Source organism: Rathayibacter sp. AY1E2, assembly GCF_002932325.1.
In the GTDB taxonomy this organism is placed as follows: Bacteria; Actinomycetota; Actinomycetes; order Actinomycetales; family Microbacteriaceae; genus Rathayibacter.
The window spans coordinates 342,727-397,969 of sequence record NZ_PSVO01000001.1 but is presented as its reverse complement, the minus strand read 5'-3'; the positions used below and the strand labels follow the sequence as shown (position 1 = coordinate 397,969).

The window sequence follows — 55,243 nt, the reverse complement described above, 5'->3', positions numbered from 1 at the left end:
TGCTCCTCCTCCCAGGAGACGTCGGCGGCGATGCCGAGCGGGACGCCGGTGGAGGCGAGCCGCTCCGTGGTGCCGTCGGCGCGCAGCAGGAGGGTGAGGCCGTGGCCGCTGTCCACGAACGCGACGGCGCCGCTCGCGAGGTCGACCCGGGCGATCAGCGCGGTCGCGAACATGCCGGTCGCGGTCAGGTCGGGCAGGAGCTGGCGGTTGACGGCCTCGACGGCTGCCGCGGGAGGGAGCTCCGGCCGCGCCTGGAACGCGGAGCGGATCGCGGAGGCGACGATCGCCGCCGACACGCCCTTGCCCATCACGTCGACCAGCTCGAGGGAGAGGTCGTCCCCGCTGCGGCGCCACGCCGTGTAGTCGCCGGCGACGTCGTGCAACGGCGTGGTCAGCGAGTCGAGGCTCCACTCGCCGAGGTCGAGGCGCTGGGGCCAGAGCCGCTCCTGCGTCTCGCTCGCGCGTCCGGAGAAGGCGATCTCGCGCAGCTCCCGCTCGGCCCACCGGCCGAGGTCCTCGAGGATCTCGCGCTCCTCCTCCGAGAAGCCGCGCACCTCGCTGTCGATGATGCAGATCGTGCCGACGCGGAGGCCGTCCCCCACGACGAGCGGGCGGCCCGCGTAGAAGCGCACGTGAGGGGATCCGGTGACGACTCCGCGGTCGGCGAACCGCGGATCGGCGGTGGCGTCCTCGACGACGAGGATGTCGCCCTGCTGGACCGTGACGTCGCACATCGAGTCGGCGCGCAGCATCCTGCTCGCCCGCGCCGAGCGCTGGGGCGACTTCGTGAACTGCGTCGACTCCTCGAGGATGTTGATCTCGGCGAGGGGGACGCGCAGGAGCCGGCGGGCGATGCGGGTGATCCTGTCGAAGCGCTCCTGGGGGGTGCTCAGGCCGATCCCGAGCTCGGCGATCGCGGCGAGGCGGGCGCGCTCGGTCGGCTCGCTCACGTGCGGGTCCGGGCGAGTGCCCAGAGGTTCTGCCCGTCGACACGGCGGTAGGAGAACTCGGTGACGAGGGCGTGGATGAACGGGATCCCGCGGCCTGCCTCGTCCCACTCGTCCGGCATGTCGCGGGGGTCGGCGACCTCGGCGGGCGCCTCCTCGGCGGAGTCGTTGAGCGAGGCGCGCAGCTCGGTCGCGTCGACGCGGATCTCGACCAGGCAGATGATGTGCCGGTACGACCGGGCGTGCTGGACGATGTTCGAGGTCAGCTCGACCAGCGCGGTCTCGAACGACATCCGGTCGACCGGCGCGACGCCCGGCTCCTCGAGCCACAGCTCCTCGAGCGCCTCGTGGACGGCGGTGACGCCGTCCTCGGGCGGCGTGCGCACGACGAAGGAGCGCTCAGGCACGGTAGGCCTCCTCGACGGTCTCGGCGCTCCCGAGCAGGCGGTCGAGGTTGGACAGGCCGAGCACCATGGCGGGCTGCTCGCCGGCGGCGGCCACGCGCAGCTCGCCGCCCGCCTTCCGCGCCTCCTTGAGTCCGGCGACGAGGACGCCGAGCCCGGACGAGTCGAGGAACTCGACGGCCGCCAGGTCGACGACCACGCGGACCTCTCCCGCCTCGAGCGCGCGCTGGAGGACCGCTTCGAGCTCCCACGCCGTGGACAGGTCGAGCCGGCCGACGGGGCGGATCACAACGATGTCGGGCTCGATCCGCTCGGTGCTGATCCTCGAGCTGGGCTCCATGGTGTCCTCCTGACGGGACTGCACGCGGTTCCGCAGGGCTCGGAGACGTGGTGAGGACGCGGTCGGGCGCGCGACCGAGGGGCTCCGGATCCGATGCGGGGGTGAATCGGGGAGTTCGTCCGCCTCCGACCGTACAAGGGAACGGGGCGCCCCGTGGGAGGCGTGACCGCATCCGCGCTGCGACACGCGGTGCGCGGCCCCGGGAGGAGGCTCCGCTCAGCCCCTCGCGGCGGCGAGAGCGTCGGCGGCGAGCCGCACGGAGGCGTCCCGGCCGGTCAGCCAGAGCGGCACGGAGCGGGCGCGGAGCCCCGCCGAATCGAGCGCCGGGACCGCGTCCGCGTCCTCCTCGCCGACGAGCCAGGCGTCGAGGAGGCCGCCCCCGCTCCGGGCTCCGTAGTGCCGGCCGACGGCCTCGGCGGAGGTCTCGACGCCGATCGCTCTGAGGCAGGCGTCGGCCATGCCGCGCACCACCGCGCCTCCGACGACGGGGGAGACGCCCACGACGGGTGCGGAGGTCCGGCGGAGGGCGTCCGCGATCCCGGGCACTCCGAGGATCGTGCCGATCGAGACGACGGGATTGGAGGGGGCGACGAGTACCGCGTCGGTGTCGGCGATCGCCTCCAGCACGCCCGGGGCGGGGCGGGCGCTCTCCACCCCCTGCTGGACGAAGCGGCGCGCGGGCGCTGACGCCCGAAGCCGCACCCACCACTCCTCGAAGTGGAGGAGCCGCACGCCCTCGCCGGGGAGCTCGACCTCGACGTGGGTCTCGACGTCCTGGTCCGACATCGGCAGCAGGCGGACCCCCAGCGGCCAGCGGGCGGTGATCCGGGCGGTCGCCTCCGAGAGGGTGAGGCCGTCGCGCAGCATCGAGCTGCGGGCGATGTGGGTGCCGAGGTCGAGGTCGCCCAGGGTGAACCACGGCCAGCCGACGCCGAAGGCGGTGAGCTCGGCCGAGACCCGCTCGCTCTCGCCGGCCCGCCCCCAGCCGCGCTCCGTGTCGTTCACTCCGCCGAGCGCGTAGGTGATCGAGTCGAGGTCGGGGCAGACCTTGAGGCCGGTGAGCCACATGTCGTCGCCGGTGTTGACGACGACGGTGATCTCGCTCGCCTCGCCGCCGGCGGCCTCGAGATCGCGGAGGTGCTCGCGGACCGCCGAGGTGAAGCGGGCGCCGCCGACGCCTCCGGCCAGGATCGTGATGCGCATCCGCCCACGCTAGCGGCACCGACGGATTCCTCCCCCGGCGAGCCTTAATGCTGCGGATCCGCGCCGGAAACACCGGGGAAACGTCGAACCCCGACGATGAAGCCCTGTCCCCGGAGCCGGACGGTCCGTCATTGCCTTCGGGCCCGGCGGGGACCACAGTGGGTCCACGTCCCCGGCTCCGCACCGCCCGGCGGAGCACACCGGAGCCGGACAGGGACGCCCGAGCATGGAGGTACCGATGACCATCGTCCGCGCAGCGATCACCCAGACGACCTGGACCGGCGACAAGGAGTCGATGCTCGACAAGCACGAGCGGATGGCCCGGGACGCCGCAGCCGACGGCGCGCAGATCGTCTGCTTCCAGGAGCTGTTCTACGGCCCGTACTTCGGCATCACCCAGGACAAGAAGTACTACCGCTACGCCGAGCCCGCCGACGGGCCGATCGTGCAGCGCTTCGCGGCCCTCGCGAAGGAGCTGGGCGTGGTGATGATCCTCCCGATCTACGAGGAGGAGCAGACCGGCGTCTACTACAACACCGCGGTCGTGGTCGACGCCGACGGGACGATCCTCGGCAAGTACCGCAAGCACCACATCCCGCACCTGGACCGCTTCTGGGAGAAGTTCTACTTCCGGCCCGGGAACCTCGGCTTCCCGGTCTTCGACACCGCGGTCGGCAAGGTCGGCGTCCACATCTGCTACGACCGCCACTTCCCGGAGGGCTGGCGGGAGCTGGGCCTGAACGGCGCCCACCTCGTCTTCAACCCCAACGCCACCAAGCCCGGCCTGTCGAACCGCCTCTGGGAGGTCGAGGGCCCGGCGGCCGCGGTGGCGAACGGCTACTTCGTGCTGCAGCCCAACCGCGTCGGCCGGGAGGACAACGAGTACGGCGACCTCGCGGTCGACTTCTACGGCACCAGCCAGATCATCGATCCGCGCGGGGAGTTCGTCGGCGAGCGGGGCTCGGGCGAGGCCGAGGAGATCCTGATCCGCGACCTCGAGATGGACATGGTGCAGGAGATGCGCGACGACTGGCAGTTCTACCGGGACCGCCGGCCGGAGTCGTACACCAGCATCCCGAAGCCGTGACCGCAGACCGAGACGGGGAAGACCGATGAAGACCCTCATCACAGGCGGGACGGTCGTCAACGCGACCGGCACCGGAGCAGCAGACGTCCTGATCGACGGCGAGACCATCGCCGCCGTCCTCGCCCCCGGCTCCACGCTGCTGGGCTTCGACCTGGCGGCCCGCGTCGACCGGGTGATCGACGCGAGCGGCAAGTACGTCGTCCCGGGCGGGATCGACGCGCACACGCACATGGAGATGCCGTTCGGCGGCACCTCCGCCTCGGACACCTTCGAGACCGGCACGCGCGCCGCTGCCTGGGGCGGCACGACGTCGATCGTGGACTTCGTGGTGCAGTACCCGGGCGAGAGCGTCGTCGACCGGTTCCAGGCGTGGCAGGAGAAGGCGGCCGGCAACTGCGCGATCGACTACGGCTTCCACCAGATCCTCTCGGACGTGCAGGACTCCTCGCTCGTCGCGATGGACGAGCTGATGCGCGAGGGGGTGACCAGCTTCAAGCTGTTCATGGCCTACAAGGGCGTGTTCCTCTCGGACGACGGGCAGATCCTCCGGGCGTTCCAGAAGGGCGCGGAGAACGGCGCGATGATGATGATGCACGCCGAGAACGGCGCCCTCATCGACGAACTGGTGAAGCAGACCCTCGCCGCCGGGAACACCGCGCCGTACTTCCACGGCACCTCTCGCCCCTGGCAGGCGGAGGAGGAGGCGACGCACCGGGCGATCATGATCGCCGACCTCACCGGCGCGCCGCTGTACGTGGTGCACGTCTCCGCGAAGCAGGCGGTGGAGCAGATCGCGCAGGCCCGCGACCGCGGCATGAACGTCTTCGGGGAGACCTGCCCGCAGTACCTCTACCTCTCGCTCGAGGAGCAGCTCGGCGCGCCGGGCTTCGAGGGCGCGCAGTGGGTGTGCTCCACGCCGCTGCGCTCGAAGGCGGAGGGGCATCAGCACCACATGTGGCAGTCGCTGCGCACCAACGACATCCAGATGGTCTCGACCGACCACTGCCCCTTCTGCATGAAGGGCCAGAAGGACATGGGGATCGGCGACTTCTCGAAGATCCCCAACGGCATCGGCTCGGTGGAGCACCGGATCGACCTGATGTACCAGGGCGTGGTGTCGGGGCAGATCTCCCTGCCGCGCTGGGTCGAGCTCACCTCGACCACCCCGGCGCGGATGTTCGGGATGTACGGGAGGAAGGGCGTCATCCAGCCCGGCGCCGACGGCGACGTCGTCGTGTACGACCCGAGCGGGCACACCTCGATCGGGATCGGCGAGGGCCGCAGCCACCACATGAACATGGACTACTCGGCCTGGGAGGGCTTCGAGGTCGACGGCCACGTCGACACGGTGATCTCCCGCGGCAGGGTCGTCGTCGACGACGGCTCCTACGTCGGCACGAAGGGCGACGGTGCGTACATCCCGCGCGGTCTGAGCCAGTACCTGATCTGAGCCGGCACCCGATCCGAGCCAGCACCTGATCGAGCAGAAGGAACCCCATGGACTTCGGAGTCGTCCTCCAGACCAACCCGCCCGCCTCGCGCACCGTCGCGCTCGCCGTCCTCGCGGAGACGCACGGCTTCGACTACGCGTGGACCTTCGACTCGCACCTGCTCTGGCAGGAGCCCTACGTGATCTACTCGCAGATCCTCGAGAGGACGCACCGGATCACGGTCGGCCCGATGGTCACCAACCCCGCCACGCGCGACTGGACGGTCATCGCCTCGCTGCACGCGACGCTCAACGAGATGTACGGGAACCGCACGGTGTGCGGGATCGGACGCGGCGACTCGGCGGTGAGGGTGACCGGAGGAGCTCCGACGACGCTCAAGACGCTGCGGGAGTCGATCCACGTCATCCGCGAGCTCGCCAACAGCCGTCCGGTCGAGTACAACGGCCAGACGCTGCAGTTCCCGTGGAGCCGGGGCTCGTCCCTGGAGATGTGGGTGGCCGCCTACGGCCCGCTCGCCCTGAAGCTCGCGGGCGAGGTCGGCGACGGCTTCATCCTGCAGCTGGCCGACGTGGACATCGCGCGCTGGATGATCGGCGCCGTCAAGGAGGCGGCGGCGAACGCCGGCCGGGACCCCGAGTCGCTGCAGTTCTGCGTCGCGGCGCCGATGTACATCGGCACCGACCGGGAGCACATGCGCGACCAGTGCCGCTGGTTCGGCGGGATGGTCGGCAACCACGTGGCCGACATCGTGGGCCGCTACGGCGCCTCCGGAGCGGTGCCGCAGGCGCTGACGGACTACATCGCCGGGCGCGAGGGCTACGACTACAACGAGCACGGCCGCGCAGGCAACAGCCACACCGCCTTCGTGCCGGACGAGATCGTGGAGCGCTTCTGCGTGCTGGGCACGGCGGACGAGCACGTCGAGAAGCTCCGGGCGCTCGCCGACATCGGCGTGACGCAGTTCGCGGGATACCTCCAGCACGACAACAAGGAGGAGACGCTGCGCGTGTACGGCGAGCGGATCATCCCGGAGCTGCGCGAGCACATCGTGGCCCGCGCATGAGACCGGCCCTCGCGCGCGGGCTCGTGCTCGGCGCCGCCGGGCTGCTCCTGCTCGCGCTGGTGTGGGAGGGCTGGAAGGCGCTCGGGCCCGAGGCCGGGGTGGTCGTCGGAGGAGTCACGGTGCTCCCGCGCACGAGCGCCATCGCGATGCCCCACCTCTGGGAGATCGCGGCCCGGCTCGGCGAGCCGGTCACCGGAGCGCGGAACGCCCCGGCGCTGTGGTCGGCCGTCGTGGGGGCGAGCGCCTTCTCGCTCGGGATCGCCGCGGTCGGCTGGGTCGTCGGCACGGTCGTGGGGCTGCTCCTGGCTCTCCTGATGCAGCGGTTCCGCACGGCGGAGTCGGCGGTGCTGCCCTGGATCGTGCTGAGCCAGACGGTGCCCCTGATCGCGATCGCCCCACTGGTGCGGCGCTGGGGGTCGCAGCTCGAGCTCGGACCGGTGACCTGGGAGAACTGGATGTCGGTGGCCCTGATCGCCTCCTACCTCGCGTTCTTCCCCGTCTCGATCGGGGCGCTCCGCGGGCTCGGCTCGCCGACGGCCCACCAGGTCGAGCTGATGCACGTCTACGGCGTCGGCTGGTGGAAGACGCTGGTGCGCCTGAGGCTGCCGGCGAGCGTGCCCTACCTGCTGCCGGCCCTCCGGCTCGGAGCGGTCAGCGCCGTCGTCGGCACGATCGTCGCCGAGGTCTCGATCGGCCTGCGCGGCGGGATCGGCCGCATGATCATCGAGTTCGCCTCCGCTGCCGGAGGCGACCCCGCCAAGCCCTGGGCGCCGATCCTCGGGGCGGTGCTGGTGGGCCTCGCGGCCGCCGGCTCCGTCGCTCTGCTCGGCACCCTCCTCCGTCCGTACCGCCGAGGGGAGCAGCCCGCATGAGTCCTGCAGGATCCGCGGTCGTCGTCGACTCCGTCACGAGGACCTTCACCACCGCCCGCGCCGCGAGCGTCACGGCGCTCCAGGACGTCTCGCTCGAGGTGGCCGCGGGAGAATTCGTCTCGCTGATCGGCCCGTCCGGCTGCGGCAAGTCGACGCTGCTGCGGCTGATCGCCGACCTCGACGAGCCGGACTCCGGCTCGATCGCCGTGTTCGGCAAGACGGCCCGGCAGGCGAGGCTCGACCAGGACTACGGGATCGCGTTCCAGCAGGCGGGCCTCCTGCCGTGGCGCACGATCCGGGCGAACATCGCCCTGCCGCTGGAGCTGCACGGCGTCGCCGCGACCGCCCGGCGCTCGCGCGTCGACGAGCTGCTGGCGCTGGTCGGGCTCGGCGACTTCGCCGACTCCTACCCGGACCAGCTCTCCGGCGGGATGCAGCAGCGCGTCGCCATCGCGCGGGCGCTCGCCGAGAGCCCGCGTCTGCTCCTCATGGACGAGCCGTTCGGGGCGCTCGACGAGATGACCCGCGAGCGGATGCAGACGGAGCTGCTGCGGATCCGGCGCGAGACCGGCGCCGCCGTCGTCTTCGTCACCCATTCGATCCCGGAGGCGGTGTTCCTCTCGGACCGCGTCGTGGTGATGTCGCCGCGGCCGGGCAGGATCCGCGACGTCCTCCCGGTCGGACTCCCCGGAGCATCCGAGCGCGACGCGGCGGTCAGGGAGGACACGGCGTTCTTCCGCGACGTGAGCGCCGTGCGCGAGCTGCTGCACGGGGATCCCGCCGCCGTGCCGCGCGGAGTGGAGAACCGGTGAGCACGACGGCGCTGGCGCGCAGCGTGCTCGCGCCGCTCGTGCTCGGGATCGCCGCGGTCCTGCTCTGGCAGGCCGGGGTCACCGCTCTGGCGATCCAGCCGTTCGTGCTCCCGTCGCCGCTGGCGATCGGACAGGAGTTCGCCGCGAACCTCGGCTCCGTCGCCGAGGGCAGCGCGGTGACCGGCCGCAACGCGCTGGTCGGCCTGCTGGTCGGCGCGGTGCTGGCGGTCGTGGTCGCCGGGCTCTCGGCGCTCGCGCGGGTCTTCGACGGACTGGTCGCGCCGATCGTGGCCGCGGCCGCCGTCGTGCCGATCGTCGCCCTCGCTCCGGTGCTCTACACGATGTTCGGAGCGAACGCCGAGACCGCGAGGCAGCTCGTCGCGGCGCTCGCCGTGTTCGTGCCGGTGTACGTGACGACGCTGCGCGGGCTGCGGCAGGCCGCTCCGGTGCACCGCGACCTGCTGAAGGCCTACGCGGCGACCCCCTGGCAGACCGCCCGCACGATCACGCTGCCGGGAGCGGTGCCCTACGTCTTCACGGGGCTCCGCATCGCCTCCTCGCTCGCGGTGATCTCGGCGCTGGTCGCCGAGTACTTCGGCGGACCCGTGGGCGGGCTCGGCAAGTCGATCACGACGGCGGCCTCGGGCAGCGACTACGCGCTCGCCTACGCCTATGTCCTGGGCGCCGTGCTCGTCGGCCTCGCGTTCTACTGCGTGACGGCCGCGCTCGAGGCGTTCGCGCTGCGCCGCAGCCGGCTGCGCTGAGCGCGGCGCCACGCGTCCCCGCACCCTCCTCGATCCTCCCGATTCCCGACTCCCGATTCCCGACTCCCGACTCCCGACTCCACCCGCACCGCCCGCACCGCCCGCACCGCCCGCACCATCAGCGCCACCTGCACCACAGCACCACCTGCACCGCCGCACCACGGGGCGCGCCGCACCGGCGACCCCGCAGACCGCACCAGGAGGACCCGTGACCAGACGCACCCGCATCACCCTGACGACCGCCGCCTTCGCGGCCGTGGGCCTCGCGCTCACCGGCTGCAGCGCCTCCGGCGGCTCCGACCCGGGGTCGGACTCCGGCTCCGGCGGCCTCACGCCGGTCACCCTGCAGCTGCAGTGGGTGGCCCAGGCGCAGTTCGCCGGGTACTACGCCGCGCTCGACCAGGGCTACTACGAGGACGAGGGCCTCGACGTGACGATCGCCGAGGGAGGCGGCGACATCGTCCCCCAGGACGTGCTCGCCTCGGGCGACGCGGACTACGCCATCTCCTGGGTGCCGAAGGTCCTCGGCTCGATCGAGCAAGGGGCCGGGATCACCGACGTCGCGCAGATCTTCGAGCGCAGCGCCACCACGCAGATCTCCTTCAAGGACAAGGGGATCACCTCGCCCGCCGACCTCGCCGGGAAGAGCGTGGGCAGCTGGGGCTACGGCAACGAGTGGGAGCTGTTCGCCGGCATGCAGAAGGACGGCGTCTCCCTCGACGACATCTCGCTGGTGCAGCAGCAGTTCGACATGAACGGCTTCCTCGCGGGCGACATCGACGCGGCCCAGGCGATGACCTACAACGAGTACGCCCAGGTCCTCGAGACCGTGAACCCCGCCACAGGCGAGCTGTACCAGCCGGACGACCTGAACGTCATCAGCTGGAACGACGTGGGCACCGCGATGCTCCAGGACGCGATCTGGGCGGACGCGGGCAGGCTCGCCGACGACGACGCGTACGCCGAGCAGACGGTCGCCTTCATCAAGGCCTCGATCAGGGGCTGGATCTTCGCGAAGGACGACCCGCAGGCGGCGGCCGACATCGTCACCGCGGCCGGATCCACGCTCGGCACCAGCCACCAGCTCTGGATGACCAACGAGGTCAACAAGCTGATCTGGCCCTCGACGAGCGGCGTCGGGATGATCGACGAGGCCGCGTGGCAGCAGACGGTCGACATCGCGAAGGAGACGGAGAACGAGACGGGCGCGACGATCATCAGCGCGGACCCGCCCGCCACCGCCTACTCGAACGAGTACGTCGAGAAGGCGCTCGCGGAGCTCGCCGACGAGGGAGTGGACACGAGCGGTGCCGACTACGCGCCGATCGACGTGACGCTGGAGGCCGGCGGCGCCTGAGCCCGGACTCCGCCCCTCCCGGCTCCTCCCGGCCCCTCCCGCCCCGGAGGGGCCCGGGAGGGGTAGGCTGGACCCTCGTGACTACTTTCAAGAAGACGCCGTTCACCGTGAACGTGCGCGACCTCGTGAGGCGGCCGGGCGAGATGCGCGAGCACCGCCTCGAGCTCGAGGCGCCGGAGCAGTTCGGCGAGGGGATCGTCGCGGTCCGCAAGGGATCGGCCGTCGATCTCGACGTCCGGCTCGAGTCCGTGCACGAGGGGATCCTGGCCAGTGTCGAGGTGTCGGCGAGGGCCGACGGCGAGTGCAGCCGGTGCCTGACCGACATCTCCCTGCCTGTCGATGTCGAGTTCCAGGAACTTTTCGCGTACTCTTCTGACGAAGCTTTCGACTATGAGGTTCACGACGACCACGTGGATCTTGAACCTCTGGTCAGGGATGCGGTGGTTCTGTCGCTGCCGTTCCAGCCGGTCTGCCGGCCGGACTGTCCGGGCCTCGACCCCGTCACGGGGGAGCGGCTGGCCGATTCCTCCACGCCCGAACCCGAGGCGCCGCGCGACTCCCGGTGGGCCGCGCTCGCAGGGTTGAGCGAGGGGGACGGCGGGGCCGCAGCGCCCGGAGCTTCCACCGACAGAGCTTCCGCAGACAGCGGTGAGGGCGCGACCGCCCGCACCGAATCCGACTAGAGGTAGAGAAGAGAGAATCATGGCTGTTCCCAAGAGGAAGAAGTCCCGCGCGAACACCCACGCCCGTCGTTCGCAGTGGAAGGCCGAGGTCCCCACCCTCGTCAAGACCATCGAGAACGGCAAGGTCGTCTACAGCCTTCCCCACCGCGCCAAGGTCGTCGAGGACTCCGCGGGCACCGCGCTGTTCCTCGAGTACAAGGGCCGCAAGGTCGCCGACGTCTGATCCCGCTCCTGGTCCGCACGGCGCGGGGCGCACCGCCCCTCGACGAACGGACCGCGGTCCATGGTGAACCAGACCTCCGCACGACCCTCCAGCGACGACCGGTCGCGTCTGGAGGCCACGCTCGGCGTGAGCCTCGACGGTGAGCTCTTCGAGCTGGCCCTGACGCACCGGTCGTTCGCTTTCGAGCACGGCGGCATCCCGCACAACGAGCGCCTCGAGTTCCTCGGCGACTCGATCCTCGGGCAGGCCGTGACCGTCATGCTCTACACCGAGTACCCCGCCCTCAGCGAGGGCGACCTGGCCAAGCGCCGGGCGAGCCTCGTCTCGACCGTCGCGCTCGCCGAGATCGCCCGCGGCATCGGCCTGGGCGAGTTCCTCCGCCTCGGACGCGGCGAGGAGCTGACCGGCGGCCGCGACAAGGCGTCGATCCTCGCCGACACCGTCGAGGCCATCATCGGCGCCGTCTACCTGGGCACCGGTCCCGACGCGGCCCGCGACCTGGTGCTGCGCCTGATCGCACCTCTGCGGGCCGATCCGCTCCGCTTCGGCGTCTCGATGGATCCGAAGACGAGCCTCCAGGAGGCGGCCGCCGAGCGCGGTGCGCCGGCCCCGCGCTACGAGATCGCCGCCACCGGCCCCGACCACAACAAGGTGTTCGTCGCCACCGTGATCGTCGGCGGACTCGTCACGGCCCGCGGCGAGGGGACGAGCAAGAAGGCGGCCGAGATGGCCGCCGCGCTCGACGCGTGGACGCGTCTGGCGGCCCCCGGCGCACCCGCCGCTCCCGCGGTCTCGGACTGACCGTGCCCGAGCTGCCCGAGGTCGAGGTGGTGCGGGCGGGTCTCGCTCCCGCGGTCACCGGCTCCCTGGTGACCGGCGTCGAGATCGTCGACGCGCGCTCGCTGAAGCGGCACGTGCATCCGCACGGGACCTTCGAGCGCCTGCTCGTCGGGCGCCGGCTCGAAGCGGCGGTGCGGCGCGGGAAGTTCCTCTGGCTGCCCGCGGGCCGCGGCGAGGCGCTGCTGGTGCACCTCGGCATGAGCGGCCAGGTGCTGCTGCGCACGGCGGATGCGGCGCTGCCGCGGCTGGCGCGCATCCGGATCGGGATCGAGCACCCCGAGCACGGCGAGCTCGCCCTGCACTTCGTCGACCAGCGGATCTTCGGCTCGATGGCGGTCGACGCTCTGGTGCCGACCCCGGACGGAGCGCCGGGCGGCTACGCGGGCGAGGAGGTCCGCGGAGGCGGCTGGCTGCGCGCCGTGCCCTCGCAGGTCGCGCACATCGCCCGCGATCCGCTCGACCCCTCCTTCGACCTGGGCTCGGTCGTCGCGTCGCTGGCGAGGAGGAGCAGCGGGATCAAGCGGGCGCTGCTCGACCAGACGCTCGTGAGCGGCATCGGGAACATCTACGCGGACGAGTCGCTGTGGGCGGCGGAGCTGCACCCGGAGCGGCCGAGCTCGTCGCTCGGCGAGGCGCGCATCCGCCGCCTCTTCGCCGAGGTCCGCTCGGTGCTCGAGCGGGCGCTGGCCGAGGGCGGCACCAGCTTCGATGCGCAGTACGTGAACGTGAACGGCGCCTCCGGCTACTTCTCGCACAGCCTGCACGCCTACGGGCAGACGGGGAAGCCGTGCGCCCGGTGCGGCGAGGCGATCGTGCGGGTGCCGTTCATGAACCGCTCCTCGCACCTCTGCCCGCACTGCCAGCAGCTGCCGCGCTGACGCGCCGGGAGGCGCCGCCTCAGGCGGCGGCGTCGGCGGGTGCCGGAGCGTACCGGGAGTGGACGACGAGCTCGCCCAGCAGCGTCGCGCCGAGCGTGATGACGGCGGCGATCGCCAGGCCGAGCCAGAGTCCGACCAGCAGGGCGAGCGCGCCGACTCCGGCACCCGCGGCGATCAGGACGATCGCGCCCGCGCGGCGGAACCACGGCTGACCGGAGCCACCCGCCAGGCGGGAGTCCGCAGCGAGGCCCGTGATCGTCGAGGTGACGACGACCGTCGTGACGTCCTTGACGGCGAGGTGGCGGGCGGTCGCGGCCTGGAGGCCCATCGCCCCGCCCAGCACGCCGGTGACGGTGAAGGCGAGCGGCTCGGGGTGCTCGGGCACGACCGCGAGCACGATAGCCAGGACGCCGAGCAGGATGCCGACCACCGCGAAGAGCCAGGTCGAGCGCGAGGTCCAGCCCTTCTTCACCGGGCGGAGCACCCGGCCGCCGATCACGGCGCCGATCATGAAGGCGCCCAGCGCGATCAGGGGCCCGACCACGGGCAGGTCGGCCGCGCCGGAGAGGGCCATGCCGAGGATGACGACGTTGCCGGTCATGTTGCCGGCGAAGACGCGGTCGAGCCCGAGGTACCCGACGGCGTCGATGATGCCGGTCGAGAAGGTGAGGGCGAGCATCAGGCCGAGGGTCGCGCCCTCGGAGCGGGTGCGCAGGCGTCGGAGCACAGGAGTCCTGTCGTCGGGGGCGGGTCTGGAGAATCGTGGCACACGCGTGTACATGCTCGAAACACGGCGAGGTTAGGGTCGGACGGCGCGGACGGGCCGCGCGGGAGGCGGACGCGCATGCGGTGGACGGAGTGGGCGGTGCAGCCCGGTGAGGGAGTGCCGCCGGGGGTGGACTACCTGCCGGCCGAGCCGGGTTCGGTGCTGTGGGGGCGCCTGCCGTGCGCGGCGGACGCGCCCGTGCTCACCGTCGACTCGGGGGCCGAGGTCGTCATCGACACGCTCAGCCACGAGGGCGTGCTGGAGGATCAGGGCCGCGATCCGGTCGCCTTCTTCGGCCGCCACGGAGTCGCTCCGGAGGGGGTGCTGCGCGACGCGGTCGCGCTCGCCGCGGACGGGCCGTTCCGCGACGGCGAGACGGACGGGCCGCACGTGGTCACGGGGCCGATCGCCGTCCGGGGAGCGCTGCCGGGGGACCTGCTCCGGATGACCCTCCTCGAGGCCGAGCCGCGCGTGCCGTACGGAGTCGTCTCGAACCGGCACGGCCGCGGGGCGCTGCCGGGCGAGTACCCGCTGCAGGAGGGGCCGTTCAGCGTCTTCGCGCGCGTCGACGAGGACGCGCAGGGCGGTCTCCGCGGCGTGATCCCGCTGGTGCCGGGAGGAGAGCGGGCCGCCCGGTTCCCGCTCCGGCCGTTCCTCGGGATCATGGGCGTCGCCGTCGCAGGGGAGGAGCGCCCGCACTCCGTGCCGCCCGGTGCGCACGGGGGCAACATCGACATCGCCCTGCTGACCGCCGGAACCAGCCTCTACCTTCCCGTGCAGGTCCCGGGCGCGCTCGCGTACGTCGGCGATCCCCACTTCGCGCAGGGCGACGGCGAGGTGGCGCTGACGGCGATGGAGGCGAGCCTGCGCGTCCGGGTGCGCCTGGAGGTCGTCCCGCGCGCCGAGGCGATCGCGGCGTTCGGGGAGCTGCTCGGGCCGATGGGGGAGACCGGCGAGTTCCTCGTGCCCACCGGGATGGACGAGGACCTGGACGTCGCCGTGCAGAAGTGCGTCCGCGCGGCCATCGCGCTGCTGGCGGCCCGCTACGGGATGGACCCGGCTCACGCCTACGCCTACCTCAGCGCGGCGACCGACTTCGACATCTCGCAGGTCGTCGACCTGGTGAAGGGCGTGCACGCCCGCGTCCGGACGGCCGACTTCGATGACTGACCCGCGGGTGACGACGCTCGAGGGCGACCTGCCGGACGGGCTGGTGGACGCGGTCCTGGCGTACGAGGCGGCGCTCGGGGCTGACGACGTCGCGGCGCTCGCCGACGCGTTCGCCGACGCGCCGACGACGCTCCGGGGCGACGCCTCCGGACTGCTCGTCGGCCACGCGGTGATCACCGGCTTCCGGGGTCGTCGCGGCGGTGCACCGGTGCGGGAGCTGGTGGAGCTGCACGTCAGGGCGGTCGATGCGGGCACGGCGCTCGTGGTGAGCGTGAACGCTCCGGCCCGTGGCGGGCGCGGGCTCGTCATGCAGCTGTGGTCGCGCGAGGGCGGGACCTGGCGGGTGCGCGCCGCGCAGGTGCAGGCGCCCTCGCCCGCGCTGGACCCCCGTGTCTGGCGGGCCGTCGGCGCGCCGCTCGTGCCGGCCGCCGGCTCCGGGACCCTCGACGGACTGGACGTCGCGGTCAAGGACCTCTTCGCGATCGAGGGCCAGCGGATCGGCGCGGGAGTGCCGGCCCGCCTCGCTTCCGCGCCGATCGAGGCGGCGACCGCTCCGGCCGTCGCGCAGCTGCTCGCAGCGGGAGCGTCGGTGCGCGGGATCGCTCAGACCGACGAGTTCGCGTACAGCATCGCCGGCCGGAACTCCGGCTACGGGACGCCGCCCAATCCAGCCGTGCCCGGAGCGATCCCGGGCGGATCGTCGAGCGGACCGGCGACCGCCGTGTCGCTCGGGCAGGCCGCCGTCGGGCTGGCGACCGACACGGCGGGATCGATCCGGGTACCCGCCTCCTATCAGGGCCTGTGGGGGCTGAGGACGACCCACGGTGCGGTGCCCGTCGAGGGGCTGCTGCCGCTGGCGCCGAGCTTCGACACCGTCGGGTGGCTGACGCGGGACCTCGGCACGCTGAGGCGGGTGGCCGAGGTCTGCCTGCCGTCCGGCCCGCCGGTGCGGAGTCTCGCGGTGGCGCCGGCACTGCTGGGCGGAGTGGACGCGGCCGTCCGGGCGGCGTTCGGATCGGCCGTCGAGAGGATGAGCACCGACGAGGTCGAGCTGCCCCCCGTGGCGGAGATGCTCGAGGCGTTCCGGCTCGTGCAGGCGGCGGAGGCGTGGCGGTCGAGCGGCTCGTGGGTCGCGGCGCATCCGGGAGTGCTGGCGGCGGACGTGCAGGCGCGCTTCGACGCGGCCTCGCTCGTCGACGAGCAGACGGAGGCGGCCGCACGGGCGCGGGTCGCGGGGTTCCGGGAGGCGCTCGACCGTGCGCTCGAGGGGCGGGTGCTCCTCCTGCCGTCGACGTCGTCGGTAGCGCCGGCCCTCGATGCGTCGGCCGAGGCGATCGACGCGGCGCGGACGGCGACGCTCGGCCTGACCTGCGTCGCCGGGATCGGCGGGTATCCGGCGCTGTCGGTGCCGCGGTCGAGTGTCGGCGGCACTCCGGTGGGGCTCTGCCTGGTGGGACCGCGGGGGTCGGATCTCGCGCTGCTGGAGCTGGTCGGCACGCTCTGAGGGGGGGCCACGCCCCTAGCTCGTCCTCTCCCTCGTCGTAAATCGGGGCGGACGCCGTGACCCGTTCTCCCGCTCTCCGCCCCTTTCTCTTTCTCTCTCGCTCTCTTTCTCTCTTTCTCTCTTTCTCTCTCGCTCTCTCGCTCTCTCGCTCCGTCCCTCCGTCGCTCCGTTCCTCCGTCGCTCCGTTCCTCCGTCGCTCCGTTCCTCCGTCGCTCCGTCGCTCCGTCCCTCGTCGTGGATCCGAGGCGGAAGCTGCGCCGTCGCGCCCGAGTCGCCTGCGGTGATAGCTGTCCTCGGGTGCGATCTCAGCGGTGAGCACGGGCGCCGAGCCCGGAGGGTGGAACGGGCCCGGGTGCAGCGAGTGCGGGCTCGGTGGACCGGTTCGTCGGCGGGCGCGTCGGACGACCGGCTTCCACGGCTCGGCCATCGGCTGAGACAGGCCGCCGGCTCGGACCCGCGCGGCGCGAGCGGGCGTGCACGAGCACGCCCGCTGGAGCACGCGCTGGAGCATGCCCGCAGGAGCGCGGCTCCTTCCGCCGTCAGAACGGTGGCGGCGGATCGCTGAAGCTCGGCCTGCGCCGCGGCGGGGCTGGCGGCGCGGGCGGATCGGGTGGACGGGTGACCACGCGGCGGCCCGTGGGGGTGGTCCAGTCGGCAGATCCGTCGGGGTGGAGCGTGTAGGTCCAGCGGTCGCCGTGGCGGACGTGGTGGTGGGCGACGCAGAGCGACGCCAGGTTGTCGAGGGCGGTGGCGCCTCCGTGACGCCACTCGAGCGTGTGGTCGGCCTCGGCGGTCGCCGCGGGCCGGGTGCAGCCGGGGAAGCGGCAGGTCCGGTCGCGCAGCTGGAGGGCGAGGCGCATCCGCGGGGGAGGGAGGCGGTGCGTGCGTCCGACGGAGACCACGGCGCCCGTGCTCGGATGGGTGAGCACCGGGGTGACGGCCGAGTCGGCTCCAAGGAGCGCGCGCGCGACGCCGGCCGGGATGAGGCCGTAGCCGTCCAGTTTCGCGGGGGTCTCGTCCTGCCCGGCCGCGGTGCTCGCGGCGAGGGTCCGACGCACCTCGGCCCGGATGCCGCGAGCGGACGTGCGCGGACGCTCGTCGCCCGGCGCCGTGCCGGACACGTCGCCGTCGCAGAGCAGGTCGACCAGGGCGTCGGCCCGCAGCTGCGCGAGCGTGCGCTCCTCCGCTGCACCGCTCCCGTCGCCGTTCCCGTCGCGGAGGGTGCGAGCGATCCGGTCGAGGCGCGCGAGCGCACCGAAAGCGGCCGGAGCGGGGAGGGTCGCGCAGAGCGTGGCCATGCCGTCCTGATCGGGCGAGACCCGGACCGACCGGTCCTCCCGAGCGCGGGCGTGCCGGTCGGCCAGAGGACTCTCGTGGAGTTCGTCCCGCAGCCGGGCGAGGCTCCGCCGCAGCTGGGTCGGCGTCATCGAGGCGGCCAGTCCCGCGGCGCGCTCGTCGAACTCCGGGAGGGTGGCCGGCGGCAGGGTGGCCGCGACTCCGGAGATGATCTGCCCCGCCTCCCAGCGCAACCGCGCCTCGGCCAGCGCGGCGCGCGTGCAGGGCAGGTGGTCGACCAGCAGGCGGGCGTGCTCGAGCTCGCGCGCGGCCACACGCTCGGACACGGCGAGTGCGACGGCGAGCTCGGCCCGGACCGAGCGCTCCACGAGGTCGCGCGACTCGGCGGGAGACCCGCCGCGCGCGAACGCCTCCGGGCGACGCAGAGCAGCCGTGTACGCCTCGTGCAGCGCCTCGGCGGAGGCGAGGTGGAGCGGAGCCGCCGAGCGGGCGAGCAGCGCCGCGCGGTCGCCGAGGGCGCGGACCTCCTCGAGTCCCTGCCGCATCCCATCCGCCATACCCGTATTGAACCAGCGACCACCGACACGCGGGCAGCAGATGCGCCCGATCGGGAGGACCCGCTTCCGGAAGACGTCTGTGGAGGAGCGTCTGTCGAGAATCTCGACACCCGCCACACCGCGAAACACCGGCGAAACGTCCGTCGCATAGGCTCTCCGGGTGAAACGACTGTTTCTCTCCCGCTCGTGAAGAGGTGGCCCATGACCGCGCCCGCACCGTTCCTCCCCGTCGATCCGCCGCCGCGCCTGCTGATGGGGCCGGGCCCGATCAACGCGGATCCGCGCGTCCTGCGTGCGATGTCGGCGCAGCTGGTCGGGCAGTACGACCCGTTCATGACGGCGACGATGACGGAGACGCAGGAGCTGTACCGGCAGGTGTTCCGCACCCGCAACGAGAAGACGATGCTCGTCGACGGCACGAGCCGTGCGGGCATCGAGGCGGCGCTGGTCTCGATGCTGGAGCCGGGCGACCGCGTGCTCGTGCCGGTCTTCGGGCGGTTCGGGCACCTCCTCCGGGAGATCGCGGAGCGCTGCGGCGCGGAGGTGCACGTGATCGAGGCCGAGTGGGGGCAGGTCTTCCCCGTCTCGGCGATCGCCGAGGCCCTGGCCCGTGTGAAGCCGAAGATGCTGGCCGTGGTCCACGGCGACACGTCGACCACCATGGCGCAGCCGCTGGAGGAGCTCGGCGCCCTCTGCGAGAAGCACGGCGCCCTCTTCTACACCGACGTCACCGCCTCCCTCGCGGGCAACGCCTTCGCGACCGACGAGCTCGGGCTCGACGCGGTCACCGCGGGGCTCCAGAAGTGCCTGGGCGGCCCGTCCGGATCGGCTCCCGCCACCTTCTCGGAGAAGGCCGTCGCGGTGATCGAGTCGCGCAAAAGCATCGAGGCGGGGATCCGCGACGAGGGCGACACTGTCAGCGCCCGCCGCGTCCGCTCCAACTACTTCGACCTCGGCATGGTCTTCGACTACTGGGGGCCGCGCCGCCTCAACCACCACACCGAGGCGACCACGATGCTCTACGGCGCGCGCGAGTGCGCCCGCATCGTCGTCGAGGAGGGCCTGGACGAGACGGTCGCCCGCCACGCGCTGCACGGGTCGGCGATGCTCGCCGGAGTCCGCGGCCTCGACCTCGAGGTGTTCGGCGACGTCGGGCACAAGATGACGAACGTCGTCGCGGTGCGCATTCCGCAGGGCGTGAACGGGGACGCGGTGCGCGGGGAGATGCTCGCCGACTTCGGCATCGAGATCGGCACGTCCTTCGGGCCGCTGCACGGGAAGGTCTGGCGCATCGGCACGATGGGCTACAACGCCCGGACGGACGCGGTGCTGACCACCCTGGCGGCGCTGGAGGCGGTGCTGCGCCGCGCGGGCGCCTCCGTGCCGGTGGGCGGCGGAGTCGCGGGGGCCTACGAGGTCTACGGGGCGGCACGCGCATGACCGGCACGACCGCGGACCCCACGACCGCGCCCACCGCCGCCACCGCCGCGACCGCCCTCGACGCCGCCGCGATCATGGCCCGCTGCGACGAGCTCGCCGCGGTCTCCTCCAGCCGCGACGGCATCGAGCGGGTCTACCTCTCGCCCGAGCACGCCCGGGTGAACGCGATGGCCGCGCGTTGGATGACCGAGGCGGGCATGCGCACCTGGCAGGACGCGGCCGGCAACCAGTGCGGCCGCTACGAGGGCGCGACTCCGGGACTCCCGGCGCTCCTGCTCGGCTCGCACCTCGACACGGTGCCCGACGCGGGCCGCTACGACGGGATCCTCGGCGTGATGCTCGCGATCGCCGTGGTGTCGCGCCTGCACGGGGCGGGCCGGCGCCTGCCGTTCGCCGTCGAGGTCGTCGCGTTCGGCGACGAGGAGGGCACCCGCTTCGGCACAGCGCTCCTCGGCTCCCGCGCCCTCGCCGGCACCTGGGACGAGCACTGGTGGGAGCTCGAGGACGCCGACGGGACGACGCTCGTCGAGGCGTTCCACGAGTTCGGGCTGGACCCCTCGCGCATCCGCACCGCCGCGCGCGACGCGCAGGACGTTCTCGCCTACCTCGAGGCGCACATCGAGCAGGGCCCCTACCTGGAGGAGGCTGACCGCGCCCTCGCCGTGGTCTCCTCGATAGCGGGCGCCCGCCGCTTCGCACTCACCCTCACCGGCAAGGCCGGGCACGCGGGCGGAGTTCCGCTCGACCGCCGCCGCGACGCGCTCACCGGGGCGGCCGAGGCCGTGCTCGCGGTGGAGCGCATCGCGCGGGAGCAGGGCGTGATCGCCACGGTCGGCCGGCTCGAGACCTTCCCGGGCGCGGTCAACGTCATCCCCGGCCGGGTCGAGTTCAGCCTCGACCTCCGCGCCGAGACCGACGCCCAGCGCGACACGGCGTGGGACGCCATCGAGCACGCGATGTCGGAGTCGGCGTCGCGCCGCCGTCTCGCGCTGACGGTGGAGGAGACCCATTCGGCCCCCGCGGTCGTCGCCTCCTCTCGGCTGCAGGACGTCGTGCGGGCGGGCATCCGCGCGACCGGGGACGCGGAGCCGATGGTGCTGTTCTCCAAGGCCGGCCACGACGCGATGGCGGTCGCCGACCTCGCCGAGTACGCGATGCTCTTCCTCCGCTGCGAGGGCGGCGTCAGCCACCACCCGGACGAGAACGTGACCGAGGCCGACGTCGCGACCGCGCTCGACGCGTTCGAGGCGGCCGTGCTGGCGCTCGCCGACGGGACGCCGACCGCGTGACCCCCGCCCCGGCCCCTTCGACGAGCATCGGTCACCGCATCGATGCCGGCTACGCCGCGCTGTCGCGGCAGGAGCAGCGGGCGGCCGACTTCATCCTCGACCACCTCGGCGACCTGGCCGTCTACACGGCGACCGAGCTCGCCCAGCACAGCGGAGTGTCCAAGGCCACGGTCTCGCGGCTGTTCCGCCGCCTGGGGTTCTCGAACTCGCAGGAGGTGCGCGAGCACGCCCGGGCGCTGCGGTCCTCCGGTGTGCCGGTCGGTCCCGCGCAGGGACAGGGGGATCCGCTCGCCGCGCACCTCGAGAGCGAGCGGGCGAACCTGGCCCGGCTGGCCGCCGCGTTCGGCGACGGGCGGCTGGAGGAGGCGGTGCGGCTGATCGCGGGAGCGCGCGAGGTCGTCGTGATCGGACTGCGCAACAGCTACCCGGTGGCGCTGCACCTGCGCCAGCAGCTCGCGCAGGCGCGCGGACGCGTCCGGATCGCCCCGCAGCCCGGCCAGTCGCTCGGTGAGGAGCTCGAGGGGCTCGGAGCCGAGGACGTCGTGGTGCTGGTCGGCTTCCGCCGCCGCCCCGCCTCCTTCGCCGCCCTGATCGGGACGCTCGCCGCGCGCGAGGTGCCCGTGGTGCTCCTCGCGGATCCGCCCGCCCGGCGCTACGCGGAGCACGCGGCGGTCTGGCTGGAGTGCCCGGTCGACAGCGGCACGGCGCTGGACAGCTACGCGGCGGCGATGAGCGCGGTCGCGCTCGTGGCCTCCGGAGTGCTCGGGGCGTCGCCGAGGGAGTCGCGCGAGCGGATCGCCGGGATCAGCACGGCCTACGCGGAGCTCGCCGAGCTGGAGGACCGGCCGTGAGCGAGGCGGCGGAGCTGATCCGCGCGCACGCCAAGGACCCCGTCGGGCAGGCCGACCCGACTCCGGCCCTCGGCCGGGCCGAGCTGATCACCCCCACCTGCGGCGACCGGATCGAGCTGCGCGTCGACGGCGGCGCGGAGCAGGTGCGCCTCGCCTGGAGCGGGCGGGGGTGCGAGGTCTCGCGGGGATCCGCGTCGCTGCTCGTGGACGGTCTCGACGGGCTGCCGGCGTCGGACATGCGGGAGCGGATCGACGCGTTCCTCGCGGCGATGGCGCACCGGGAGGGTGCACTCGCCGGCGAGGAGCAGGCGCTGCTCGCGGTGGCGGGCAACCCCGTCCGCTCCGTCTGCGCGACGCTGGCCTGGCGGGCGCTGGCCGCCGCCCTCGACGACGCGGGCCTGGCGTGAACCGCTCAGTCCGGCCCGTCGCGGTCGGCTCCCGACCACAGATCGCCGCACTCCACCCCGCGCGCGCCCCTCGCACGGAGCAGGTCGCGCGCGCCGGAGTCGCCGTGCACGCCCTCGAGGAGCTCCGGCCAGTGGTCCCGTCCCAGCAGCACCGGATGACCGGGCCGACCGCGGAAGACCGCGCGGGCGAGCACGTCCGGCGCGACCGGCGCCTCCGCGAGCAGCCGGCCACCCACGCTCGGCGGCTCCTCGGGCAGGTCGACCAGGGCGACCAGCGCGGCGACGCCCTCGGCCGCGGCGAGACCCGCGCGGAGCGACGCCGAGAGGCCGCTCTCCCACTCCGCCGCGACGACCACGTCCGCGGACGGCGGCACCAGGAGGCGCGCCCGTCCGGCCTCCGCTCCCAGGACCACGAGCACCCGCTCGCAGCCCACCGCGCGGAGCCTCTCGACGGCTCGCTCCACCCAGGGAACTCCCGCCGCGTCGCACCGCAGCGCCTTCGGGCCGCCCGCCCGGCGCCCCGCACCCGCCGCGAGCACCAGCCCGACGAGGTCCCGACTCCCGACCAGATCCATCCGACCATCGTGCCGCAGGCCGAGCCCCTGCTCCGCCGGACGAAGGAGACCGCATGACCGACACCCGATCCGAGACCGCCCGCGACGTGCTGCTCGCGTGCCTCGCCGTGCCCCGCTGGGCCGAGGAGGTCGCCTCCGGCGCGCCCTACCCGTCGGCCGACGCGCTGGCCGACGCGGCCGAGCGGGCCGCGCGCACGCTCACCGAGGAGGAGGTGGAGGCGGCGCTGGCCGACCACCCGCGGATCGGGGAGCGGCACGCGGGTGCGGGGCGCTCCTCCGCGTTCTCGGCCGCGGAGCAGGCGGCGAGCCGCACGGGCGACGAGGAGCTGACCCGGCGGCTGCTGGCCGGCAACCGCGCCTACGAGGAGCGGTTCGGGCGCGTGTTCCTCCTCCGCGCGGCCGGCCGCGACCGGGCCGAGGTCGTCGCGGAGCTGGAGCGGAGACTCGGGCTCGACGACGAGACGGAGGCCCGCATCGTCGCGGAGCAGCTGCGGGAGATCACGGTGCTGCGGGTCCGCGGCCTCGACGACGGGCGCCTCGTCCGGGCGGAGGCCGCACGATGAGCGGGCACGCCAGCCGCGTCACCACCCACGTGCTCGACGCCGTCCGCGGCCGCCCCGCGCGCGGGGTCCCGGTGGCTCTCGACGCCCGTGCCGGCTCCGGCTGGGAGCGCCTCGCCGAGGCCCGCACCGACGACGACGGCCGCGTGGCGGCCTTCGGGCCGGAGCGCCTGGCCGCCGGGGTGCACCGGGTCGTCTTCGACACCGGCGCCTGGTTCGCCGCCTCGGGCACCGAGTCGTTCTACCCCGAGGTCGTCGTCGCCTTCCGCCTCGACGACGAGGAGGCGCACTTCCACATCCCGCTCCTGCTCAGCCCCTTCGCCTACTCGACCTACCGGGGCAGCTGATGCAGCTGCAGGACGTCCTCGACGCGCCGCAGCTGCGGCTGCGCGTGCTGGTCGCCGGCGACGGAGCGCTCGCCCGGCCGGTCGACGGCATCTTCACGACCGATCTCCTCGACCCGCGCCGCTACATCTCGCGCGACCAGCTGGTGCTGACCGGTCTGGTCTGGCGTCGGGACGCCCAGGACAGCGCGGCCTTCGTCGCCGCGGTCGCGGACTCGGGTGCCAGCGCTCTGCTCGCCGGCGAGGGGCTGCTGGGCTTCGTGCCGGACGACCTCGTCGTCGCCTGCCGCGAGCACGACGTCCCGCTGATCGCCGTGCCGGCCGATGTGTCGTTCGGCGCGATCACGGCGCACCTGTCGAACGCCCTCGCCGGCGACCGCGTGGCCCGGCTGACGGCCGCCCTCGCCCGCCAGCGGGAGCTGCTGACCGAGGTCTACCGGGGGCAGCAGCTCGACGAGCTCGTCACGCGCACCTCGCGCGAGCTCGGACTCCCCGTGTCGGTGCTGACCGCGACCGGCCGGACCGCGGCCTCCGCCTCGCCCCTGGGGCTGGGGGAGATCGAGCGGGTCGTGCACGCGGCGCTCACGGCCCGGCGCAGCCCGGTCGTGGTCGCGGACGCCCGCGGCGGCGCCCTGTCGGTCCTCACCGTCGCCGGAGCGGGCGAGCACCGCGCCACCTCCTGGCTGGTCGTCGTCGGGGGCGACTGGAACGACTGGCCCGCCGCAGTACTCGACGCCGTGACGGAGCTCGCCGGAGTCGTGGGGGTCTACCGGCTGCAGCGGGAGGCGGCGCTCTCGGCCGACTCCGCTCTCGCCGACCGCCTGCTCGAGCTCGTGGAGGAGGACAGCGAGCAGCCCGAGGTCGCGGTGTACCTGCGGCAGCTCGGACTCGGCGGCGCCGGGCGGTGCGCCGTGGTCGCCGCCGAGTTCGAGGGCGACGCGCCCCCGGACCTGGCGCGCCGTGTCCTGGTCGACGCCGCCGCGCACCTGGGCCGCGCCGTGGTCGGACGCGACGCCCAGGGCTGCGCGGTGGCGGTGCTGCCCACCGAGGCGACCGATGCGATCCCCACCGGCGCGGATCCGCTCGCCGTCGTCACCTCGGCGCTGCGACGAGCGGGAGCCGCGTGGCCGGGCGCCGTGCTGCGCGTCGGGACGAGCGCCGCGACTCCGCTGCCCGCGCTCGGCGGCGCCCTCCGCTCGGCACGCTACGGGATGCTGCTGCCGGGCTCGCCGGGCGACGACGCTCCGGTGCGGGTCAGCGACTCCGGGGAGGTCACCTCCGCCGTGCAGCTGCTGACCGCGGTCCCCGACCACCTGCGCTCGGTGTTCGTCGAGCTGGTGCTCGGGCGGCTCGTCGAGCACGACGCGCGCTACGGCTCGCAGCTGGTCGCCACGCTCGCGGCGTTCCTCGACTGCGGCGGCTCGTGGGTGCGCACGGCGGAGCAGACGCACCTGCACCTGAACACGGTGCGGTACCGCATCGCGAGGGTGGAGGAGCTGACGCAGCGCGACCTGTCGGACACCGCGGACCGCGCCGACCTGTTCCTGGCGCTGCGCCTGCGCTGACGGCCGGGTGCGCGCGGTCCGCACCGCGCCGCCCGGGCCGGCCCCGTCACTCCGGAGCCACGATCCGCCTGCCCCGGACGTGCACCGCGGCGATCGCCGGCTCGCGCAGGGTCATCAGCAGGGCGAAGAGCAGCTGGGCCGTCGCCTCCTCCTCGTCGTCCGCGCGGATCCCGTGGGCGAGGACGTCGGCGAGCGGCTCCCACCGGTCGGGCTCGATGCGGAGGAAGTCCGCGTCCTTCCCGGGGTCGAGGCTGCCGAACCGCTCCTCCTGGTCGAGCGCCCGCGCGCCGGCGAGCGTCGCCGTGAACAGGAGCTCGGCCGGATGCAGGGCGACGGCCGCGTCGCCGGGCTCCGAGAGGTGCACCTTGAAGGCGTCGTTCGCCACTCGCGCCAGCAGCCACTCGTCGCCCGCGCCCACGTCCGAACCGAGGGCGACGGTGACCCCCGAGGCGACGGTCCGGCGCCAGGGCATGGTGCCGGAGCCGAGGAACTGCTGCGAGGTCGGGCAGTGGGCGATCGAGGTGCCGGTCTCCTCCATCCGGTGCAGCTCCGCGTCCTGGCAGTGCACGGCGTGAGCGAGGATCGTGCGCGGCCCGAGGAGGGAGGAGCCGCCGCGCGCGGAGCCGGGCAGGAAGAGCCCGTCGTAGGTGTCGAGGTAGCTGCGGGTGCCGTACGCGCCGAGCACGGCGGCGATCTCGCCGTCGCCGGGCCGGTCGTTCTCGTTGAGGTGGCTGTGCACGTAGACGCCGCGTCCGCGGACGTCGTCGTAGAGGTCGCCGAGCGCTCCGAGGGTCCGGGGAGTGACGGACAGCGAGAACCGCGGGACGAGCGCGACCTGCAGGAGCTGGTCTCTTCCGTGCCAGCGGTCGATCTCCTCCGACGCGAGCGTCAGCGCCTCCTCCTCGGAGGTGATCAGGGGAGCCGCCGAGGCCGGGCCCGTGGTCTGGATGCCGCGCCCCGACACGATCCGCAGCCCCGCCTCGCGGGTGCGCTCGAAGAGGGCGTCCTGCGCGGCCGGGAACGCGGAGCCGAAGACCATCGCGGCGGTCGTGCCCGCGGCCACCCGCCGCCGGGTGAAGGCGCGCGCGACGACGTCGGCGAACTCCGGGTCGGCGAGACGCGCCTCCGCCGGGAACACCGTCCGGTCGAGCCACTCGAGCAGCTGGCCGCCGCCGAAGCCGTCGGTCGAGAACGTCTGGGGGAAGTGCACGTGCGCGTCGACGAAGCCGGGCAGCAGGATCGACGCGGCGTCGCCGGAGACCGGCAGGAGCGCGAAGCGGTCCGGCAGCTCGCGGTACGGACCGACCCAGGCGATCGTGCCGTCCTCGTCCACGGCGAGAGCGCCGTCCGGGATCGACACCAGCGACTCCCGCGCGGTCGCGAGCGTCGCACCCCCGGCGACGTGCAGCACGTGCCCCCGGTGGACGCCCCCGGCGCCGGTCACACCAGGCCCGTGTAGGCGGTCCAGGCGGATCCCGCGGGCGGCGCGTCGTCGCGGGTGACGCTCGCCTGGATCAGCCCGTAGGGGCGGTCGGCGGCGTGGAAGACCTCGTTGTCGTTCTCGACGCCGAAGGGCGAGAGGTCGTAGACGAAGTGGTGCTTGTTCGGCGCGGAGAGACGGATCTCGACGATCTGCGGGTACTCCTCCAGGACCGCCTTCCCCATCTCGAAGAGCGTCTGCTGGAGGGCGAGGGAGTGCACGGTCGCGAAGCGGCTCGTCATGAGCGCCTTGACGCCCGCGTAGACCGCCTCCCAGTCCATCGCCGCGATCTCGTCCTCGCTCAGGGCGAAGCGCCACCTCGCGACCAGCGAGGTCGCCATCACCCGGTCGTTCGTCGGCTGCAGGACCGTGTACGGGTCGGTGAGGAAGCCGTGGAACTCGCTCCCCGTGGACTTCAGGATCGTGAGGTCCTTGAAGCCGCCGGTGATCCAGATCCGCCGCTCGTCGCCCGAGCCCTCGACCGTGACAGACGCGATCCGCGTCTCCTGGCCCTTCCGGACCCAGGTGTGGTCGTGCTCGCGCCCATCCACCAGCACGCGCTCCCAGGCGAACTCCTCGATCTCGATGCGGGCGCCGTGGACGGGCTCGTAGCCGTCGACGAAGTGGCGGGCCAGCTCGAGGCCGTAGGGCTCGATCGAGCGCAGGCCCTTCTCCTTGGCGAAGGCGTACGCCGTCTGCTTCTGCGTGTCCGTGGGCAGGACGGCCGACTGGTCGCCCTCTCGGTGCGCGGCCTCGAAGTCGCCGCGGAGGGCCGTGGAGACGTTGACGTCGTGGATCTCGTGCCGCGGGGTCTCGCGGTAGATCCGCACGACGCGGTTCTCGGCCTTCCCGTACTGGTGGTCCCCGAGGATGATCGACATGTCCGCTCCTGTCCGTTCCGTGCGGCCGGGCCCGGTCACGCGGTGGTGCCCGTCCTGCTCGCGGCTCCTGCGAGCCCGTCTGCCAGCCTCGCGCCTGCCGGGGGCTCCGCGCACCGGCGGAGCATCCCGAGGAGCCGCCGCCGGGACTCCGAGTCTTGTGCGATCCGCCCGCTCCGCGGCTCCGACCCGCCTCCGTTCACACGCTCGAAACCTGCCGATGACACGGCGGCGCTCGGCGTGAGCGGTGGAGCTCCCCGAGGTGTCGTCAGGGAGGCGGGGGATCGGCGGGTCGAGGTCAGGGGCGGGTGAGGAGGCGCCCGGCGGGCGGGACCGTCGCGGCGGTGACACGGCGGCCGCCGACCCAGGTGGCGGCGACGGCGCCGCGGAGGACGCGGCCCTCGTAGGCCGAGACGGGGTTCCGGTGCGAGAGGGCGTCGACGTCCACGCGCCACTGCGCCTCCGGGTCGAACGCGACCAGGTCGGCATCGGACCCCGCGTGCAGCAGGCCCTTCTGGCCGAGCCCGGCGAACGCGGCGGTCGCCGTGGACATCCAGGCGACGACCTGCTCGAGCGGGATGCCCCTCTCGCGGGCCCCGGTCCAGACCGCGCGGAAGCTCAGCTCGAGTCCCGAGATCCCGCCCCAGGCGACGCCGAAGTCGCCGCCCGCGGGGAGCTTCAGCTCGGCGGTGGCGGGGGAGTGGTCCGAGGCGATGATGTCGATCGTCCCGTCGAGCAGCCCCTTCCAGAGCAGCTCGCGGTTGCGCTCGTCGCGGATCGGCGGGCAGCACTTGAACTGCGTGCCGCCGTCGGGGATCGAGCCGGCGTCGAAGGTGAGGTAGTGCGGGCAGGTCTCGGCGGTGATCGGCAGCCCCTCGGCCTTGGCCTCGCGCAGGAGCGGCAGCGCGTCGGCGGAGGAGAGGTGCAGGATGTGCGCGCGGCAGCCGGTCTCGCGGACGGCCTCGATCACGTGCAGGATCGCGCTGCGCTCGGAGGCGGGCGGGCGGGAGTCGACGAACGCGCCGTAGGAGGCGCCGGGCTCCAGCGCGCTCGCCTCCAGCTCGGCCGGGTCCTCGGCGTGCACGATCAGCAGTCCGTCGAAGGCGGCGATCTCGCGCATCGCCTCGACGAGCTGCTCCCGGCTCAGGTGCGGGAACTCGTCCACTCCGCTCGGCGAGAGGAAGCATTTGAAGCCGAAGACGCCCGCGTCGTGGAGCTCGCGCAGCGTGCCGAGGTTCGAGGGGATCGCCCCGCCCCAGAATCCGACGTCCACCTGCGCCTGCGGCCCGGCGGCCGCGCGCTTGGCCTCGAGCCCCGACACCGTGGTGGTCGGCGGGATCGAGTTCAGCGGCATGTCGATGATCGTGGTGACGCCCCCGGCGGCGGCCGCGCGGGTGGCGGAGGCGAAGCCCTCCCACTCCGTGCGGCCCGGCTCGTTGACGTGCACGTGGGTGTCGACGATCCCCGGGATCAGGACCTGGCCCTCGGGGAGGACGATCTCCTCCGTGGTCCGCCAGGGGGCGTCCCGCTCGCCGACCGCGACGATCAGGCCCTCGGCGATCGCGATGCTGGCCGGACGCCGGCCGTTCTCGGTCAGCACGTCGGAGGCGCGGATCACGAGGTCGAGGAAGGGAGCGTCGTCAGGCATGGATCGACCCTATACTCGGCATGTTTCCTGCGTGTGAGCGCCCGTCGGCGGCTCCGCCCGGCCTCCCCGCGGCCCCGGCGCCGTCGCCTCCCGTCCGAGAAGAGGAGGCCGTCGTGCTCGACATCGCCGCCGCCCTGCTCGAGCGCGTCGAGGCGGGCGGGAGCGTCGCCGTCGTCACGGTCACGCACGTCTTCGGCTCGGCTCCCCGCGCTCTCGGCTCCTCCATGGCGGTGGACGCGGAGGGGCGCGCGATCGGCTCGATCTCCGGCGGCTGCGTCGAGGCGCAGGCGTACGCGCTGGCCCAGGAGGTGCTCGGCACCTCGGGCAGCGCGTCCGAGCACTTCGGCTTCGACGACGAGGCGGCCTTCGCCGCGGGCCTGTCCTGCGGGGGGCAGCTGCGCGTGTTCGGCCAGGTCGTCGACTCCGGCTCCACCGCGGTCCTCGCCGAGCTGCGCGCCGCCCGCGCCGGCCGCTCGGCCGCGCTGGCGATCGTCGTCGGCGGCCCGGAGGAGCTGATCGGCCTCGTGCTCACCGGAGCGACGCGCCTTCAGGACGTCGTCGGCCCGCACCTGGACGAGGACACCGCCCGCCGCATCCTCGCCGAGCGCGAGGCGCGCCTGGCCTCCGGCCGCTCGGCCACGGTCGAGACCGCCTGCCGGGGCGCCGAGCTCGAGGTCGCCTACGTCGTGCACGCGGAGCGGCCGCGCCTGCTGATCTACGGCGCCGTCGACTTCTCCGCCGCGCTCTGCTCCGCAGGCTCCCTGCTCGGCTACCGCGTGACCGTCTGCGACGCGCGTCCGGTGTTCGCGACCGCCGAGCGCTTCCCGGGCGCGGACGAGGTCCTCGTCGAGTGGCCGTCCGACCACCTCGCCCGCGCCGAGGTCGACTCGCGCACCGTGATCGCGGTGCTCACCCACGACGAGAAGTTCGACATCCCGCTGCTCGAGACCGCGCTCGCGCTCCCGGTCGCCTACGTCGGCGCGATGGGATCGCGGCGCACCCACGAGCGGCGGCTGCGGCTGCTGCGCGAGGCGGGAGTGACGGACGAGGCGCTCGCCCGCCTGCACTCGCCGATCGGCCTGGACATCGGCGCGTCGACGCCGGAGGAGACGGCCGTGTCGATCCTCGCGGAGGTCCTCGCCGCGCGCACGGGGACGTCCGGGGAGCCGCTCGCGGGGCGCTCGGGCCCGATCCACGCGGCGTGCTGAGCCGCACGTCCTTCCCTGACCACGCGCCGTCGTGATCGCGCCGGCCTGATCGCACTCCGGCGGGAAACGGCCGCGAAACACCGCGCTGGCATGCTCGGGGCATGCAGCGCCACGTCCTCACCGGAGCCCACGTCGCCACCGTCGACGCGCACGGGACCGAGCACCCCGTCGGCCACGTCGTCGTCGACGACTCCCGCATCGTCGCCGTCGGGGCCGGCGACCCTCCGGCGTGGGCCCTCGACGGACGGTCCCCGACGGGCCTGCCGGCGCAGGAGGCGATCGCGCTCACGCGGGTCGACGGCCGAGGCCACCTGCTCACACCCGGGCTCGTCAACACGCACCACCACCTCTACCAGTGGCTCACCCGCGGCTGGGCGCAGGATTCGATCCTCTTCGACTGGCTGGTCGCGCTCTACCCCGCCTGGTCCCGCATCGACGCCGACCTGACCCGCTCCGCCGCCCTCGGCGCGATGGGCGTCCTCGCCCGGTCCGGCTGCAGCACCGTCGCCGACCACCACTACGTCTTCCCGCGGGGCTCCGGCGACATCGTCGGCGGCATCGTCGACGCGGCCGGCACCCTCGGCCTCCGGCTGCACGCGACCCGCGGGTCGATGGACCTCGGCGAGTCCCGGGGCGGCCTCCCGCCGGACTTCGCCGTCGAGACCACGGCGGCCGCGCTCCAGGCCAGTGGAGAGGCGGTCCAGCGGTACCACGACGCCTCCGCCGACGCGATGGTGCGGGTCGCGATCGCCCCGTGCTCGCCCTTCTCGGTGACCACCGACCTGCTGCGCGAGTCGGCCGTCCTCGCCCGTCAGCTCGGGGTCCGGCTGCACACCCACGGCTCCGAGACCGTGGAGGAGGACGCATACACGCGGGAGGCGTTCGGCCTCTCGCCCACCGACCACCTGGAGTCGCTCGGCTGGCTCGGCGACGACGTCTGGATGGCGCACTGCGTCCACCTCGACGCCGACGCGATCGCGAAGTTCGCGGCCACGGGCACCGGAGTCGCGCACTGCCCGTCCTCGAACGGCCGGCTCGCCGCGGGCATCGCGCCGATCCCGCAGCTGCTGGCGGCGGGAGCACCGGTCGGCCTCGGCGTGGACGGCGCGGCGTCGAACGAGTCCGGGCAGCTCGGCTCCGAGATCCGCGCCGCGGTCCTGATGAACCGCCTGCGCGCCGGCGCCGACCGGATGAGCGCCCGGCAGGCGCTCTCGGTCGCCACCATCGGCGGGGCCCGGGTGCTCGGCCGGCAGGACGAGATCGGCTCGATCGAGGTCGGCAAGCTCGCCGACCTCGCGCTCTGGCGGATCGACGGGATCGAGCACGCGGGCATCGCCGACCCGGTCGCGGCCCTCGCGCTCGGAGCGCAGCCCCCGCTGAGCCTGCTCCTGGTGCAGGGTCGCCCGACGGTGCGGGAGGGACAGCTGGTGAACGCGGACGAGGACGCGATCGCCCGCGAGGTCGCCCGGGCGAGCACGGAGCTGGCGTCGCGCGTCTGAGCTGCGGCAGCCGATCGGCGCTCAGCCCGTCGTCGTTCAACCGGGCGGCGCCTCCGCCTCGACGGACGCGACCGGGGCGGCGTCCGGGTGCAGGAGCCGCCAGATCCGGTCGCGGGAGAGCGGCAGCTCGGTCGGCCGCACGCCGATCGCGTCGCGGACGGCGTTGGCGAGTGCGGGGGCGACCGGGTTGTAGGGCGCCTCGCTCATCGACTTCGCGCCGAACGGCCCGAGCTCGTCGGCGGTGTCCGCGAAGAGCACCTCGGTCTCGGGCACGTCCGCCATCTGCGGGATGTGGTAGTTCCGGAGGATCGCCGTGGTCACGGTGCCCTCGCCGTCGAGGATCACCTCCTCGTACAGCGCCGAGCCGATCGCCTGCGCCACTCCGCCCTCGACCTGCCCGCGGCACTGCGCCGGGTTGATCACGAAGCCGGCGTCGGCCGCCTGGACCGACTGCAGGATCCGCACCTCGCCCGTCGGCTCGTGCACCGCGACGCGGAAGCCCTGGACGTTGAACGCGAGCGAGCGCTGAGCGCCGTCCTCGCTCCCGGTCGCGGTGACCGGTCCGCCGGCCGCGCGGACCAGATCGGCGAACGCGACCCGGGTGCCGTCCGGAGCGAGCAGGCCCTCGTCGTCGGGCTCGAAGGTCTCGTCGTGCCCGGTCAGCCGCTTGGCGAGCGCCTGCAGCTCGGCGAGGAGGCGCGTCGCGGCCGAGTGGACGGCCTTGCCCGCGACCACCGTGCCGGCGCTGCCGAACGCTCCGGTGTCGTAGCGGGCCGCGTCCGTGTCGGACTGGCGGATCCGCACCCGGTCGGCCGAGGCGCGGAAGGCGCTCGCGACCAGCTGCGTGTGCACGGTGGTCGTTCCGTTGCCGAACTCGGCCGTGCCGACGCCGATCGTCAGCACTCCCTCGGCGTCGACGGTGACGGTCGCCTCCGAGAAGTGGCCCCGCGGGGGGATGGTGGCGATCATCGCCAGTGCCGTGCCCTGCCCTGTCCGCCACCCCGGTCCGTCGGGGGCGGGGGAGCCGCCGCCGCCGGCCAGGGCCGCCTCGGTGAGGTCGAGGCACTGGTCGAGGCCGTAGGAGGCGAAGCCGATGTCGTCGCCCTCGACGTGCGTGACCACCAGCGGCTCGCCCGGGCGCACCGCGTTGATCCGCCGCAGCTCGAACGGGTCGATCCCGAGCTCGCGGGCGAGATCGTCCATCGCCGACTCGATGCCGAAGATCACCTGCCCGAGGCCGTAGCCGCGGAACGCCCCCGAGGGGAGGTTGTTCGTGTAGACGGCCTGCGCGTCGACGCGCTTGCTGGGCGCGCTGTAGACGGCGACCGACTCCGAGGTGCCGTGGAACATCACGCCGGGTCCGTGATTGCCGTAGGCGCCGGTGTCCGAGAGCACGTCCACGGCGAGGGCGGTCAGCCGTCCGTCGCGCCGGGCGCCGAGCGTGACGCCGACCCGCATCGGGTGTCGGCAGGGGGCCATCGTGAACTCGTCGCTCCGGGTGAACTCGAACTGCACGGGCCGGCCGGTGGCGAGCACGGCGAGGGCGACGACGTCCTCCGTCAGGATCTCCTGCTTGCCGCCGAAGCCGCCGCCCACCCGTGCCGTGAAGACGCGGACGGTCGACGGATCGCGGTCGAACAGGCGCGCGATCTCGTCGCGCACGAGGAAGGGCACCTGCGTCGAGGTCCGCAGCACCAGCTCTCCGCCCTCGAGCCAGCCGATGGTGCCGTGGGTCTCGAGCGCCGTGTGCGCGACCCGGGAGGTCGAGTACCGGCCCTCGACGACCACGTCGGCCTCCGCGAGTCCGGCGGCCACGTCCCCGTACTCTCCGTGGAGCTCCGCGACGACGTTCGCCTCCGGCCGGGCGATGCGCGAGGCGATCGGATCCTTGTCGGCGTGCAGGAGCGGCGCGCCGGCCGAGCGCGCCTCCTCCGGGTCGAAGACGGCGGGCAGCACCTCGTAGTCGACCTCGACGGCGCGGCAGGCCGCCTCCGCCTCGGCCACCGACTCCGCGACCACCACGGCCACGCGCTGCCCGCGGAACCGGACGACGGTGTCGAGCATGCGAGTGTCGTCCGGGTCGTCGAGCCGGGACTCGTGGCGGGCGGTGGAGTAGAGGACGTCCGGGACGTCCTCGGCGGTCAGGACCGCGACGACGCCCGGCATCGCGCAGGCGGCGGCCGTGTCGATCGAGCGGATGCGCGCGTGGGCGTGCGGGCTCTGGACGACCTTCAGGTGCAGCAGGCCGGGCACGGCGACGTCGAGGGTGAACGGCTCGCGGCCCTGGACGATCCGCCGGCCGGCGGGCGCGCCGAGCGAGCGGCCGACCCGGGACTCCTCGGCCGACGGGCGACCGGTGCGGCGGACGGGGGTGAGACCCGACGGCGGGGCCGCGTGCCGTCCGCGGACCGGGGCCTCCGTGCGATCCGCTCCGGACGGCTCGGCCGCGTGCGCGCCGTGCCCGGACGCGCAGGCGCCCGTCACGGCCTCGCGGATGGGGCGGTAGCCCGTGCACCGGCAGAGGTTGCCCTTCATCAGCCGCGGCACGTCCTCGGCGCGGACTCCGTCGAGCGCCGTGGCCGTGACCACCATGCCGGCCGTGCAGAAGCCGCACTGGAACGCGCCGGCCTCGACGAACGCCTCCTGCACCGCGCTCGGCTCCTCGGGCGTGCCGAGGCCGGCCGCTGTCGTCACCTCGCGCCCCTCGACGCGGTGGGCGGGGTAGAGGCAGGAGTGGAACGGCGTCCCGTCGACGAGGACGGAGCAGGCGCCGCAGTCACCGGCGTCGCACCCCTTCTTCACCTCGAAGTGCTCGTGGTCGCGGAGGAGGGTGCGCAGCACCTGGCCGGGGCGGGGGGAGGCGTCGACCGGCTCCCCGTTGACGGTGAACCTCATCGGGCGCCTCCGGTCAGCTCGGTGCGGATCTCCTCGGCGAGCACGCGGACGACGGCGTGGCGCCAGTCGGCGGCTCCGTGCGGGTCGGTGAACCAGGTCGCGACGCCGTCGACGGCCGCGGCGAGCTCGGCCGAGGAGGGAACGGCGGCGAAGCGGAGCCGCTCCGGCCGGACGGTCGCCGCGGTGATCGTGAGCACGAACGCGCCGTCGGTGTCGAGGCGGCCGATGACGACGGCGCCGGAGCGTCCGAGAGGGGAGAGCGCCGTCTTGCGGAACGCGGTGCGCGCCCGGAGGGAGGAGAGCGGGAACTCGATCGAGCGGATGACGTCGTCCCGGGCCAGGGAGGTGGTCATGTTGCCGGTCACGAGCTCGGCGACCGGAACGGCGACGTCCGAGCCGTCGGCCCGCCAGACGAGGGCGGTGGCGTCGAGCGCGGCGGCGAGGCTGATCATCGGTCCGGCGGGCAGGGCGTTGGCGATGTTGCCGCCGACAGTGGCGACGTTCCAGACCTTGAAGGAGCCCAGCAGTGCCGTGCAGCACTGGAAGAAGAGCGGATGGGCGGTGTCGCCCGCGTCGGGCATCGCGGCGAGCTCGCTGAGCGTGCAGGTCGCCGCGATCGAGAGCCCGGCGTCCGTGCGCACGATCGGCTCCCACGCGAATCCCTGCAGGTCGAGGAGCTCGTCGAGGTGGTCGTGGGGGAGAGAGAACACCCAGGAGCCGCCTCCGATGACCGCTGAGCGCGGCCCGCGGCCCGCCAGCTCGGAGCGCTCGCGCACCACCCGGACGCGCTGGATCGTGTTCAGGTCCATGCCGCGCCTCCGTCCCGCGCCCGTCGGGCGTCTCCCCCCAGTGAACCCCACCCGTGTGACGCCCGTGTTTCCCCACCCCGTCCTGCCGCGGCTCCGCTCCCCGTCCCCCCGGCGGATCCGCCATCCGATGCGCCACACCTCGGGCCCCGTCCTTGCGGATCAGTGGGCGACCTCCCGATGTCGACCCGCCACCCCCTCGCTCTCCCCTCAAGCCGAACGATCGATCCGCGTGTGAGCGGATCGATCTAGGCGGTCGCTCCCCGCTCTGCGAATCGCAGCCGCCCTGGAAAGCCGACTGCGCCGAGCCCGGCAGGGACGGGCTCGGGGACGAGCACCGCGACCGCGCCGAGCCCGGCGGGGACGGGCTCGGTATGAAACACCCTCGAGCCGAACGATCGATCTGCGTGCCAGCGGATCGATCTAGGCGATCGCTCCCCGCTCTGCGAAACGTGACCACCCTCTCCGGCCGACCGCGCCGAGCCCGGCGGGGACGGGCTCGAAGGAAGATCAGCCGAGGCTCGCGACCCACTCCGAGCTGCCGTCGACGAAGGACTGCTCCTTCCAGATCGGCACCGACGCCTTGATGTCGTCGACCAGTGCCGCGCAGGCTTCGAAGGCCGCTGCGCGGTGGGCCGAGGCCACGGCGCAGGCGAGGGCGAGGTCGCCGACCACGAGGTCGCCGATCCGGTGCACGGCGGCGATGCGGACGTCGGGCCAGCGCTCGGCGATGCGGCGGGCGGAGGCGAGGAGTGCGGCGGGGGCGTCCGGGTGCGCCTCGTAGGACAGCCGGAGCACGCCGCGGCCCTCGTCGTGGTCGCGGACGACGCCCGCGAAGGTCACGACGGCGCCGTGCGTCGGGGAGTCGACCGCCTGCTCGCACTCGTCGACGGTGATGGCCTCGGCCGCGAGCCGGGCGAGGGCGACCGGCTCAGCGGGCATGGTCGCCGCCTCCGAGCTGGTCGAGCAGGTGCCCGATCACCGGGTCGAGCACGTCGATCCCGTCGCGGACGCCGCCGGGGGAGCCGGGGAGGTTCACCACGACGGTGCGGCCGCTGACGCCGGCGAGCCCGCGGCTGAGCACGGCGGTCGGGACGTGGGCGGCGCCCTTGGCGCGCACCGCCTCGGCGAGGCCGGGCAGGGGCCGCTCCAGGAGGGGGGCGGTCTGCTCCGGGGTGACGTCGCTCGGGGCGACGCCCGTCCCGCCGGTTGTCACGACCACGTCGACTCCGCTGGCGATCGCGTCGGCGATCGCCTCGCCCACCGCGTCGCCGTCGGCCACGACGACCACCCGGGACTCCCAGCCGCGGGTGGTGAACCAGGCCTCCAGCGCCGGTCCCGTCCGGTCCTCGTACACGCCGGAGGCGGCACGGGTGGAGGCGACGACCGCCACCGCCCGCCGCGTCACGGGGTTCCTCCGCTCGTCCACGAGCCGCTCCTCCCGCCCGCCTTCGCGAGCACACGGATGCCGGTGATCGCGGCACCGCGATCGACCGCCTTGATCATGTCGTAGACCGTGAGGGCGGCCACGCTGACCGCGGTCAGCGCCTCCATCTCGACGCCGGTGCGCCCGGTCGTGCGCACGCGCGCCTCGATCCGGACGCGGCCGTCCTGCGGCTCGAGGTCCACGTCGACGCCGTCCAGCGCCAGCGGGTGGCAGAGCGGGATGAGGGTCGAGGTCGCCTTCGCGCCGAGGATCCCGGCGATCCGCGCGACGCCGAGCGCTTCGCCCTTGGGCAGCTCGCCCTGCTCGAGGAGCCGCACCACCTCGGGTGAGGTCTCGACGTAGCCCTCGGCGACGGCGGTGCGCGCCGTGACCTCCTTCGCGCTCACATCGACCATGTGCACGGCTCCGTCGCCGCGCACATGGGTGAGCCGATCGCTCTCAGTCATCGATCCTCCAGATCTCGACCGTGTCGCCGGTCGCTGCGTGGTCCGTCCCGACGGGGACGTGGATGAGCACGGTGGAGCGGGCGTAGGACGCCAGCAGGTGCGAGCCGGGCCCGCCCACCGGGTGCACGAGGCCCTCGTCGTCGAGGACTCCGCGGCGGATCTGGTGCAGGTGCGCGGGCGAGTCGAGCGCCGTGCCGAGGCGCGCACGGAGCCGCGGCCGCTCGGCGGGCGTCCGTCCCGCGAGCGAGCGCAGCACGGGCCGGAGGAACACCTCGAACGAGACCAGGGCGCTCACCGGGTTCCCGGGAAGCGAGACCACCGGCAGGTGCAGCCCCTCGGCCACGCGCACGAGACCGAGGCCCTGCGGGCCGCCCGGCTGCATCTCGACGTGGCCGAACTCCGAGCCCGCCGGGCCGAGCGCGTCGCGGACGACCTCGTAGGCGCCCGCGCTGACACCGCCGACCGTGATCACCAGGTCGGCCGCGCCCGCGTGCTCCTCGAGCAGCGCCAGGAGGTCCTCGGCCCGATCGCTCGTGCAGGCGGCGACGACGGGCAGCGCGCCCGCCTCGCGGACGGCCTCGGCCAGCAGGGCGCCGTTCGCGTCGTGGATCTGCGCCTCCTCGAGGACGGCGCCTGCGGGACGGATCTCGTTGCCGGTGGGGACGACGAGCACCCGGAGTCGCGGCAGCACCTCCGCCTCGGTCAGCCCGAGGGAGGCGAGGAGTCCGTAGTGGGCCGCGCGGAGGACCGTGCCGGCCGGGAGGGCGAGCTCGCCGCGGCGGGCGTCGCTGCCCCTGGCTCGGACGAAGGTCGCCGGCACCACCGGGTGCGCGAAGGCGACGCTGCCCGCCGCGGGGAAGCGCGGAGGATCGACGCGCTCGACCGGGACGACGGCGTCGGCCCCCTCCGGCAGCGGCGAGCCGGTCATGATCGGTGTCGCCGTGCCGGGCTCGTGCCGCGGCGCCCGGTCGCCCGCGGGGATCGGCGCCGAGACGGGCAGGGCGACGGGATGCTCCGGCGCCGCCGCGTCGAGGTCGGCCGCCCGCACCGCGAAGCCGTCCATCTGCGAGTTGTCGAAGCGCGGCAGGTCGAGCGGGGAGTCGACGGAGCGGGTGAGGACCCGCCGGTCGTACGCGCCCGGATCGGCGGCGACGGCGGCCGGATCCAGGCTCAGCGTCTCGCGGGCGCCCCGCGTGGCCAGCGGCGCGAGCAGCGCCCGCACCCGGGCGGCGTGCAGGTCGATCGAGGTCATCGTGTCCTCTCGCGAGCGGCGGAGCCCGACCGGCGGCGGGACCGAGTCCATCTTGCCGGGTCGCGCCCGGTTCCGCGGCGTAGTGTGAGCGGATGAGCACAGCACTGGGGATCCCGGGCTTCCGGCCCCGACAGCGCAGCGCGGTCCTCCCGGCCGACCGCCCCGCCACCCCGCTCCTCCTGGACACCTACGGGCGCGTCGCGGACGATCTGCGGATCTCGCTGACGGACAAGTGCAATCTGCGCTGCACCTACTGCATGCCGGCGGAGGGCCTGCCGTTCCAGCCGCCCGCGTCCCTGCTGAGCCGTGAGGAGATCCTCCGCCTCGCGCGCATCGCCGTGGAGCAGTTCGGCGTCCGCCAGATCCGCTTCACCGGCGGCGAGCCGCTCCTGCGCAAGGACCTCGTCGACATCATCCGCGACGTCGCCTCCCTCGACCCGCGCCCCGAGATCTCGCTCACCACGAACGCGATCGGCCTGTCGGGTCGGGCGGCGGCGCTCGCTGACGCCGGCCTGAACCGCGTCAACGTCTCGCTCGACTCGATCTGCGCCGAGACCTTCGCGAAGGTCACCCGTCGCCCGTTCCTCGACCGCGTGCTCGCGGGCATCGACGCGCTCGGTCCCGCCGGCCTGGACCAGACCAAGATCAACGCGGTGCTCCTGCCCGGGATCAACGACCACGAGGCCCCGGAGCTGCTCGCCTGGGCCCTCGCGGGAGGCCACCAGCTCCGCTTCATCGAGCAGATGGCGCTCGACGCCGACCACGGCTGGGACCGCGCGACCATGATCACCGCCGCGGACATCCGGGCGCTGCTCTCGGAGCGCTTCTCGCTCAGCCCGCACGCGGCCCCCCGTGACGGCGCCCCCGCCGAGCTCTTCGACGTCCGCGAGGCCGGGGGGTCCGAGGTGCTCGGCCAGGTGGGGATCATCGCGTCCGTCACCGAGAACTTCTGCGACGACTGCCGCCGCACCCGGCTCACCGCCGAGGGCGGTGTCCGCAGCTGCCTCTTCTCGAACGAGGAGACGGACCTGCTCGGCCCGATGCGCGCGGGCGCGGACGACCACGAGGTCGCCCAGCTCTGGCGCGGGGCGATGTGGGCCAAGCCCGCGGGACACGAGATGAACCGGGCGGGCTTCGTGCAGCCCGAGCGCACGATGAGCGCGATCGGCGGATGAGCATGCGGGTCCGCTACTTCGCGGCGGCCAAGGCCGCCCTCGGCCGTGGTTCCGACGAGCTCGACGAGGTGCCCGACCTGGGCGCTCTCGAGGAGCGACTCGTCGCCTCCGCGCCCTCGGCCGCCGACGTGCTCGCACGGTGCACCTACCTGGTCGACGGCGTGTCGACCGCGGACAGGGCCACGCCGCTGCGTCCCGATGCCGCGGTCGACGTCCTGCCGCCGTTCGCCGGCGGCTGACCCCGAAGAGCCCTCCGTGACGAGCCGTCCTCGACCGGACCGGTGCGTCCGCTCCGCGCGGTCCGCAGCAGGTGCGTCCGCGCTTCTGGAGGACGCTGCATCCCGAGGACGGACTGGTCCTGTCCCGCCGCACAGGGACCCGCGGGACGCCTCCCTCGGACCCGCGTGCGGCGGGGCAGGACCGGATCAGCGGCCGATCCCGTGCGTCACGGGCACAGGACGTTGGTCATCGTGTCGAGCACGTTGCGATTCTGCACGTCGCGGAATCCGAACGCCGAGGAGACTCCGGTGGCGACCAGCACGCCGCTGACGAAGGCCCGGCCGTCCCGGGTCACGTAGGCGTCCGGCGCGTAGATGGTGGCGTCGGAGGGCACACCGGAGGCGACGCGGATCTGCGGCTGCGTCCTGTCCGCGAACGCGCCGTACCGGACGAGAGCGCCGTTCTGGATCACGTCCACGACGTCACGGTTCTGTCGATCGCGGTAGGCGTCGGCACTGGTCACCCCGGTGGCGACCAGGATGCTGCTGTTGAAGAGGCGCCCGTCCGGCGTCAGGTGGTACGAGGGCGCCAAGGCCGTCGATCCTGCCGGAACGTTCCTGGCGTAGACCTGGTTCTTCGTGGAGTTGATGTAGCGGACGAGCTCCGAGCCGACGATCACGTCGATGACGTCGTTGTTGCTCTGGTCGCGGAAGGAGTCCGCGCTCGTCACTCCGGTGGTCACGAGGGCTCCGCCGGCGCGCCGCAGCTCGCCGTTCGGTGTGACGTAGAAGGCGGGCGCATGGACCGTCGATCCGGCCGGCACGCCGCTCCCGATAGCCTTCGGCGCGGCGTCTCCGGTGACGAAGCGGTAGAAGACGCCGTCGACCACGAAGTCGGCGACGTCGCGGTTCTGCTCGTCGCGGAAGCCCTGGACGCTGGTGACGCCGCGCGCGATCCGCCCCCCGCCGTGATAGAGCTCGCCCGACTCCGTCAGGTAGTACCGGGGTCCGACGGTCTTGGCTCCCGAGGGCACGTTGCCGTTCGACTCCGGCGTCGTCCCTCCGCCGTCGGTGACGTACCGGACGGCGGTCCCCGTGGTCGCGGTGGTGCTCGCGGTCGCCGTCGCGCCCGCGGCGCCGGAGACGGCGGAGAGGGTGATGCCGTTCTGCGCCACGTTCCCGGCCGTGACCGGGATGCTCACGCGTCCGTCCGCGCCGGTCGTCGCCCTGACGGTCTGCGCGCCGCCGCTGGTCAGGCCGGCGGGGAGAGTGATGGTGACCGTGTCGCCGGCAGCGGGAGCACCGTTGGTCGTGGCGAGGACGGAGACCGTTCTCGTGGTGCAGGCGGGGAAGGAGTACGCCGGGGCGTCGAAGGCGAGGGTGAGGCCGGTGGACGCGGCGGCCGCGGGGGTCGCGACCGCCGCGGCGACGACGGGGACGGACCAGGCCGCACCCGACATGATCGTCCGCCGGGCGGGCCCCCCGCGGGTCGAGTCGATCCGCGGGGGGAGGGAGCGCGAGTGCGCTGCCGTCGGGTCCAGGGAGTTGGTGTCCGGCATGGTGTTCCTTTTCTTTCTTTCCTGCGAGGGGTGGTGGACGCGCCGATCCTGCCGAACGTCCGGCCTCCGGTCGACGCGGAACGGGCCGCGACGAGATTCCATGCCCGACCGTGGACGTTCCGTCGCGCCGCCGGGCCGGGGGAGCCGCTCAGGGCGCCTCCTCGCCGGGAGCCCGTCCGGCGCGGGGGACGCGGCGGCGCACGTCAGCCCGCGTCGTCTATCCGGCGGAGGGTCCGCTGCATGTGGATCCGCGAGCTGAAGCCGGCCGACCGCGCCACGCGGTCCAGGTCCGTCGCCGCCCGCGGGCCGAGCTCGTCGAGGAGGCGCTGCGCCTCGAAGGCCCGCGCACGCTCGATCCGCTGACGAGGGGTGGTGCCGGCGGCCGAGAACGCCCGGTGCAGGTGGCTGACCGACACGCCGAGACTCTCCGCGAGCGTCTCCACCGTGAAGGAGCGGTCGCGGTAGTGCCGCTCGATCAGGCGCGTGCCGTTCGCATACACGGCGGCGGGGGACCGGTCCTCTCGGTCAGAGGAGGGCAGCAGCGCCGAGAAGGCCGAGGCCAGGAGGTGCTCGCTCGCGATCTCGAAGTGCTCGAAGGCCGCGTCCGAGGGCTCGACGCCGAAACTGAGGACGGTGTTCGCCGCACCGGTGAGTGCGCGCCAGTAGGCCTCGGGGAGGGCGAGGACCCGGTCCGTGAGCGAGGCGAACTCGCTCGCGCGGAGCACCGAGGGGCGCAGCTGCCACTCGAAGCGCGCCCACGGACTGAGCGCCGCCGCGTACTGCACCGTCGAGGCGCGGGTCACGAGAGCGCTGCCGGCCGGGAGCCGGTGGTCGCGGCCCCGGGCGGAGAGGCGGCCGGTCCCGTCGAGGCTGAAGAGCACGCGGAGCCTTCCGGGATGGGGGAGGACCTCGAACTCCCCGGTCTGCAGCCAGGCGCGGCTGAGGCTGAGGCGCGGCGAGACGATCGCGTCGCAGACGGCACCTCGCGGCAGGGGGCGCCGCGGAATCCAGCCGAGCCGACGCAGCCGCCTCTCGGCGGGACTCCAGACCTCGGGCATCACGCCTCCGCGCCGGGGTCGAGCGGGTCGGGAGGATCGAGCAGCGCCGCCTGCCGCGCGGAGTGCGGTGAAGGCGTCGGCATGGGTGCTCTCCTCGGAACGGTGGCCGCGAGCACGCCACCGCCGATCAGCTTCGGACACTGCTCCGCCCTGATCCGCGGAGAAGGACGGATCCTCTCCGCTGCGAGCACCGAACATCCCGGGTCGCCGATCGGCAGGGCGCTGGGTGCGCCTCACCCCTCCCGTTCCGCGGCGCACGCGGCCGCGGGGCGGGTCACCGCTCCCGCCACGACGCCATCCCGCCGTCGAGCGAGTCGGACGCCACGCCCGCCGCCGCCGCGCGCTCCGCCGCGAGACGCGACCGGACCCCGGAGGCGCAGTGCAGCACGAGCGGACCGGCCGGCAGAGCGGCGGGGTCGAAGCGCGACATCGGCATCCGCACGGCACCGGGCACCGCGACGGACCGGTCCTCGTCGTCCTCGCGGAGGTCGACCACGCTCGGGGGCGTCGGCCCGGCCAGCCGCTCCCGCAGCTCGGCCGCCGTGATCGAGCCCGCCGCGGCCCGCCGCTCCGGGACCGGCGGCACCCGCCGCTCGAGAGGGAGCTCGGCCCAGGAGGAGTCGAGAGCGTCGTGCACGAGGACGCGACCGAACAGCGGCTCGCCCGCCCCGGTCACGAGCTTCACGACCTCGGCCGCCATGGCCGAGCCGATCAGCGCGCAGAGCGCGCCCAGCACGCCCACCGTCGAGCAGCTGTCACCCGCGTCCTCGGCCTCGGGGTGCAGCGCGCGCAGGGTCACCCCTCCGCCCGGGGCGCCGGCCCAGAAGGTCGAGAGCTGCCCGTCGAAGCCGAGTGCCGATCCCCACACGTGCGGGATCCCGGCGCGCGTCGTCGCGTCCGAGGCGAGGTAGCGCGCGCCGAAGGTGTCGAAGCCGTCGACCACGACGTCCCAGCCCGCCACCAGGGCGTCGACGTTGGCCGAGGTCAGCGACACCGGGAAGGCCCGGGCGTCGATGCCGGGGGAGAGCCGCCGCGCGGTCGCCGCCGCCGACTCCGCCTTCGACCGGCCCACCGAGGAGTCGTCGTGCGCCGTCTGCCGCGCCAGGTTCGAGAGCTCGACGACATCGCCGTCCACGATGCCGAGCCGCCCGATCCCGGCCGCGGCGAGCGCCGTGATCACCGGCGAGCCGATGCCGCCCGCGCCGAGGATCAGCACGCGCGCGTTCCGGAGGCGCCGCTGTCCGAGCTCCCCGAGGGGCGCCAGGCGGATCTGCCGGGCGAACCGCTCGCGCTCGGCGGCGGTCAGCGGCGGTCCGGGCTCGACGAGCGGGGTCATGAGAGCTCCTTCCTCCACTGGCCCTCGTGGGCGACGGGGGTGAAGCCGACGGCCTCGTTCACGGCGAGCATCGGTCGGTTCTCCTCGGCGTTCCAGGTGTAGACGGCCCGGCAGTCCGGGGCGGTCCCCACCGCGTCGCCAATCGCGGTCAGGGCGAGGAAGTCGCTCCAGCCGTCGGCGCCCACGGCCTCGGGGATCGCGAGCTCGCGGATCCGGAGCGCCGGGTCGGAGGTGCGGTTCACCACCCCAGTGTGCACGTCCCGGCGCCCGCGGCGGCCTCCTGCGCCTGTTCCGGTGCGGGATCGCGGCGGTCCGTCGGCCGGTCGGGGCTCCGCCTCCCGGCCCGGCCGCGGCCGTCGGCTACCGTGGAGGCGTTGTGGACGGGAGCGAGGCGGCCGGGTGTACCTGAAGAGCCTGACCCTCAAGGGGTTCAAGTCCTTCGCTCAGCCGACGACGTTCGCCTTCGAGCCGGGGGTCACCTGCGTCGTCGGCCCCAACGGCTCGGGCAAGAGCAACGTCGTCGACGCGCTCGCCTGGGTGATGGGGGAGCAGGGGGCGAAGACGCTCCGCGGCGGCAAGATGGAGGACGTCATCTTCGCGGGCACCTCAACCCGCGGACCCCTCGGCCGCGCCGAGGTCGCGCTCACCATCGACAACTCGGACGGCGCCCTGCCGATCGAGTACACCGAGGTGACGATCACCCGGACCCTCTTCCGCAACGGCGGCAGCGAGTACGCGATCAACGGACGCGGCTGCCGGCTGCTCGACGTGCAGGAGCTGCTGAGCGACTCCGGTCTCGGGCGCGAGATGCACGTCATCGTGGGGCAGGGACAGCTCGACGCCGTGCTGCACGCGACCCCTGAGGAGCGGCGCGGGTTCATCGAGGAGGCCGCCGGGATCCTCAAGCACCGCCGCCGCAAGGAGAAGACGCTCCGCAAGCTCGAGGCGATGCAGGCGAACCTGACCCGCCTCTCCGACCTCGCGGGCGAGATCCGGCGCCAGCTCAAGCCCCTCGGGCGCCAGGCCGAGGTCGCACGGCAGGCGCAGACGATCGCCGCCGTGGTGCGCGACGCCCGGGCGCGCCTGCTCGCCGACGACGTGGTCGCGCTCCGGACCGCTCTGGACGGCTTCGCCCGCACCGAGAGCGAGCGGCACAGCGAGCGGGTGGTCCTGCAGCAGCGGCTCGAGCAGGCGACGCTCCGGCGAGCGCGGATCGAGGCGGAGGCGGTCGGCGACGCGGTCGACGACGCCCGGCGCACCTCGTTCGAGCTGGAGTCGGTGCAGGAGCGGCTGCGCAACCTCTCGGCCCTCGCCGGGCAGCGGCTCGCCATGCTCGAGCTCGAGTCCGAGCAGCCGCAGATCCAGCCGCGCGTGACGCCGGCGCAGGTGGAGGAGGCGAGGGTCGAGCTGGAGCGCCTGCGGCAGGCCGTCCTCGACGCGGAGACGGCGTGGGTCCAGGCGCAGCGCACGACCGTCGCCGCCCGCTCCGCCCTCGACGCGGTCGACGAGGAGATCGCCGCGCAGGCGGCCCTCGTCTCGCGCTACGACCTCGAGCTCTCCACCCTCTCGGGGCAGGCCGACACCGCCGCCTCCCGTCTCGCGTCCGTCCGGGGCGAGGTCCTGCGCGCGCAGAACACCCTCGACGCGGCCGACCGGCGGAAGGAGGCGGCGCGGCGGGCGCTCGACGCTCTGGAGGCCGAGCTGGACGACGCGGGCCGCGGCCCCGACGGCGGACTCGACGAGGGCTACGAGCTCGCCCAGTCCGCGGTCTCGGCCGCCGAGGGCGGGATCGAGCGGCTGCGCGAGGAGCTGCACGCCCTGGAGCGCGAGCGCGAGGCGCTGGCCGCCCGCACGGGTGCCCTGTCGCTGGCCCTCGACGTCTCGGACGGCTCGGCCGAGCTGATCGCCGCCCGGATCGAGGGGGTGCGCGGCCGGGTCGCCGAGCGGATCCAGGTGCGGCCGGGCTCCGAGGCCGCGATCGCCGCCGCCCTCGGCGCGGTCGCCGACGCCGTGCTGGTCGAGTCGACCGCCCGGGCCGACGCGGCTCTGGACGCCGCGCTGGAGCGCGACCTCGGACACGTCGAGCTGCTGGTCGCCGACGCCGCCCGGCCGCACGTCGCTCTCACCGTTCCCGAGGGGGCGGAACGCGCGGGCGACCTCGTCACGGCGCCGGCCGGGGTCCTCTCGCTCCTCGAGCGCGTGCTCGTGGTCGAGCACCTCGCCGCGGCGCGGCGCCTGAGAGAGGGCATCGATCCGGGCACCGTCCTGGTCACCCGCGACGGCGCGACCGTCTCCGACGCCGTGCAGAGCGCCGGCTCCGGCGGGCAGCGCAGCCGGATCGAGCTCGTCTCCGAGCGCGACTCGGCCGCCGCCCGGCTGGAGGAGGTCGAGGGCGGGATCGACCGGCTCCGCTTCGAGCTCGCCGAGCAGACCGGTGCGCTCCGCGGCGCGAAGGAGCAGGCGGCGAGCGCGCTCTCGGCCCTCCGCGAGCACGACGCCGCCCGTGCCGCCCACACCGAGCGGCTCGGCGGCGTGCGCGCCCAGCTCGAGGCGGCCACCGCCGAGCACGGCCGGGGCTCGAGGGCGTTGGCCGTCGCCTCGGACCGGGTCGGCGACGCCGAGCGCGCGGCCCAGGAGGCGAGGTCGGCGCTCGACGCCGCGCGCGCCAGGCCCCGGCCGGTGCTCGACGCGAGCGCCCGCGACGGTCTGCAGCGCGACGTCGACACCGCACGCGAGCGCGAGATCGAGGCGCGGCTCGGCGTCGAGACCGCCAAGGAGCGGGTGCGGGCGGAGCAGTCCCGCGGAGAGGCGCTGGCCCGCCAGCTGGCCGCCGACCGCGCCGCCGCCGACGAGGCCGCGCGCCGCGCCGTGATCCGCCGTCGCCAGCGCGACGCCGCGGCCGAGGTGACCGCCGCGCTCCCCGCCGTCCTCGCCTCCGTCGACCGCTCCGTCCAGCAGGCCCGGGCCGAGCTCGTCGCGGCCGAGGCGGCGCGCTCGCAGCAGAACGCCGAGCTGCAGGGGCTCCGCCGCGAGGAGGGGAGCGTGCGCGACCGGCTCCAGTCCGTCACCGAGAGCGTCCACGGCCTCGAGCTGCAGATCTACGAGAAGAGGCTGCAGCTCACCGGTCTGCTCGAGCGCGCCGCGTCCGAGCTCGGGCTCACCGAGGACGTGCTGGTGGAGGAGTACGGTCCCGGAGTCGGCGTCCCCGACGAGACGGACGTGGAGCAGGAGCCGCGGCCCTACGTCCGCGAGGAGCAGCGCCGCCGCCTCGAGAAGGCCGAGAAGCAGCTCGGGCAGCTGGGCCGCGTCAATCCGCTCGCGCTGGAGGAGTTCGCCGCGCTGGAGCAGCGGCACGCGTTCCTGACCGAGCAGCTGGCCGACCTCACCGGGACCCGGCGCGACCTGCTCACCATCATCGAGGAGCTCGACGAGACGATGCAGACCGTGTTCGCCTCCGCGTTCGACGACACGCAGGCGGCGTTCGCGGACGTGTTCCCCGTCCTCTTCCCCGGCGGCACCGGCAGCATCCGGCTGACCGACCCGGAGAACCTGCTCACCACCGGCATCGAGGTCGCGGTGCGGCCGGCCGGCAAGAAGATCGAGCGGCTGTCGCTCCTCTCCGGAGGGGAGCGCTCGCTCGCGGCCGTGGCGTTCATGGTCGCCATCTTCAAGTCGCGGCCGAGCCCCTTCTACATCATGGACGAGGTGGAGGCCGCCCTCGACGACGCGAATCTCGGCCGACTGCTCAGCATCTTCGAGGACCTGCGCACCTCGAGCCAGCTGATCGTCATCACCCACCAGAAGCGGACCATGGAGATCGCGGACGCCCTCTACGGCGTGTCGATGCGGCAGGACGGCGTCTCGGCCGTCGTCGGCCAGCGCGTCGCCGCGCCCCCGGCCTGAACCCGCCTCCCCGACCGCTCGGAGGCGCGCCCGCCGGTAGCCTGGACCCATGGCAGAACGCACCTCCTGGTCGCTCGGCCGCGCACTGCGCGGCCTGTTCGAGAAGCGCACGATCGACGACCAGACCTGGGACGACCTCGAGACGGCGCTGATCACCGCCGACTTCGGCCCCGACATCACCGAGGAGATCGTCGACGACCTCCGCGCCAAGGTGGCCCGATACTCCACCACCGACCCGCGCGACCTCCAGCGGATGCTCCGCGAGTCCCTCGAGGAGCGCCTGTCGAAGTACGACACCACCCTCAAGCTCAGCGAGCGCCCCGCCGTGATCCTCGTGGTCGGCGTGAACGGCGTCGGCAAGACCACGACCATCGGCAAGTTCGCCAAGTTCCTCCGCAACTACGGCCGGAGCGTCGTGGTCGGCGCGGCCGACACCTTCCGCGCCGCGGCGGTCGACCAGCTCGCCACCTGGGCGCAGCGCGCCGACGCCCAGATCGTCCGCCCGCAGCAGGAGCGCCAGGATCCGGCGTCCGTCGCCTTCCAGACCGTGCAGTTCGCGAAGGACACCGGCGTCGAGATGGTCATCATCGACACGGCCGGCCGCCTGCACACCAAGGGCGGGCTGATGGACGAGCTCACGAAGATCAAGCGCGTCATCGAGAAGCAGGCCCCGATCTCCGAGATCCTGCTCGTGCTCGACGCGACGACCGGTCAGAACGGGCTGAGCCAGGCCGAGGCGTTCATCGAGCACGCGGGCGTCACCGGCCTGGTCATCACCAAGCTCGACGGCTCCGCGAAGGGCGGCTTCGTCCTAGCGGTCCAGGAGCGCACCGGCATCCCGATCAAGCTCGTCGGCCAGGGCGAGGGCATCGGCGACCTCACCGGCTTCACCCCCCACGTCTTCGCCCAGCAGCTCGTCAGCTGAGCGGCCCCGCCCGGGACGACGCGCCGGCGCCGTCCCGGTGGCGGGCTACACGGCCTGCGAGAAGCCCAGTGCCGCGTCGGCGAGGTGGCGCAGGTGCTCCGGGACCGGCAGCCCCTTCGACTCCATCGAGCGCGCCCAGAGCCGGCCGGCCCGGTAGGAGGAGCGGACCAGGGGCCCCGCGAGGACGCCGAGGAAGCCGATGTCCTCGGCCTCCTCCTTGATCGCCACGAACTCCTCCGGGTGCACCCAGCGGTCCACCGGCAGATGCCGCGGCGTCGGGCGGAGGTACTGCGTGATGGTCACGATGTCGGTGCCGGCGTCGTAGAGGTCCTGCAGCGCCTGCGAGATCTCCTCCCGCTCCTCGCCCATGCCGAGAATGAGGTTCGACTTCGTGATCAGCCCCGCCTCCCGGCCCTGGGTGAGCACGTCGAGCGAGCGCTCGTAGCGGAAGGCCGGCCGGATGCGCTTGAAGATCCGCGGCACCGTCTCGACGTTGTGGGCGAACACCTCCGGCTCCGCGTCGAACACCCGCTGCAGGTGCTCGGCGCGGCCCGTGAAGTCCGGGACCAGGATCTCGACCCCCGTGCCCGGAGCCTGGGCGTGGATCTGGCGGATGGTCTCGGCGTAGAGCCAGGAGCCCTCGTCCGGCAGGTCGTCGCGGGCGACTCCGGTGACGGTCGCGTAGCGGAGCTTCATCCGCGCCACGGACTCGCCGACGCGCCGGGGCTCGTCCGCGTCGTAGTCCGCGGGCTTCCCGGTGTCGATCTGGCAGAAGTCGCAGCGGCGGGTGCACTGGGCGCCCCCGATGAGGAAGGTCGCCTCGCGGTCCTCCCAGCACTCGAAGATGTTGGGGCAGCCCGCCTCCTGGCAGACGGTGTGCAGCTCCTCGCTCTTCACCAGCGACTGCAGCTGCCGGTACTCCGGGCCCATCGAGGCCTTCGTTCGGATCCACTCGGGCTTGCGCTCGATCGGCGTCTCGGCGTTGCGGATCTCCAGCCGCAGCAGCTTGCGGCCGCCGGCCTCGGCGCTCACGCGGCGACCTCCTCGATGCGGGCGGAGAAGGCGGGGGCCGCCTCCGAGAAGCGCGCCGCCACCCGCGCCCGCACCGCCTCCATGGGCGGAGCCTCGCCGCGCTCGCGCTCGAGCGTGGTCACTCCGGCGTCGGCGATGCCGCAGGCGACGATGCGGGCGTAGGGCTCGAGGCTGTTCGAGACGTTGAGGGCGAAGCCGTGCATCGTCACGCCCGAGGCGACGCGGATGCCGATCGCGGCGATCTTGTCGGCGCCGCCGTCCCTTGGGATCCACACTCCCGAGCGCCCGTCGACGCGCCGCCCCTGCACGCCCAGGTCGTCGAGAGCGGCGATGAGCACGCCCTCCAGCGAGCGGACGTAGGCGACCACGTCGACGGGCTCGCCGAGCCGCACGATCGGGTAGCCGACGAGCTGGCCCGGACCGTGCCAGGTGATCCGCCCTCCGCGGTCGACGTCGACCACGGGCGAGCCGTCGTCCGGGCGCTCGTGCGCCTCGGTGCGCTTGCCTGCGGTGTAGACGGAGGAGTGCTCGCAGAGCACGAGGGTGTCCGGCCTCGAGCCCGCCACCACCTCGGCGTGCAGGCGGCGCTGCAGCTCCCAGCCGTCGGTGTAGTCCAGGGGATCCGCGGAGTCGCCCGCCACCAGTGTCTCGATCACCGGGCCACCCTAACCCTGTTCTTGGACCCGGACCAGTTAATCCGCTTCGCGGTGATCGCGCCGATCGCGAGCGGATCGGCGGCCCCGCCCGCCGACCCTCCCGGCCTCCGGTAGAATTCCGGGCATCATGGCTACTTTCGGCACCCTCTCCGATCGACTCGTCGAGACCTTCAAGAACCTCCGCACGAAGGGCAAGCTCTCCGCGTCGGACGTCGACGGCACCGTCCGCGAGATCCGGCGCGCGCTGCTCGACGCCGACGTCGCGCTGGAGGTCGTGAAGGAGTTCACCGGCAAGGTCCGCGAGCGCGCCCTCGGCGACGAGGTCAACAAGGCGCTCAACCCGGCCCAGCAGGTCGTCCAGATCGTCAACGAGGAGCTCGTCGCGATCCTCGGCGGGCAGTCGCGCCGCCTCGAGTTCGCCAAGCGCCCGCCGACCGTCATCATGCTCGCCGGCCTCCAGGGCGCGGGCAAGACGACGCTCGCGGGCAAGCTCGGCAAGTACCTCGGCAAGGACGGCCACACCCCGCTGCTCGTCGCGGCCGACCTCCAGCGCCCCAACGCGGTGCAGCAGCTGCAGGTCGTCGGCGAGCAGGCCGGAGTCGCGGTCTACGCGCCCGAGCCGGGCAACGGCGTCGGCAACCCGGTCAAGGTCGCCCAGAACGCGATCCGCTTCGCGACCGACAAGCAGTACGACACGGTCATCATCGACACGGCCGGACGCCTCGGCGTCGACGCCGACATGATGAAGCAGGCCGCCGACATCCGCCGCGTCACGAACCCCGACGAGGTGCTGTTCGTCATCGACGCGATGATCGGCCAGGACGCGGTCGCGACCGCGAAGGCCTTCCAGGAGGGCGTCGACTTCACCGGCGTCGTCCTCTCCAAGCTCGACGGCGACGCCCGCGGCGGCGCGGCGCTCTCGGTCGCCTCGCTCACCGGCCGCCCGATCCTCTTCGCCTCCACGGGCGAGTCGCTCGACGACTTCGAGCAGTTCCACCCCGACCGCATGGCGAGCCGCATCCTCGACCTCGGCGACGTACTGACCCTCATCGAGCAGGCCCAGTCCGCGTTCGACGAGGACGAGGCGCGCAAGATCGCCGAGAAGATCATGGGGGACACGTTCACCCTCGACGACTTCCTCGGCCAGATGCAGCAGCTGCGCAACATGGGCTCGATCAAGAAGATGATCGGCATGCTGCCCGGTGCGAAGGGCATGCGAGAGCAGCTCGACCAGTTCGACGAGCGCGAGATCGTGCGCACCGAGGCGATCATCCAGTCGATGACGAAGGCGGAGCGGGTCAACCCGAAGCTGCTCAACGGCTCGCGGCGCCTGCGCATCGCCCGCGGCTCCGGCATGACGGTCACGGACGTCAACCAGCTCGTCCAGCGCTTCGAGCAGGCCGCCAAGATGATGAAGACGGTCGCCAAGGGCGGTATGCCCTCGGTCCCCGGGATGGGCCCCGTGCCCGGCGCCGGCTACCAGGGCCGCCCGAAGCCGCAGAAGAAGAAGAGCAGCAAGTCCGGCAACCCCGCCAAGCGCGCGGCCGAGAACGCGGCGATCACCTCCGGGCCCCGCCCGGGCGATGCGGGCGGCTCCGGCTTCGGCCTGGGCGGCGGCGCCGGCAAGGGCGCCCAGCCCACGCCGGAGGAGCTCGAGCAGCTGCAGAAGCTCCTCGGGCGATGAGGCGGGTCGCGGCCGGACGCGCGGGCGGGATCCTCGTCCTCGCGGCCGTGCTCGGGCTCACCGGCTGCGCCGAGGGCTCCGGGGTCGACGCGATGACGGCGCCCTCCCCGGAGGACCTGGTCGGCCGCTGGGTGACGGGCGTCTCCTACGACGCGCCCGACGTTCCGTTCCTCCTGATCGCGGAGGACGGGACCTGGACGGGCTCCGACGGCTGCAACGGCGCGCAGGGCGAGTGGTCGATCGACCAGGAGGGCGCCCTCACCGTCTCGGCCGGGCCGAGCACGCTGATCGCCTGCGACGGCGTCGCGCTGCCGATGATCTTCTCGGAGGCGGCGATGGCCTCGATCGACGGCGGACGGCTCCGCCTGTTCGACGACGAGGGGGCCACCGTCGTCAAGCTCGCCCGCTCCACGAGCGACGAGGCGCCCTCGGCGTCGCCGGACCCGGCGGGGGAGTAGCGCGCCGTCCCTCCGGGGGCCGCAGCGGGGATCCCCGTGAGGCGCACCGCTCGCTAGCGTGAGGGCATGACAACCGCACACGCGCGCCCCGTCCGCATCGGCGTCCAGATCGCACCGCAGCACGTCCCCTACGAGGTCATCCGCGACACGCTCGCGGAGCTCGAGGACCTCGGCGTCGACATCGCCTTCAACTGGGACCACTTCTTCCCGCTCTCGGGAGAGCCGAACGGCCTGCACTTCGAGGGCTGGAGCATGCTCGCGGCCTGGGCCGAGCAGACCAGCCGCATCGAGTTCGGCCCGCTGGTCACCTGCAACAGCTACCGGAACCCCGACCTCCTCGCCGACATGGCGCGCACGGTCGACCACATCAGCGCCAAGGGCGCCGAGGGCCGTCTGATCTTCGGCATCGGCTCGGGCTGGTTCGAGCGCGACTACGAGGAGTACGGCTACGAGTTCGGCACCGCCGGCTCCCGCCTCGACGAGCTCTCCGAGGCGATGCCGCGCATCCGCAGCCGGTGGTCGATGCTCAACCCGGCGCCCACCCGCGACATCCCGGTGATGATCGGCGGCGGCGGCGAGAAGAAGACGCTGCGGATCGTCGCCGAGCACGCCGACATCTGGCACAGCTTCTCGGACGTCCCGACGCTCGAGCGCAAGCTCGGCGTGCTCTCGGAGTGGTGCGGCCGCGTCGACCGCGACCCGGCCGCGATCGAGATCTCGACCGGCGCGAGCGTGCGCGGCGGTGTCGGCGACGCCTCATTCGACGTGCTCGACCAGCAGTACGACCTGGGCGCCCGCCTGTTCACGCTCGGCATCACCGGTCCGGACATCGACCTCGCGCCCGTGCGCGACCTGCTCGGCTGGCGCGACGGCCGGAACAGCACCGCGCGCTGACCCGGCGGGGCGCCGTCACGGCGGCGCCCCGCGTCGGAGTCAGGCCGCCGGCGCGTCCGTCGCCTTCTGTCCCGTCGGCACCGCCCGGGCGAGGCCGGACTTCTCGGCCGCCACCTCGAAGGCGTCGGCCAGGGCGCGCTGGCCCTCGACGGTGGGATGCACGCCGTCCTCGCCGAGCAGCCCGTCCTCGCGGAGAGGGTCCGGGTACTCCAGCGCACCGCCGCCGGCGGCCGTCACGGCCTCGACCAGCGCCGCGTCGTACTCGTCGAGATCGGAGGGGCGCGGGTCGGGGCCCCAGACCGAGTCCAGCGCGATGAGCCGGGCCGAGGGCGAGGCGGACACGATCGCGTCCACCGCCGGCCCGATCGCGGCGTCCACGTCCTCCGGATCCCAGCCCAGGTCGTTGCTGCTGGCGATCAGCACGATCGCGTCAGGCCGGGTGTCGGCGATCTCCTCCGCGCGGTCGCCGATCGCGACGCCGCAGTCGCCCGGTTCGATGAAGCCGCCGCCGTCGCAGCCCAGGTTCGTGACCTCCCAGCCGAGGTCGTCGCCGACGAGTGCGGGCCAGGCCTGCTCCGGATCGACCGTCAGACCGCGCACGATGCTGTCGCCGACGATCGTCACCCGGGAGCCGGCGGGCAGAGAGCCGCCGATCGAGAGCGGCAGCGGATCGGCGGTGACGGTCGGGAGGGGAGTGGCGGTGCCGGCGGGGGACGCGGTCGCCGGGCCGGTCGTCGTCGAGGACGAGCAGCCGGCGAGACCGAGGGCCAGTGCGCCGATCGCGGCTGCGGCGAGGAGGGCGGGACGCGTCATGAGCGGGGATCCCGGAGCCCGTCGCGCAGCTCGCCCGCGAGCGCCCGGACCACCGCCTTCAGGTCGCCGTCGTTCGCCGCGGCCGTCCGCAGCTGGCGCTGGTAGCTCGCTCCCGCGACCAGGATCAGCTCGACGTCGCCGAGCTCCGTCACGCAGTCGAGACGCTCGGCGACCGGTGCGAGGGTGACGAGCAGGTCCCGGATGTCGTCGGTGACCAGCCGCTCCGCTCCGGCGGCGTCGAGGATGATCTCGGCGTCGAGTCCGTAGCGGGCCGCGCGCCACTTGTTCTCGCGCACGTACCAGGGCTGCATCGTCGGCAGGTCCTCGCCTGCGTCCAGCCGCGACGAGAGGTGCTCGACGAGGCACTGGATCAGCGCGGCGACCGCTCCGATCTCCTCCGCGGAGGAGAGGCCGTCGCACGCGCGCATCTCGAGGGTGCCCCACTGCGGCGAGGGGCGGATGTCCCAGCGGACTTCCGTGTGGTCGTCGATGACGCCGGTGCGCATCATGTCGTCGACGTACTCCTCGTAGTTCGCCCAGGCACCGAACTGCGGAGGCAGGCCCGCCGTCGGCAGCTGCTGGAACATCAGCGCGCGGTTCGAGGCGTAGCCCGTGTCGACTCCGCCCCAGAACGGGCTCGACGCCGAGAGCGCCTGCAGGTGCGGGTAGTAGTCGAGCAGGGAGTTGAGGATCGGCAGCACCTTGTCGCGGTGCTCGATGCCGAC

General features: G+C 73.7%; 53 protein-coding genes (2 of these 53 running past the window's edge). 29 read left to right on the top strand and 24 right to left on the bottom strand.

The genetic code is table 11. The annotated features are described in order from the left end of the window. The 4 genes from C5C49_RS01810 to cofD all read right to left on the bottom strand — a co-directional run. Nucleotides 1–950 carry the 5' portion of a PP2C family protein-serine/threonine phosphatase gene (locus C5C49_RS01810; protein ID WP_181135683.1) on the bottom strand. 217 nt of this gene lie to the left of the window's left edge, so 950 of the gene's 1,167 nt are visible here — the first part of the coding sequence; the start codon lies at nucleotides 948–950; the stop codon falls past the left edge of the window. Further along, a complete protein-coding gene (locus C5C49_RS01805) occupies nucleotides 947–1,354 on the bottom strand; it encodes an ATP-binding protein (protein WP_104223473.1) in 408 nt (135 codons plus the stop codon). Before C5C49_RS01805 ends, C5C49_RS01810 begins: the two co-directional genes overlap by 4 nt. Further along, the gene (locus tag C5C49_RS01800) at nucleotides 1,347–1,691 is read right to left on the bottom strand and encodes an STAS domain-containing protein (RefSeq protein WP_104223474.1); all 345 of its coding nucleotides are present in this window, start codon (nucleotides 1,689–1,691) and stop codon (nucleotides 1,347–1,349) included. Before C5C49_RS01800 ends, C5C49_RS01805 begins: the two co-directional genes overlap by 8 nt. Before the next feature lie 216 nt (nucleotides 1,692–1,907). Then, entirely contained in the window at nucleotides 1,908–2,894 is a 987-nt protein-coding gene (gene cofD, locus C5C49_RS01795) for a 2-phospho-L-lactate transferase (RefSeq protein WP_104345273.1), read from the bottom strand. 238 nt (nucleotides 2,895–3,132) lie between these two features. On the opposite strand from cofD, the gene C5C49_RS01790 reads away from it, so the two are divergent. The 11 genes from C5C49_RS01790 to mutM all read left to right on the top strand — a co-directional run bounded on the left by C5C49_RS01790 (nucleotide 3,133) and on the right by mutM (nucleotide 12,924). Beyond that, on the top strand, nucleotides 3,133–3,981 hold the full coding sequence (locus C5C49_RS01790) for a nitrilase-related carbon-nitrogen hydrolase (protein ID WP_104223476.1): 849 nt from the start codon (nucleotides 3,133–3,135) through the stop codon (nucleotides 3,979–3,981). 25 nt (nucleotides 3,982–4,006) lie between these two features. Beyond that, a complete protein-coding gene (hydA, locus tag C5C49_RS01785) occupies nucleotides 4,007–5,431 on the top strand; it encodes a dihydropyrimidinase (RefSeq protein WP_104345272.1) in 1,425 nt (474 codons plus the stop codon). Nucleotides 5,432–5,478: 47 nt separating this feature from the next. Then, complete coding sequence (locus C5C49_RS01780) at nucleotides 5,479–6,495, top strand: TIGR03842 family LLM class F420-dependent oxidoreductase (RefSeq protein ID WP_104226663.1); 1,017 nt, start codon at nucleotides 5,479–5,481, stop codon at nucleotides 6,493–6,495. Continuing rightward, nucleotides 6,492–7,367, top strand: a complete 876-nt coding sequence (locus C5C49_RS01775; RefSeq protein WP_104226662.1) for an ABC transporter permease — start codon at nucleotides 6,492–6,494, stop codon at nucleotides 7,365–7,367. Before C5C49_RS01780 ends, C5C49_RS01775 begins: the two co-directional genes overlap by 4 nt. Beyond that, on the top strand, nucleotides 7,364–8,179 hold the full coding sequence (locus C5C49_RS01770) for an ABC transporter ATP-binding protein (protein WP_104226661.1): 816 nt from the start codon (nucleotides 7,364–7,366) through the stop codon (nucleotides 8,177–8,179). Before C5C49_RS01775 ends, C5C49_RS01770 begins: the two co-directional genes overlap by 4 nt. Beyond that, nucleotides 8,176–8,943 carry an ABC transporter permease gene (locus C5C49_RS01765; RefSeq protein ID WP_104226660.1) on the top strand — a complete coding sequence of 256 codons (768 nt, stop codon included), beginning with the start codon at nucleotides 8,176–8,178 and terminating at the stop codon, nucleotides 8,941–8,943. Before C5C49_RS01770 ends, C5C49_RS01765 begins: the two co-directional genes overlap by 4 nt. A 208-nt stretch (nucleotides 8,944–9,151) precedes the next feature. Then, nucleotides 9,152–10,300: an ABC transporter substrate-binding protein gene (locus C5C49_RS01760; protein WP_104345271.1), complete on the top strand. Its 1,149-nt coding sequence runs from the start codon at nucleotides 9,152–9,154 to the stop codon at nucleotides 10,298–10,300. Nucleotides 10,301–10,443: 143 nt separating this feature from the next. Beyond that, a complete protein-coding gene (locus tag C5C49_RS01755; protein WP_104226701.1) occupies nucleotides 10,444–10,983 on the top strand; it encodes a DUF177 domain-containing protein in 540 nt (179 codons plus the stop codon). A gap of 19 nt (nucleotides 10,984–11,002) precedes the next feature. Then, complete coding sequence (gene rpmF, locus C5C49_RS01750) at nucleotides 11,003–11,206, top strand: 50S ribosomal protein L32 (protein ID WP_104223482.1); 204 nt, start codon at nucleotides 11,003–11,005, stop codon at nucleotides 11,204–11,206. A 60-nt stretch (nucleotides 11,207–11,266) separates the two neighbouring features. Then, on the top strand, nucleotides 11,267–12,007 hold the full coding sequence (gene rnc / locus C5C49_RS01745; protein WP_104250952.1) for a ribonuclease III: 741 nt from the start codon (nucleotides 11,267–11,269) through the stop codon (nucleotides 12,005–12,007). Between the two features lie 2 nt (nucleotides 12,008–12,009). After that, nucleotides 12,010–12,924, top strand: coding sequence for a bifunctional DNA-formamidopyrimidine glycosylase/DNA-(apurinic or apyrimidinic site) lyase (gene mutM / locus C5C49_RS01740; protein ID WP_104345304.1), 915 nt, complete (start codon nucleotides 12,010–12,012; stop codon nucleotides 12,922–12,924). A 19-nt stretch (nucleotides 12,925–12,943) separates the two neighbouring features. Here mutM and C5C49_RS01735 read toward each other — a convergent pair whose 3' ends face one another. Continuing rightward, nucleotides 12,944–13,651 (bottom strand): YoaK family protein, encoded by a 708-nt coding sequence (locus tag C5C49_RS01735; protein ID WP_258068347.1) that lies wholly within the window; start codon nucleotides 13,649–13,651, stop codon nucleotides 12,944–12,946. 117 nt (nucleotides 13,652–13,768) lie between these two features. Between C5C49_RS01735 and C5C49_RS01730 the strand changes: the two genes are divergently transcribed. Together C5C49_RS01730 and C5C49_RS01725 are read left to right on the top strand one after the other, a co-directional pair. Beyond that, the gene (locus C5C49_RS01730) at nucleotides 13,769–14,860 is read left to right on the top strand and encodes an acetamidase/formamidase family protein (RefSeq protein WP_104247529.1); all 1,092 of its coding nucleotides are present in this window, start codon (nucleotides 13,769–13,771) and stop codon (nucleotides 14,858–14,860) included. Then, nucleotides 14,853–16,364: an AtzH-like domain-containing protein gene (locus tag C5C49_RS01725; protein ID WP_104345269.1), complete on the top strand. Its 1,512-nt coding sequence runs from the start codon at nucleotides 14,853–14,855 to the stop codon at nucleotides 16,362–16,364. The genes C5C49_RS01730 and C5C49_RS01725 overlap by 8 nt, the downstream gene beginning before the upstream one ends. 539 nt (nucleotides 16,365–16,903) lie before the next feature. Here C5C49_RS01725 and C5C49_RS01720 read toward each other — a convergent pair. Continuing rightward, entirely contained in the window at nucleotides 16,904–18,217 is a 1,314-nt protein-coding gene (locus C5C49_RS01720; RefSeq protein ID WP_104345268.1) for an HNH endonuclease signature motif containing protein, read from the bottom strand. Between the two features lie 201 nt (nucleotides 18,218–18,418). Here C5C49_RS01720 and C5C49_RS01715 point away from each other — a divergent pair, with 201 nt between their 5' ends. From C5C49_RS01715 to C5C49_RS01700, 4 genes are read left to right on the top strand one after another with little or no spacing between them, the layout of a single operon-like run. Beyond that, entirely contained in the window at nucleotides 18,419–19,657 is a 1,239-nt protein-coding gene (locus C5C49_RS01715; protein ID WP_258068345.1) for an alanine--glyoxylate aminotransferase family protein, read from the top strand. Then, on the top strand, nucleotides 19,654–20,946 hold the full coding sequence (locus C5C49_RS01710) for an allantoate amidohydrolase (RefSeq protein ID WP_104345267.1): 1,293 nt from the start codon (nucleotides 19,654–19,656) through the stop codon (nucleotides 20,944–20,946). Before C5C49_RS01715 ends, C5C49_RS01710 begins: the two co-directional genes overlap by 4 nt. Next, nucleotides 20,943–21,797, top strand: a complete 855-nt coding sequence (locus C5C49_RS01705; RefSeq protein WP_219812189.1) for a MurR/RpiR family transcriptional regulator — start codon at nucleotides 20,943–20,945, stop codon at nucleotides 21,795–21,797. The genes C5C49_RS01710 and C5C49_RS01705 overlap by 4 nt, the downstream gene beginning before the upstream one ends. Continuing rightward, nucleotides 21,794–22,204, top strand: a complete 411-nt coding sequence (locus tag C5C49_RS01700) for an iron-sulfur cluster assembly scaffold protein (protein WP_104260556.1) — start codon at nucleotides 21,794–21,796, stop codon at nucleotides 22,202–22,204. Before C5C49_RS01705 ends, C5C49_RS01700 begins: the two co-directional genes overlap by 4 nt. Nucleotides 22,205–22,209: 5 nt before the next feature. On the opposite strand, the gene C5C49_RS01695 is transcribed toward C5C49_RS01700, so the two are convergent. Further along, nucleotides 22,210–22,779, bottom strand: coding sequence for an NTP transferase domain-containing protein (locus C5C49_RS01695; RefSeq protein WP_104345266.1), 570 nt, complete (start codon nucleotides 22,777–22,779; stop codon nucleotides 22,210–22,212). A gap of 53 nt (nucleotides 22,780–22,832) precedes the next feature. Between C5C49_RS01695 and uraD the strand changes: the two genes are divergently transcribed. From uraD to C5C49_RS01680, 3 genes are read left to right on the top strand one after another with little or no spacing between them, the layout of a single operon-like run. Beyond that, nucleotides 22,833–23,342, top strand: coding sequence for a 2-oxo-4-hydroxy-4-carboxy-5-ureidoimidazoline decarboxylase (gene uraD / locus C5C49_RS01690; RefSeq protein ID WP_104283538.1), 510 nt, complete (start codon nucleotides 22,833–22,835; stop codon nucleotides 23,340–23,342). Next, a complete protein-coding gene (uraH, locus tag C5C49_RS01685; protein ID WP_104239680.1) occupies nucleotides 23,339–23,686 on the top strand; it encodes a hydroxyisourate hydrolase in 348 nt (115 codons plus the stop codon). The genes uraD and uraH overlap by 4 nt, the downstream gene beginning before the upstream one ends. Then, entirely contained in the window at nucleotides 23,686–25,248 is a 1,563-nt protein-coding gene (locus C5C49_RS01680) for a PucR family transcriptional regulator (RefSeq protein ID WP_104345265.1), read from the top strand. The genes uraH and C5C49_RS01680 overlap by 1 nt, the downstream gene beginning before the upstream one ends. A 46-nt stretch (nucleotides 25,249–25,294) precedes the next feature. On the opposite strand, the gene C5C49_RS01675 is transcribed toward C5C49_RS01680, so the two are convergent. The 3 genes from C5C49_RS01675 to allB form a co-directional block, all read right to left on the bottom strand. After that, nucleotides 25,295–26,692: an amidohydrolase family protein gene (locus tag C5C49_RS01675; RefSeq protein ID WP_104345264.1), complete on the bottom strand. Its 1,398-nt coding sequence runs from the start codon at nucleotides 26,690–26,692 to the stop codon at nucleotides 25,295–25,297. Next, the gene (gene pucL, locus C5C49_RS01670) at nucleotides 26,689–27,609 is read right to left on the bottom strand and encodes a factor-independent urate hydroxylase (RefSeq protein ID WP_104345263.1); all 921 of its coding nucleotides are present in this window, start codon (nucleotides 27,607–27,609) and stop codon (nucleotides 26,689–26,691) included. Before pucL ends, C5C49_RS01675 begins: the two co-directional genes overlap by 4 nt. Before the next feature lie 295 nt (nucleotides 27,610–27,904). Further along, a complete protein-coding gene (gene allB / locus C5C49_RS01665; RefSeq protein ID WP_104328945.1) occupies nucleotides 27,905–29,254 on the bottom strand; it encodes an allantoinase AllB in 1,350 nt (449 codons plus the stop codon). Between the two features lie 113 nt (nucleotides 29,255–29,367). Here allB and C5C49_RS01660 point away from each other — a divergent pair, with 113 nt between their 5' ends. After that, complete coding sequence (locus tag C5C49_RS01660) at nucleotides 29,368–30,462, top strand: XdhC family protein (RefSeq protein WP_258068344.1); 1,095 nt, start codon at nucleotides 29,368–29,370, stop codon at nucleotides 30,460–30,462. 101 nt (nucleotides 30,463–30,563) lie between these two features. Beyond that, complete coding sequence (locus C5C49_RS01655; protein WP_104345261.1) at nucleotides 30,564–31,961, top strand: 8-oxoguanine deaminase; 1,398 nt, start codon at nucleotides 30,564–30,566, stop codon at nucleotides 31,959–31,961. Between the two features lie 36 nt (nucleotides 31,962–31,997). On the opposite strand, the gene C5C49_RS01650 is transcribed toward C5C49_RS01655, so the two are convergent. The 6 genes from C5C49_RS01650 to glp all read right to left on the bottom strand — a co-directional run bounded on the left by C5C49_RS01650 (nucleotide 31,998) and on the right by glp (nucleotide 38,807). Next, nucleotides 31,998–34,856, bottom strand: coding sequence for a molybdopterin cofactor-binding domain-containing protein (locus tag C5C49_RS01650; RefSeq protein ID WP_104345260.1), 2,859 nt, complete (start codon nucleotides 34,854–34,856; stop codon nucleotides 31,998–32,000). Then, nucleotides 34,853–35,665, bottom strand: coding sequence for an FAD binding domain-containing protein (locus C5C49_RS01645; protein WP_104345259.1), 813 nt, complete (start codon nucleotides 35,663–35,665; stop codon nucleotides 34,853–34,855). The genes C5C49_RS01650 and C5C49_RS01645 overlap by 4 nt, the downstream gene beginning before the upstream one ends. Before the next feature lie 507 nt (nucleotides 35,666–36,172). Further along, complete coding sequence (locus C5C49_RS01640; RefSeq protein WP_104232481.1) at nucleotides 36,173–36,604, bottom strand: molybdenum cofactor biosynthesis protein MoaE; 432 nt, start codon at nucleotides 36,602–36,604, stop codon at nucleotides 36,173–36,175. After that, nucleotides 36,594–37,091, bottom strand: a complete 498-nt coding sequence (locus tag C5C49_RS01635) for a molybdenum cofactor biosynthesis protein B (protein ID WP_258062296.1) — start codon at nucleotides 37,089–37,091, stop codon at nucleotides 36,594–36,596. Before C5C49_RS01635 ends, C5C49_RS01640 begins: the two co-directional genes overlap by 11 nt. Further along, nucleotides 37,067–37,555, bottom strand: a complete 489-nt coding sequence (gene moaC, locus C5C49_RS01630; protein WP_104232482.1) for a cyclic pyranopterin monophosphate synthase MoaC — start codon at nucleotides 37,553–37,555, stop codon at nucleotides 37,067–37,069. The genes C5C49_RS01635 and moaC overlap by 25 nt, the downstream gene beginning before the upstream one ends. Next, complete coding sequence (glp, locus tag C5C49_RS01625; RefSeq protein WP_104345302.1) at nucleotides 37,548–38,807, bottom strand: gephyrin-like molybdotransferase Glp; 1,260 nt, start codon at nucleotides 38,805–38,807, stop codon at nucleotides 37,548–37,550. Before glp ends, moaC begins: the two co-directional genes overlap by 8 nt. A 92-nt stretch (nucleotides 38,808–38,899) precedes the next feature. Between glp and moaA the strand changes: the two genes are divergently transcribed. Then, entirely contained in the window at nucleotides 38,900–39,982 is a 1,083-nt protein-coding gene (gene moaA, locus C5C49_RS01620) for a GTP 3',8-cyclase MoaA (protein ID WP_104226889.1), read from the top strand. Continuing rightward, nucleotides 39,979–40,221 (top strand): MoaD/ThiS family protein, encoded by a 243-nt coding sequence (locus C5C49_RS01615; protein ID WP_104223924.1) that lies wholly within the window; start codon nucleotides 39,979–39,981, stop codon nucleotides 40,219–40,221. The genes moaA and C5C49_RS01615 overlap by 4 nt, the downstream gene beginning before the upstream one ends. A gap of 206 nt (nucleotides 40,222–40,427) precedes the next feature. On the opposite strand, the gene C5C49_RS01610 is transcribed toward C5C49_RS01615, so the two are convergent. The 4 genes from C5C49_RS01610 to C5C49_RS17430 all read right to left on the bottom strand — a co-directional run bounded on the left by C5C49_RS01610 (nucleotide 40,428) and on the right by C5C49_RS17430 (nucleotide 44,395). After that, nucleotides 40,428–41,759, bottom strand: coding sequence for a hypothetical protein (locus tag C5C49_RS01610; protein ID WP_104345258.1), 1,332 nt, complete (start codon nucleotides 41,757–41,759; stop codon nucleotides 40,428–40,430). A gap of 203 nt (nucleotides 41,760–41,962) precedes the next feature. Next, on the bottom strand, nucleotides 41,963–42,817 hold the full coding sequence (locus C5C49_RS01605) for an AraC family transcriptional regulator (RefSeq protein ID WP_104345257.1): 855 nt from the start codon (nucleotides 42,815–42,817) through the stop codon (nucleotides 41,963–41,965). 274 nt (nucleotides 42,818–43,091) lie between these two features. Further along, nucleotides 43,092–44,153: a ThiF family adenylyltransferase gene (locus C5C49_RS01600; protein WP_104283551.1), complete on the bottom strand. Its 1,062-nt coding sequence runs from the start codon at nucleotides 44,151–44,153 to the stop codon at nucleotides 43,092–43,094. After that, on the bottom strand, nucleotides 44,150–44,395 hold the full coding sequence (locus C5C49_RS17430) for a hypothetical protein (RefSeq protein ID WP_181028756.1): 246 nt from the start codon (nucleotides 44,393–44,395) through the stop codon (nucleotides 44,150–44,152). The genes C5C49_RS01600 and C5C49_RS17430 overlap by 4 nt, the downstream gene beginning before the upstream one ends. Before the next feature lie 157 nt (nucleotides 44,396–44,552). On the opposite strand from C5C49_RS17430, the gene smc reads away from it, so the two are divergent. Then, entirely contained in the window at nucleotides 44,553–48,056 is a 3,504-nt protein-coding gene (smc, locus tag C5C49_RS01590) for a chromosome segregation protein SMC (protein ID WP_104345256.1), read from the top strand. A gap of 49 nt (nucleotides 48,057–48,105) precedes the next feature. Continuing rightward, entirely contained in the window at nucleotides 48,106–48,981 is an 876-nt protein-coding gene (ftsY, locus tag C5C49_RS01585; RefSeq protein WP_104223920.1) for a signal recognition particle-docking protein FtsY, read from the top strand. A gap of 45 nt (nucleotides 48,982–49,026) precedes the next feature. On the opposite strand, the gene lipA is transcribed toward ftsY, so the two are convergent. Further along, nucleotides 49,027–50,013 carry a lipoyl synthase gene (gene lipA / locus C5C49_RS01580; RefSeq protein ID WP_104256304.1) on the bottom strand — a complete coding sequence of 329 codons (987 nt, stop codon included), beginning with the start codon at nucleotides 50,011–50,013 and terminating at the stop codon, nucleotides 49,027–49,029. Further along, a complete protein-coding gene (gene lipB, locus C5C49_RS01575; RefSeq protein ID WP_104238539.1) occupies nucleotides 50,010–50,669 on the bottom strand; it encodes a lipoyl(octanoyl) transferase LipB in 660 nt (219 codons plus the stop codon). Before lipB ends, lipA begins: the two co-directional genes overlap by 4 nt. A 127-nt stretch (nucleotides 50,670–50,796) precedes the next feature. Between lipB and ffh the strand changes: the two genes are divergently transcribed. The 3 genes from ffh to C5C49_RS01560 all read left to right on the top strand — a co-directional run bounded on the left by ffh (nucleotide 50,797) and on the right by C5C49_RS01560 (nucleotide 53,705). Continuing rightward, nucleotides 50,797–52,353, top strand: coding sequence for a signal recognition particle protein (ffh, locus tag C5C49_RS01570; RefSeq protein WP_104226882.1), 1,557 nt, complete (start codon nucleotides 50,797–50,799; stop codon nucleotides 52,351–52,353). Beyond that, nucleotides 52,350–52,811 (top strand): META domain-containing protein, encoded by a 462-nt coding sequence (locus C5C49_RS01565; protein WP_104260572.1) that lies wholly within the window; start codon nucleotides 52,350–52,352, stop codon nucleotides 52,809–52,811. The genes ffh and C5C49_RS01565 overlap by 4 nt, the downstream gene beginning before the upstream one ends. A gap of 66 nt (nucleotides 52,812–52,877) precedes the next feature. Further along, on the top strand, nucleotides 52,878–53,705 hold the full coding sequence (locus tag C5C49_RS01560; RefSeq protein ID WP_104337057.1) for an LLM class F420-dependent oxidoreductase: 828 nt from the start codon (nucleotides 52,878–52,880) through the stop codon (nucleotides 53,703–53,705). A 39-nt stretch (nucleotides 53,706–53,744) separates the two neighbouring features. Here the strand turns inward: C5C49_RS01560 and C5C49_RS01555 are convergent, their stop codons facing one another. Then, a complete protein-coding gene (locus C5C49_RS01555) occupies nucleotides 53,745–54,518 on the bottom strand; it encodes an SGNH/GDSL hydrolase family protein (protein ID WP_104238537.1) in 774 nt (257 codons plus the stop codon). Then, a protein-coding gene (locus C5C49_RS01550; RefSeq protein WP_104345255.1) for a glutamate--cysteine ligase crosses the window boundary here: on the bottom strand, nucleotides 54,515–55,243 show its 3' portion. It continues 417 nt past the right edge of the window; only the last 729 of its 1,146 coding nucleotides appear in the window; the start codon falls outside the window, past its right edge; the stop codon is at nucleotides 54,515–54,517. The genes C5C49_RS01555 and C5C49_RS01550 overlap by 4 nt, the downstream gene beginning before the upstream one ends.

Excerpts from the sequence above, each read along its gene's own strand:
- C5C49_RS01800 (WP_104223474.1), bottom strand. The coding sequence starts at position 1,691 with ATGGAGCCCAGCTCGAGGATCAGCACCGAGCGGATCGAGCCCGACATC.
- cofD (WP_104345273.1), bottom strand. The coding sequence starts at position 2,894 with ATGCGCATCACGATCCTGGCCGGAGGCGTCGGCGGCGCCCGCTTCACC.
- C5C49_RS01790 (WP_104223476.1), top strand. The coding sequence starts at position 3,133 with ATGACCATCGTCCGCGCAGCGATCACCCAGACGACCTGGACCGGCGAC.
- hydA (WP_104345272.1), top strand. The coding sequence starts at position 4,007 with ATGAAGACCCTCATCACAGGCGGGACGGTCGTCAACGCGACCGGCACC.
- C5C49_RS01780 (WP_104226663.1), top strand. The coding sequence starts at position 5,479 with ATGGACTTCGGAGTCGTCCTCCAGACCAACCCGCCCGCCTCGCGCACC.
- C5C49_RS01775 (WP_104226662.1), top strand. The coding sequence starts at position 6,492 with ATGAGACCGGCCCTCGCGCGCGGGCTCGTGCTCGGCGCCGCCGGGCTG.
- C5C49_RS01770 (WP_104226661.1), top strand. The coding sequence starts at position 7,364 with ATGAGTCCTGCAGGATCCGCGGTCGTCGTCGACTCCGTCACGAGGACC.
- C5C49_RS01755 (WP_104226701.1), top strand. The coding sequence starts at position 10,444 with ATGCGCGAGCACCGCCTCGAGCTCGAGGCGCCGGAGCAGTTCGGCGAG.
- rpmF (WP_104223482.1), top strand. The coding sequence starts at position 11,003 with ATGGCTGTTCCCAAGAGGAAGAAGTCCCGCGCGAACACCCACGCCCGT.
- rnc (WP_104250952.1), top strand. The coding sequence starts at position 11,267 with ATGGTGAACCAGACCTCCGCACGACCCTCCAGCGACGACCGGTCGCGT.
- C5C49_RS01730 (WP_104247529.1), top strand. The coding sequence starts at position 13,769 with ATGCGGTGGACGGAGTGGGCGGTGCAGCCCGGTGAGGGAGTGCCGCCG.
- C5C49_RS01725 (WP_104345269.1), top strand. The coding sequence starts at position 14,853 with ATGACTGACCCGCGGGTGACGACGCTCGAGGGCGACCTGCCGGACGGG.
- C5C49_RS01720 (WP_104345268.1), bottom strand. The coding sequence starts at position 18,217 with ATGGCGGATGGGATGCGGCAGGGACTCGAGGAGGTCCGCGCCCTCGGC.
- C5C49_RS01715 (WP_258068345.1), top strand. The coding sequence starts at position 18,419 with ATGACCGCGCCCGCACCGTTCCTCCCCGTCGATCCGCCGCCGCGCCTG.
- C5C49_RS01710 (WP_104345267.1), top strand. The coding sequence starts at position 19,654 with ATGACCGGCACGACCGCGGACCCCACGACCGCGCCCACCGCCGCCACC.
- C5C49_RS01695 (WP_104345266.1), bottom strand. The coding sequence starts at position 22,779 with ATGGATCTGGTCGGGAGTCGGGACCTCGTCGGGCTGGTGCTCGCGGCG.
- uraD (WP_104283538.1), top strand. The coding sequence starts at position 22,833 with ATGACCGACACCCGATCCGAGACCGCCCGCGACGTGCTGCTCGCGTGC.
- uraH (WP_104239680.1), top strand. The coding sequence starts at position 23,339 with ATGAGCGGGCACGCCAGCCGCGTCACCACCCACGTGCTCGACGCCGTC.
- C5C49_RS01680 (WP_104345265.1), top strand. The coding sequence starts at position 23,686 with ATGCAGCTGCAGGACGTCCTCGACGCGCCGCAGCTGCGGCTGCGCGTG.
- pucL (WP_104345263.1), bottom strand. The coding sequence starts at position 27,609 with ATGTCGATCATCCTCGGGGACCACCAGTACGGGAAGGCCGAGAACCGC.
- allB (WP_104328945.1), bottom strand. The coding sequence starts at position 29,254 with ATGCCTGACGACGCTCCCTTCCTCGACCTCGTGATCCGCGCCTCCGAC.
- C5C49_RS01655 (WP_104345261.1), top strand. The coding sequence starts at position 30,564 with ATGCAGCGCCACGTCCTCACCGGAGCCCACGTCGCCACCGTCGACGCG.
- C5C49_RS01650 (WP_104345260.1), bottom strand. The coding sequence starts at position 34,856 with ATGAGGTTCACCGTCAACGGGGAGCCGGTCGACGCCTCCCCCCGCCCC.
- C5C49_RS01645 (WP_104345259.1), bottom strand. The coding sequence starts at position 35,665 with ATGGACCTGAACACGATCCAGCGCGTCCGGGTGGTGCGCGAGCGCTCC.
- C5C49_RS01640 (WP_104232481.1), bottom strand. The coding sequence starts at position 36,604 with ATGCCCGCTGAGCCGGTCGCCCTCGCCCGGCTCGCGGCCGAGGCCATC.
- moaC (WP_104232482.1), bottom strand. The coding sequence starts at position 37,555 with ATGACTGAGAGCGATCGGCTCACCCATGTGCGCGGCGACGGAGCCGTG.
- glp (WP_104345302.1), bottom strand. The coding sequence starts at position 38,807 with ATGACCTCGATCGACCTGCACGCCGCCCGGGTGCGGGCGCTGCTCGCG.
- moaA (WP_104226889.1), top strand. The coding sequence starts at position 38,900 with ATGAGCACAGCACTGGGGATCCCGGGCTTCCGGCCCCGACAGCGCAGC.
- C5C49_RS01615 (WP_104223924.1), top strand. The coding sequence starts at position 39,979 with ATGAGCATGCGGGTCCGCTACTTCGCGGCGGCCAAGGCCGCCCTCGGC.
- C5C49_RS01610 (WP_104345258.1), bottom strand. The coding sequence starts at position 41,759 with ATGCCGGACACCAACTCCCTGGACCCGACGGCAGCGCACTCGCGCTCC.
- C5C49_RS01605 (WP_104345257.1), bottom strand. The coding sequence starts at position 42,817 with ATGCCCGAGGTCTGGAGTCCCGCCGAGAGGCGGCTGCGTCGGCTCGGC.
- C5C49_RS01600 (WP_104283551.1), bottom strand. The coding sequence starts at position 44,153 with ATGACCCCGCTCGTCGAGCCCGGACCGCCGCTGACCGCCGCCGAGCGC.
- ftsY (WP_104223920.1), top strand. The coding sequence starts at position 48,106 with ATGGCAGAACGCACCTCCTGGTCGCTCGGCCGCGCACTGCGCGGCCTG.
- ffh (WP_104226882.1), top strand. The coding sequence starts at position 50,797 with ATGGCTACTTTCGGCACCCTCTCCGATCGACTCGTCGAGACCTTCAAG.
- C5C49_RS01565 (WP_104260572.1), top strand. The coding sequence starts at position 52,350 with ATGAGGCGGGTCGCGGCCGGACGCGCGGGCGGGATCCTCGTCCTCGCG.
- C5C49_RS01560 (WP_104337057.1), top strand. The coding sequence starts at position 52,878 with ATGACAACCGCACACGCGCGCCCCGTCCGCATCGGCGTCCAGATCGCA.
- C5C49_RS01555 (WP_104238537.1), bottom strand. The coding sequence starts at position 54,518 with ATGACGCGTCCCGCCCTCCTCGCCGCAGCCGCGATCGGCGCACTGGCC.